This is a genomic window from Clostridium chrysemydis (genome assembly GCF_015234215.1).
In the GTDB taxonomy this organism is placed as follows: domain Bacteria; phylum Bacillota; class Clostridia; order Clostridiales; family Clostridiaceae; genus Clostridium; species Clostridium chrysemydis.
The window spans coordinates 114,624-172,294 of the sequence record NZ_JADEKP010000004.1; the positions used below are offsets into that span (position 1 = coordinate 114,624).

50 protein-coding genes, 1 riboswitch and 1 other annotated feature (2 of these 52 cut by a window edge) are annotated in these 57,671 nt (G+C 30.0%); of the genes, 40 read left to right on the forward strand and 10 right to left on the reverse strand.

The annotated features are described in order from the left end of the window. Window positions 1–189, forward strand: partial view of a 5-formyltetrahydrofolate cyclo-ligase gene (locus tag INR60_RS11930; protein ID WP_194191763.1) — the 3' portion only. Its footprint begins 393 nt before the window's first position; 189 of the gene's 582 nt are visible here — the last part of the coding sequence; its start codon lies beyond the left edge, outside the window; its stop codon occupies window positions 187–189. 17 nt (window positions 190–206) lie between these two features. Next, window positions 207–1,487 carry an O-acetylhomoserine aminocarboxypropyltransferase/cysteine synthase family protein gene (locus tag INR60_RS11935; RefSeq protein ID WP_420797492.1) on the forward strand — a complete coding sequence of 427 codons (1,281 nt, stop codon included), beginning with the start codon at window positions 207–209 and terminating at the stop codon, window positions 1,485–1,487. Window positions 1,488–1,529: 42 nt separating this feature from the next. Here the strand turns inward: INR60_RS11935 and thrS are convergent, their stop codons facing one another. Then, window positions 1,530–3,461 (reverse strand): threonine--tRNA ligase, encoded by a 1,932-nt coding sequence (gene thrS, locus INR60_RS11940; RefSeq protein WP_194191765.1) that lies wholly within the window; start codon window positions 3,459–3,461, stop codon window positions 1,530–1,532. 77 nt (window positions 3,462–3,538) lie between these two features. After that, window positions 3,539–3,745, reverse strand: a binding site (T-box leader). A gap of 120 nt (window positions 3,746–3,865) precedes the next feature. Further along, window positions 3,866–4,267 (reverse strand): HNH endonuclease, encoded by a 402-nt coding sequence (locus INR60_RS11945; protein WP_194191766.1) that lies wholly within the window; start codon window positions 4,265–4,267, stop codon window positions 3,866–3,868. A gap of 158 nt (window positions 4,268–4,425) precedes the next feature. Here INR60_RS11945 and INR60_RS11950 point away from each other — a divergent pair, with 158 nt between their 5' ends. Beyond that, entirely contained in the window at window positions 4,426–5,094 is a 669-nt protein-coding gene (locus INR60_RS11950; RefSeq protein ID WP_194191767.1) for a hypothetical protein, read from the forward strand. Window positions 5,095–5,162: 68 nt separating this feature from the next. After that, window positions 5,163–5,320: riboswitch (SAM riboswitch) on the forward strand. Between the two features lie 97 nt (window positions 5,321–5,417). Continuing rightward, a complete protein-coding gene (locus INR60_RS11955) occupies window positions 5,418–6,719 on the forward strand; it encodes a Na+/H+ antiporter NhaC family protein (RefSeq protein ID WP_194191768.1) in 1,302 nt (433 codons plus the stop codon). A 46-nt stretch (window positions 6,720–6,765) separates the two neighbouring features. Here INR60_RS11955 and ispF read toward each other — a convergent pair whose 3' ends face one another. Next, window positions 6,766–7,239, reverse strand: coding sequence for a 2-C-methyl-D-erythritol 2,4-cyclodiphosphate synthase (gene ispF / locus INR60_RS11960; protein WP_194191769.1), 474 nt, complete (start codon window positions 7,237–7,239; stop codon window positions 6,766–6,768). A gap of 314 nt (window positions 7,240–7,553) precedes the next feature. Between ispF and INR60_RS17655 the strand changes: the two genes are divergently transcribed. From INR60_RS17655 to INR60_RS11990, 6 genes are all read left to right on the forward strand, one after another. Next, window positions 7,554–8,720 (forward strand): anti-sigma factor domain-containing protein, encoded by a 1,167-nt coding sequence (locus tag INR60_RS17655; RefSeq protein WP_194191770.1) that lies wholly within the window; start codon window positions 7,554–7,556, stop codon window positions 8,718–8,720. 25 nt (window positions 8,721–8,745) lie between these two features. Further along, on the forward strand, window positions 8,746–9,576 hold the full coding sequence (gene rluF / locus INR60_RS11970) for a 23S rRNA pseudouridine(2604) synthase RluF (RefSeq protein WP_194191771.1): 831 nt from the start codon (window positions 8,746–8,748) through the stop codon (window positions 9,574–9,576). Window positions 9,577–9,630: 54 nt separating this feature from the next. After that, window positions 9,631–9,783 (forward strand): hypothetical protein, encoded by a 153-nt coding sequence (locus tag INR60_RS11975; RefSeq protein ID WP_194191772.1) that lies wholly within the window; start codon window positions 9,631–9,633, stop codon window positions 9,781–9,783. A 113-nt stretch (window positions 9,784–9,896) separates the two neighbouring features. Then, window positions 9,897–10,508 carry a DUF3298 domain-containing protein gene (locus INR60_RS11980; protein WP_194191773.1) on the forward strand — a complete coding sequence of 204 codons (612 nt, stop codon included), beginning with the start codon at window positions 9,897–9,899 and terminating at the stop codon, window positions 10,506–10,508. A gap of 27 nt (window positions 10,509–10,535) precedes the next feature. Beyond that, complete coding sequence (locus tag INR60_RS11985) at window positions 10,536–11,912, forward strand: aldehyde dehydrogenase (protein ID WP_194191774.1); 1,377 nt, start codon at window positions 10,536–10,538, stop codon at window positions 11,910–11,912. A gap of 49 nt (window positions 11,913–11,961) precedes the next feature. Beyond that, a complete protein-coding gene (locus tag INR60_RS11990) occupies window positions 11,962–12,864 on the forward strand; it encodes an ROK family protein (protein ID WP_194191775.1) in 903 nt (300 codons plus the stop codon). A 38-nt stretch (window positions 12,865–12,902) separates the two neighbouring features. Here INR60_RS11990 and INR60_RS11995 read toward each other — a convergent pair whose 3' ends face one another. Continuing rightward, window positions 12,903–15,542: a cation-translocating P-type ATPase gene (locus INR60_RS11995; RefSeq protein WP_194191776.1), complete on the reverse strand. Its 2,640-nt coding sequence runs from the start codon at window positions 15,540–15,542 to the stop codon at window positions 12,903–12,905. Between the two features lie 483 nt (window positions 15,543–16,025). Between INR60_RS11995 and INR60_RS12000 the strand changes: the two genes are divergently transcribed. From INR60_RS12000 to INR60_RS12015, 4 genes are all read left to right on the forward strand, one after another. Continuing rightward, complete coding sequence (locus INR60_RS12000) at window positions 16,026–17,705, forward strand: 6-pyruvoyl-tetrahydropterin synthase-related protein (RefSeq protein ID WP_194191777.1); 1,680 nt, start codon at window positions 16,026–16,028, stop codon at window positions 17,703–17,705. Window positions 17,706–17,873: 168 nt separating this feature from the next. Beyond that, entirely contained in the window at window positions 17,874–18,947 is a 1,074-nt protein-coding gene (locus INR60_RS12005) for a mannose-1-phosphate guanylyltransferase (protein ID WP_194191778.1), read from the forward strand. 490 nt (window positions 18,948–19,437) lie between these two features. Continuing rightward, the gene (locus tag INR60_RS12010) at window positions 19,438–19,863 is read left to right on the forward strand and encodes a hypothetical protein (protein ID WP_194191779.1); all 426 of its coding nucleotides are present in this window, start codon (window positions 19,438–19,440) and stop codon (window positions 19,861–19,863) included. Window positions 19,864–20,016: 153 nt separating this feature from the next. Further along, a complete protein-coding gene (locus tag INR60_RS12015; protein ID WP_194191780.1) occupies window positions 20,017–22,260 on the forward strand; it encodes a glycoside hydrolase family 31 protein in 2,244 nt (747 codons plus the stop codon). Window positions 22,261–22,299: 39 nt separating this feature from the next. Here INR60_RS12015 and INR60_RS12020 read toward each other — a convergent pair whose 3' ends face one another. Both INR60_RS12020 and INR60_RS12025 read right to left on the reverse strand, forming a co-directional pair. Beyond that, window positions 22,300–23,601, reverse strand: coding sequence for a glycoside hydrolase family 125 protein (locus tag INR60_RS12020; RefSeq protein WP_194191781.1), 1,302 nt, complete (start codon window positions 23,599–23,601; stop codon window positions 22,300–22,302). A gap of 21 nt (window positions 23,602–23,622) precedes the next feature. Next, window positions 23,623–24,303, reverse strand: coding sequence for a DUF624 domain-containing protein (locus INR60_RS12025; RefSeq protein WP_194191782.1), 681 nt, complete (start codon window positions 24,301–24,303; stop codon window positions 23,623–23,625). Between the two features lie 206 nt (window positions 24,304–24,509). Between INR60_RS12025 and INR60_RS12030 the strand changes: the two genes are divergently transcribed. The 11 genes from INR60_RS12030 (at window position 24,510) to INR60_RS12080 (ending at window position 40,119) form a co-directional block, all read left to right on the forward strand. Further along, a complete protein-coding gene (locus INR60_RS12030) occupies window positions 24,510–26,237 on the forward strand; it encodes a sensor histidine kinase (RefSeq protein WP_194191783.1) in 1,728 nt (575 codons plus the stop codon). A 5-nt stretch (window positions 26,238–26,242) separates the two neighbouring features. Then, window positions 26,243–27,763, forward strand: a complete 1,521-nt coding sequence (locus INR60_RS12035) for a response regulator transcription factor (RefSeq protein WP_194191784.1) — start codon at window positions 26,243–26,245, stop codon at window positions 27,761–27,763. Window positions 27,764–27,982: 219 nt separating this feature from the next. Continuing rightward, window positions 27,983–28,942 carry an ABC transporter permease gene (locus INR60_RS12040; protein ID WP_194191785.1) on the forward strand — a complete coding sequence of 320 codons (960 nt, stop codon included), beginning with the start codon at window positions 27,983–27,985 and terminating at the stop codon, window positions 28,940–28,942. 20 nt (window positions 28,943–28,962) lie between these two features. Then, complete coding sequence (locus INR60_RS12045) at window positions 28,963–29,922, forward strand: carbohydrate ABC transporter permease (RefSeq protein ID WP_194191786.1); 960 nt, start codon at window positions 28,963–28,965, stop codon at window positions 29,920–29,922. 54 nt (window positions 29,923–29,976) lie between these two features. Beyond that, window positions 29,977–33,108 (forward strand): alpha-mannosidase, encoded by a 3,132-nt coding sequence (locus tag INR60_RS12050; protein ID WP_194191787.1) that lies wholly within the window; start codon window positions 29,977–29,979, stop codon window positions 33,106–33,108. An 82-nt stretch (window positions 33,109–33,190) separates the two neighbouring features. Continuing rightward, window positions 33,191–34,987 (forward strand): beta-N-acetylhexosaminidase, encoded by a 1,797-nt coding sequence (locus INR60_RS12055; protein WP_194191788.1) that lies wholly within the window; start codon window positions 33,191–33,193, stop codon window positions 34,985–34,987. 114 nt (window positions 34,988–35,101) lie between these two features. After that, window positions 35,102–36,550: an extracellular solute-binding protein gene (locus tag INR60_RS12060; protein WP_194191789.1), complete on the forward strand. Its 1,449-nt coding sequence runs from the start codon at window positions 35,102–35,104 to the stop codon at window positions 36,548–36,550. A 142-nt stretch (window positions 36,551–36,692) separates the two neighbouring features. Further along, entirely contained in the window at window positions 36,693–37,178 is a 486-nt protein-coding gene (locus INR60_RS12065; RefSeq protein WP_194191790.1) for a DUF6106 family protein, read from the forward strand. A gap of 16 nt (window positions 37,179–37,194) precedes the next feature. Next, window positions 37,195–38,301: an ABC transporter ATP-binding protein gene (locus tag INR60_RS12070; RefSeq protein ID WP_194191791.1), complete on the forward strand. Its 1,107-nt coding sequence runs from the start codon at window positions 37,195–37,197 to the stop codon at window positions 38,299–38,301. Window positions 38,302–38,317: 16 nt separating this feature from the next. Next, window positions 38,318–39,259 (forward strand): ROK family protein, encoded by a 942-nt coding sequence (locus INR60_RS12075; RefSeq protein WP_194191792.1) that lies wholly within the window; start codon window positions 38,318–38,320, stop codon window positions 39,257–39,259. 272 nt (window positions 39,260–39,531) lie between these two features. After that, window positions 39,532–40,119: a zinc dependent phospholipase C family protein gene (locus INR60_RS12080; protein WP_194191793.1), complete on the forward strand. Its 588-nt coding sequence runs from the start codon at window positions 39,532–39,534 to the stop codon at window positions 40,117–40,119. Window positions 40,120–40,206: 87 nt separating this feature from the next. Here the strand turns inward: INR60_RS12080 and INR60_RS12085 are convergent, their stop codons facing one another. Next, complete coding sequence (locus INR60_RS12085) at window positions 40,207–40,431, reverse strand: DUF3892 domain-containing protein (RefSeq protein ID WP_194191794.1); 225 nt, start codon at window positions 40,429–40,431, stop codon at window positions 40,207–40,209. Window positions 40,432–40,610: 179 nt separating this feature from the next. Here INR60_RS12085 and INR60_RS12090 point away from each other — a divergent pair, with 179 nt between their 5' ends. Continuing rightward, on the forward strand, window positions 40,611–40,964 hold the full coding sequence (locus tag INR60_RS12090; protein WP_238480444.1) for an ArsR/SmtB family transcription factor: 354 nt from the start codon (window positions 40,611–40,613) through the stop codon (window positions 40,962–40,964). A gap of 14 nt (window positions 40,965–40,978) precedes the next feature. Then, window positions 40,979–43,366, forward strand: coding sequence for a heavy metal translocating P-type ATPase (locus tag INR60_RS12095; RefSeq protein WP_194191796.1), 2,388 nt, complete (start codon window positions 40,979–40,981; stop codon window positions 43,364–43,366). An 89-nt stretch (window positions 43,367–43,455) separates the two neighbouring features. On the opposite strand, the gene INR60_RS12100 is transcribed toward INR60_RS12095, so the two are convergent. Beyond that, the gene (locus INR60_RS12100; RefSeq protein WP_194191797.1) at window positions 43,456–44,286 is read right to left on the reverse strand and encodes a phosphatase PAP2 family protein; all 831 of its coding nucleotides are present in this window, start codon (window positions 44,284–44,286) and stop codon (window positions 43,456–43,458) included. 251 nt (window positions 44,287–44,537) lie between these two features. Here INR60_RS12100 and INR60_RS12105 point away from each other — a divergent pair, with 251 nt between their 5' ends. The 6 genes from INR60_RS12105 to INR60_RS12130 all read left to right on the forward strand — a co-directional run bounded on the left by INR60_RS12105 (window position 44,538) and on the right by INR60_RS12130 (window position 50,186). Further along, window positions 44,538–45,179, forward strand: a complete 642-nt coding sequence (locus INR60_RS12105; RefSeq protein ID WP_194191798.1) for a redox-sensing transcriptional repressor Rex — start codon at window positions 44,538–44,540, stop codon at window positions 45,177–45,179. Window positions 45,180–45,436: 257 nt separating this feature from the next. Further along, entirely contained in the window at window positions 45,437–46,219 is a 783-nt protein-coding gene (locus INR60_RS12110; RefSeq protein WP_194191799.1) for a short-chain-enoyl-CoA hydratase, read from the forward strand. Between the two features lie 45 nt (window positions 46,220–46,264). Next, on the forward strand, window positions 46,265–47,404 hold the full coding sequence (locus INR60_RS12115; RefSeq protein WP_194191800.1) for an acyl-CoA dehydrogenase: 1,140 nt from the start codon (window positions 46,265–46,267) through the stop codon (window positions 47,402–47,404). A gap of 14 nt (window positions 47,405–47,418) precedes the next feature. Beyond that, window positions 47,419–48,198, forward strand: coding sequence for an electron transfer flavoprotein subunit beta/FixA family protein (locus INR60_RS12120; RefSeq protein WP_194191801.1), 780 nt, complete (start codon window positions 47,419–47,421; stop codon window positions 48,196–48,198). A 24-nt stretch (window positions 48,199–48,222) separates the two neighbouring features. Continuing rightward, window positions 48,223–49,224 carry an electron transfer flavoprotein subunit alpha/FixB family protein gene (locus INR60_RS12125; protein ID WP_194191802.1) on the forward strand — a complete coding sequence of 334 codons (1,002 nt, stop codon included), beginning with the start codon at window positions 48,223–48,225 and terminating at the stop codon, window positions 49,222–49,224. A 113-nt stretch (window positions 49,225–49,337) separates the two neighbouring features. Then, the gene (locus INR60_RS12130; protein WP_194191803.1) at window positions 49,338–50,186 is read left to right on the forward strand and encodes a 3-hydroxybutyryl-CoA dehydrogenase; all 849 of its coding nucleotides are present in this window, start codon (window positions 49,338–49,340) and stop codon (window positions 50,184–50,186) included. Between the two features lie 366 nt (window positions 50,187–50,552). On the opposite strand, the gene INR60_RS12135 is transcribed toward INR60_RS12130, so the two are convergent. Beyond that, window positions 50,553–51,368 carry an IS1/IS1595 family N-terminal zinc-binding domain-containing protein gene (locus INR60_RS12135; protein ID WP_194191804.1) on the reverse strand — a complete coding sequence of 272 codons (816 nt, stop codon included), beginning with the start codon at window positions 51,366–51,368 and terminating at the stop codon, window positions 50,553–50,555. Window positions 51,369–51,411: 43 nt separating this feature from the next. Between INR60_RS12135 and INR60_RS17565 the strand changes: the two genes are divergently transcribed. Further along, window positions 51,412–51,537 carry a hypothetical protein gene (locus INR60_RS17565; RefSeq protein WP_274380444.1) on the forward strand — a complete coding sequence of 42 codons (126 nt, stop codon included), beginning with the start codon at window positions 51,412–51,414 and terminating at the stop codon, window positions 51,535–51,537. 218 nt (window positions 51,538–51,755) lie between these two features. Continuing rightward, window positions 51,756–52,643, forward strand: a complete 888-nt coding sequence (locus INR60_RS12140; protein WP_194191805.1) for a CAP domain-containing protein — start codon at window positions 51,756–51,758, stop codon at window positions 52,641–52,643. Window positions 52,644–52,781: 138 nt separating this feature from the next. Here the strand turns inward: INR60_RS12140 and INR60_RS12145 are convergent, their stop codons facing one another. Next, window positions 52,782–53,231 carry a hypothetical protein gene (locus tag INR60_RS12145; protein ID WP_194191806.1) on the reverse strand — a complete coding sequence of 150 codons (450 nt, stop codon included), beginning with the start codon at window positions 53,229–53,231 and terminating at the stop codon, window positions 52,782–52,784. Window positions 53,232–53,417: 186 nt separating this feature from the next. On the opposite strand from INR60_RS12145, the gene INR60_RS12150 reads away from it, so the two are divergent. From INR60_RS12150 to INR60_RS12170, 5 genes are all read left to right on the forward strand, one after another. Continuing rightward, the gene (locus tag INR60_RS12150) at window positions 53,418–54,308 is read left to right on the forward strand and encodes a sulfide/dihydroorotate dehydrogenase-like FAD/NAD-binding protein (protein ID WP_194191807.1); all 891 of its coding nucleotides are present in this window, start codon (window positions 53,418–53,420) and stop codon (window positions 54,306–54,308) included. Then, window positions 54,308–55,699 carry an NADPH-dependent glutamate synthase gene (gene gltA / locus INR60_RS12155; protein ID WP_194191808.1) on the forward strand — a complete coding sequence of 464 codons (1,392 nt, stop codon included), beginning with the start codon at window positions 54,308–54,310 and terminating at the stop codon, window positions 55,697–55,699. Before INR60_RS12150 ends, gltA begins: the two co-directional genes overlap by 1 nt. A gap of 141 nt (window positions 55,700–55,840) precedes the next feature. Continuing rightward, window positions 55,841–56,251, forward strand: a complete 411-nt coding sequence (locus INR60_RS12160) for a C-GCAxxG-C-C family (seleno)protein (RefSeq protein WP_194191809.1) — start codon at window positions 55,841–55,843, stop codon at window positions 56,249–56,251. Window position 56,252: 1 nt separating this feature from the next. Further along, window positions 56,253–57,149: a DNA-3-methyladenine glycosylase family protein gene (locus tag INR60_RS12165; RefSeq protein ID WP_194191810.1), complete on the forward strand. Its 897-nt coding sequence runs from the start codon at window positions 56,253–56,255 to the stop codon at window positions 57,147–57,149. A gap of 215 nt (window positions 57,150–57,364) precedes the next feature. Then, window positions 57,365–57,671: the 5' end (the start) of an FtsX-like permease family protein gene (locus INR60_RS12170; protein ID WP_194191811.1), read on the forward strand. The gene runs 734 nt beyond the window's last position; only the first 307 of its 1,041 coding nucleotides appear in the window; it begins with the start codon at window positions 57,365–57,367; the stop codon falls past the right edge of the window.

The following is a 57,671-nucleotide window of genomic DNA, read 5'->3' on the forward strand; positions in this document are numbered from 1 at the left end:
TTTGATAGAATTGGAAATAGAATAGGCTACGGAGGGGGATATTATGATAAATATCTAAAAGATATAAGTTCTGATATAAAAAAGGTAGCACTAGCTTATGAATTGCAACTTGTAGAAGAGATAGAAACAGAGGAACACGATTTAAAAGTAGATTCAATTATTACTGAAAACGAAGTAATAGATATATAAAATTTTAAGGGGGCTATATTATGATAAAAGACTGTAAAAAAGGTACTATCTGCGTGCAAGGAGGTTATGAACCTAAAGCTACAGAACCTAGGGTTTTACCTATAGTTCAAAGTACTACTTATAAGTATGATGATCCTGATTTTGTAGAAAGATTATTTAATTTAGAAGAAGAGGGGCATCTTTATTCTAGAATATCAAATCCTACAGTAGAAGCTTTAGAGAAGAAGTTTTGTATGCTTGAAGGAGGAGTTTCGGCTGTAGCTACATCTACAGGACAAGCTGCTATTTTAAATGCTGTTTTAAATATATGTAAAAATGGGGATCACATTATTTCAGCGCAAACCTTATACGGGGGTACAGTAAATCTTTTTAAAATAAACTTAAAAAAGATGGGGATAGATGTAACATTTGTAGACCCTGAAGCTTCTAAAGAAGAAATTTTAAGTGAAGCAAGAGAAAATACGAAGCTTATATACGGGGAAACTATAGGAAATCCGGGATTAAATATTTTAGACTTTGAAAAGTTTAGTGAAGTTTCTAAAACTCTAGATATCCCTTTTATAGTTGATAACACGGTAGCTACACCAATTCACTGCAATCCACTAAAACTTGGTGCAAATATCGTAGTTCATTCAACTTCAAAATATGCAGACGGTCACGCACAAGCATTAGGTGGAATGATAGTAGATGGAGGTAATTTTAACTGGGAAAACGGAAAGTTTAATGATTTAGTAGAAGAAGATCCTAGTTATCACGGACTTAGCTACACAAAGACCTTTAAAAATGCAGCTTATATAACTAAGTTAAGAGTTACGTTAATAAGAGATTTAGGAAATGCACAGTCACCTTTTAATGCATACCTTACTAATTTAGGTCTTGAGACACTTCACTTAAGGATGATAAAACATTCTAATAATGCATTAGAGTTTTCAAAGTATTTAGAAAAACATCCTAAAATAGAGTGGGTTAATTATCCTTTGTTAGAAGGAAATAAAGAATATGAAAAAGCTAACAAATACTTAAAAGGTGGGGCATCTGGTATTATAACTTTTGGAGTAAAAGGTGGAGTAGCTTCTGCTAAAACTTTGATGAGAGAACTTAAGCTTTCTTCTTTAGTTGTACATTTAGGAGATGCAAGGTCATCACTTTTACATCCAGCAACAACAACTCACAACCAACTAACAAAAGAAGAACAAATAAAGAGTGGAATAAGCGAAGATTTAATAAGATTTTCAATTGGAATAGAAGATTTAGAAGATCTTATAAATGATATGGATGCAGCACTAGCAATAATATAATCAAAAAAGCAGTATCTGGTAACAGATACTGCTTTAATTTTATTATTTTTCTTTGTTTGCGATTTCTTTAAGAATTCTAGCTTTAAAGTCTTCATAAGAAATTGAACCTTCGTCGTCGTTCTTTCTGCTTCTAACTGAAACAGTTTTGTCGTTCATTTCTTTTTCTCCAACTACTAAGATGTAAGGAGTTCTTTCAAGTCTAGCTTCTCTTATTTTGTAGCCAAGCTTTTCAGCTCTGTAGTCACCTTCGATTCTTACTCCATATGCTTTTAAGTCGCTTACGATTGATTCAGCATATTCGTTGTATTTGTCTGAAAGTGGAAGAACTTTTGCTTGAACTGGTGATAACCAAGTTGGGAATGCACCTGCATATTTTTCTATAAGCATTGCTAAAGTTCTTTCATAACATCCGATTGAAGATCTGTGGATGATATAAGGTCTTTGTTTATCACCGTTTTGATCGATGTAAGTCATATCGAATCTTTCAGCTAAAGCAAAGTCTATTTGAATTGTGATAATTGTATCTTCTTTTCCGTGAACGTTCTTGAATTGGATGTCAAGCTTTGGTCCGTAGAAAGCAGCTTCGTCATCAGCTTCAATATAATCTATATTTAAGTGGTCTAATATAGTTCTCATTATATCTTGAGTTTTGTTCCAAGCATCTGGATTATCTATATATTTTTCTCTGTTGTTTGGATCCCATTTTGAGAATCTGTAAGTAATGTCTTTTTCTATTCCTAGAGTAGTCATTACGTAATCTACTAAGCTAACTACACCTTTAAATTCATCTTCTAATTGCTCTGGAGTTACAACTAAGTGACCGTCAGCTAAAGTGAATTGTCTAACTCTTATAAGTCCGTGCATTTCTCCTGATGATTCATTTCTAAATAAAGTTGAAGTCTCTGCATATCTTTTTGGAAGATCTCTATAACTATGTTGTTCTGAGTTATAGATTGCATATTGGAAAGGACAAGTCATAGGTCTTAAAGCAAGAACCTCGTCGTCTTTTTCTTCATCTCCAAGTACAAACATACCATCTTTATAGTGATCCCAGTGTCCTGAAATTTTGTAAAGATCGCTTTTAGCCATATAAGGAGTTTTAGTTAAAAGATATCCACGTTTTTCTTCTTCGTCTTCAATCCATCTTTGAAGAACTTGGATTATTTTAGCTCCTTTTGGCATTATTAGAGGAAGTCCTTGACCTACAGCTTCGTTAGTTGTGAATAATTTTAACTCTCTTCCTAATTTGTTGTGGTCTCTCTTTTTAGCTTCTTCTAAAGCTTCTAAATGATCATCTAAATCTTTTTTCTTTAAGAATACAGTTCCGTATATTCTTGAAAGCATAGGATTTTTTTCATCACCTTTAAAGTAAGCGCCAGCACTTCTAAGAAGTTTGATAGCTTTCATAGGTTTAAGTGACATTACGTGAGGTCCTGCACAAAGGTCTGTGAAATCTCCTATTTTATAAAATGAAATTACTTCATCAACTGGAATATCTTTTATAAGTTCTACTTTGAAAGGTTCATCTTTCATAAGATCTAAAGCTTCGTCTCTAGATAATTCGAATCTTTCGATTTGAGGGTTTTCTTTTATTATTTTTTTCATTTCAGCTTCGATTTTTTCTAAATCTTCAGTTGAAAATGAACCCTCTTTATCGAAATCGTAGTAGAAGCCGTCTTCAATAGCTGGTCCTATAGCTATTTTAGCTTCAGGGAATAATCTTTTTACAGCGTAAGCTAAAACGTGAGATGCTGTATGTCTTAATGCATCTTTACCTTCTTTTGAATCGAAAGTACAAATTTCAACCTCGCTATCTTCATTAACTGGGTGTCTTAAATCTACTACTTCTCCGTTTACTATACCGCAAAAAGCATTTCTAGCTAAACCTTCACTTATTCCTTTAGCTATATCTAAAACAGAAGCGCCAGCTTCGAATTCTTTAACTGATCCATCTTTTAAATTAATTTTTATCATTTTTAAAACTCCTTTCGTAATTTATATTTAAACATTTAAGTTATTTACTAAAATAAAAAAACCCCGTCTCTATAAAATATAGAGACGAGGATAATACCCGTGGTTCCACTCTAGTTATTCTTAAAAAATAAGAATCACTCAATTTGTCGTAACGTGACAAAGACGGACTGGATTAGAGTCACTCCGAGGTAGTTTTCAGGTAAGCTCAAATAAAGATAATTACAGCGATATATCTTCTCTCTGAAAGTGAGGATTCACCTTACTCTTCTCATCAACGTGTTATTTATAAGTTAATTTATATCTAATTATAGTTATTAGATTTTAAGATGTCAATAAATAAAAAAATTTATTTTAAATAGAAATAGTATAAATTTTCTTAAAATCATAAATAATAATTAAAGTAATTAAATGCTATCTAAAAGTAACTTAAGCTTTATATCTTCTAATAATTCATCTGTATAAAAGGAGCCACCCATAAAAGAAAGAATAATATCATCCCTATTAAAGCCTTCTTTATACAGTTTTATATTTCGAGTTAGTTTTTTAATTTTATTAGAGGTTGTACTAAAGATAATCATAAGCTCTTTTATAGAGTAGTATCTTTTAGTTAAAATTTTATAAAGTTTTTTTTGTAGATTAATTTTATAATAAAGATCTGTCTCTAAAGAGTGATGAGGTCCATTTTTACCCCTGTGATGTTCTTCGCAAAGATACATATAATTCAATTCTATATCTAAACCGCCTTCACTGCGGTGAACGATGTGATGAATATCAGCAGGTTTTTTACAAATTTCACAAAAATACAAGTTTTAGCCTCCTAAAATGTAAAATAAATAAGTATATTACAATTATAAAATAAAAATTTATAAATGTATATTTTATAAATATTTTAGTAAAAAAGGGTAAAAATCAAAATAAATGGTATAATATATTATATAGATTATTGGAAAGAAAGGTGATATTTATGAGGGAATCTTACAACACATTCGATTATTGGAGTGAAATGGTCGATAAGAACAAGACAATTAGAGGTCATATGTTCATGAACACATTACCTAATGAGAAATCTATTTACATGCATTCATTATGCTTCTCTAATAATAATGGCATTGAAAACGTATACGCGTATTTTCCTAGTGTAAAAGCTCTTTTAGGATACATTCAGTATTCTTTTTTACAAGAATTTTTTTATAAATGGATATATGGTACAGAAAAAGTATTTACAGATGTTCCTTTTGATACTGTAAGTAACACTATAGCAGATGGTCTTAGTAAGAAAAAGATAACTAAAGAAGAAGCTGATGAAATGCTTAAAGAATACAACGAAGTAAGAGCGCTTTGGGATTCTCAAGATAGCGATATTGTTAGAGGGCTCGTTAAGTTTTCAAGAAAATTCAACAAATTTTGGTTAGGTGATAGTACTAAATTCTTATATCTAAAAGTCTACAAAACAACAGACGAACTTTGTGATTTCATAGAAGATGCATTAAAAATAAATACTGATATTGAAGAAAAATTCGGTGGGTTAACTGTAGAAGAGTGGAAAGAAGTTTGCTTAAAAGCTCCAAGAGACAGAATAAAAGCAGGCGAATTAAGGGAAATATTCCTTAAAAAACTTTCTGAAACTATGTAAAACTTATTCTAAAAAAGTTGACAACTATATATATCATTGTTAGAATGAAAACCATAGAAAATTTAAAAGTCTTATCAAGAGTGGTGGAGGGACTGGCCCGATGAAACCCAGCAACCTTTGTAGTTGAAAGATAGTTACGTGTAGTGAGAAATCATTATGCGCATTTAGTTTATCTAAAGCTATATATTGGTGCTAATTCCAGCAGGTTATACCTGGTAGATAAGAGGAGTATATTGTATTGTTATTTAAGCTTCTGATTCTATCAGAAGCTTTTTGTTTTATACAAACTCTTGATGGACTTAAACTATTTGGAGGAGATAACAATGAAAGAAAAAAAAGGAAACATTCTTGCACTTTTGCCCTTATTAGTATTTATATTATCGTACATAGGCATAGCGTATCTTGCTAAAGATTTTTATGCTGTTTCAGTTATAGTACCATTTTTAATATCAGCAATCGTTGCACTTATTATGAATAAAAAGGTGAAATTTGATAAAAAGCTTGAGATATTTTGCAAAGGGGCAGGAGAGCCTAACATAATATTAATGATATTAATATTTGTTTTAGCAGGTGCTTTTGCAACTGTTGCAAAGGCTATGGGAGCTGTTGATTCTACAGTGAATTTAGGATTATCAATACTTCCTGGCAATATTCTAGTTTCAGGCATATTTATAATAGCTTGTTTTATAGCACTTTCTGTAGGGACATCTATGGGAACTATAGTTGCACTTGTTCCTATAGCGGTTGGGATTTCAGAAAAGACAGGTATTCCAGTAGCTATAATAGTTGGAGCTGTAGTAAGTGGTGCTATGTTTGGGGACAACCTTTCTATAATATCAGATACTACAATCGCAGCAACTAGAACTCAGGGTTGTGAGATGAAGGACAAGTTTAAAATGAATTTTAAAATAGTTCTTCCAGCTGCAATAATAACTGCTATAATATTTGCAGTTATTACAGCAGGATATGATACTTATTCAATGGGGAATTTTGATTATAGTTTAATAAAGATATTGCCTTATATAGGAGTAATAGTTACGGCACTTTTAGGAGTTAATGTAATATTTGTTTTACTTGGAGGGCTTCTTTTATCAGGGGCTATAGGGATTTTTACAGGAAGCTTAGATATAATAACATTCTTTAAAAGTGCATCAGAAGGTATAGGTGGTATGAGTGAGCTTATAATTATTTCAATAATAATTGCAGGAACAATAGCACTTATAAAATATAATGGTGGAATAGAATTTATATTAGAAAAAGGCTTAAAGAAATTTAAGACAAGGATGGGAGCAGAACTTGGAATAGGTTTCTTATCTGCAATTGTAGACGCTTGTACAGCAAACAATACTATTGCAATAGTAACTGTAGGTCCTATTGCAAAAGAGATATCAGATGAAACAGGTTTAGAAGGAAAGAGAGTAGCTGGAATAATGGATATGTTTTCTTGTACAGTTCAAGGAATAATTCCATACGGAGCTCAGTTAATTTCAGCAGCAGGACTAGCGGGGTTATCACCTTTTGCTATTATGAAATATCTATACTATCCATATTTAATGGGTATATCAGCTATAATAGCCATAGTTATATACTGGAGTAGAAGAAAAGAAGAAAACAAAATTATATAAATTAAAAAGGTTTTTCACTAAAAGTGAAAAACCTTTTGTTTTATGTTTAGATTTTTGTTAGTAAAGTTATACTTTGAGAAGAGATTCCAAGTCCTGCACCTGTAAAACCTAAGCCTTCTTCAGTTGTAGCTTTAACATTAATTTTATCTAAGCTTATATCTAATGCTTTAGAGATATTTTCTCTCATACTTTGTATGTGAGGAGCCATTTTGGGTCTTTGTGCTATTATTGTAGCGTCTATATTATTTATTGAGTAATTATTTTCTTTTAATAAATTACCTACATGTTCTAATAATTTAATGCTAGAAATTCCTTTGTATTTAGGATCAGTATCTGGGAAATGTTTTCCGATATCCCCAAGTGCAGAAGCTCCAAGTAAGGAATCCATAATAGCGTGAACTAAAACATCAGCATCTGAATGACCTAAAAGACCAAGTTCGTAAGGAATTTTTACTCCTCCTAAGATAAGGTCTCTTTCTTTAACTAATTTGTGGACATCATACCCTTGACCTATACGCATATAATCACCTCTTATGTGTTAATTATTTCTTCTATAAGTTTAACATAAAAGAAAATTATAAAGAAGTATAGGTAAGATACCTTTCGCCTTTTATATCTAAAATCAACATATATAATATTTGAATTCATATTAAACCTATAAAACATTGATTAATATATTATATAAATATTTCCAAAAAGTGATTATTATTTTATTTTTAATGTTAATTTATTTAAAATAAGAAGATATTTAAGGTATAATTATTACATAATAGCTTAATAAAAAATATAAAAATTTATATATAGACAACGTTTTTTTGGGGGGAGGGTTTATGCGTGGAAAAATTCGAGAAGAATAAATACAGTTTTAGCGAAGATTTACCAGCCTTATTTGCAGTTGGTGAAACTATAGACGATGCTAGAAGAAAACAAATAAATGATATAATAAACGAATTATATGACTATAAAGTTTTACTTAAAGACCTTGTAGTATTAGAGCCAAGCATTAAACAAAGGAATATAATTTTAAATTTAGCTCTTTATATCACAAGTAACTTAGAAATATTAGAAAAGTTTCAAAAAGATAAAGAGTTACCTATAAAAGAATTAAGAAGAACTACTTTTATATCTAAAAGTTTTGTTGAAAGATGGAATGATTATTTAATTGCATATATAGTTATATTTGCAAACCCTTACTATAAATTAGTTCAAGATTATCTTAGAATAATGGAAAATGGAGAAATAATAGAAATAGAAGAGGTAGAAGAAATTGAAGAAGCTAATGAAGTTGATAGTAAAGTAGTTAGTTTAGAGGTTGAAAAAAAAGAAGAAACAGAAAATGAGGAATCTAAAGAAGAAGAAGCAGATGAAACTTTAGATAAGGATACTTCAAGTAATTTTGATAATGTAATAAGTATCACAAGAGGAATAGAAAATAAAGGTATGGTTTTATCTGTAACTAAAAGAAGTATGTATCTTTTAACTAGTGTTGGAGAATTCAAAAAAGTTAAAAGAGATAGGGATTCAGGAGTCGGAAAAGAAGGTTTTGGAACTAAGAAAAAAAGCTTGAAGGACTTTAAAATACCGATAGCTATATTTATTATTTTAATAATAGCTGGGGTTTCTGTTTTTTATCATCAATATAAGAAAATAGATAGCACGATTTTAATAAAAACTACATCTCAAGTTAAGCTTGATGTTAATCCTTTTGGAAGAGTAATCTATATATATTCTTCAACGGATAGAGGAAAGGAAATGCTAAATGAAGTAGGAGGCTTAAACGAAAATTTCGATGAAGTTTTAAGAAATGTCCTTAAGTATTCAAAAGATAATGGTATGGTACCAGAAGGAAGAATATTTGTATCTATTACTGGCGACCCTATAAAATATGGCATGCTTGAAAAAACAGGAAGATACATTATAGATAACAAAATAGAATTAGTAATAAATAATGCAGGAACAGAGCATAAGCTAAATGAAATAATGCAAAAAGAAAATAGTTAAACTTAAAATTTATCGAGGTATATTAATGAGCAAAAGAAGATTTAAAAATAATAATAATTCAAATGTTGAATATAAACCTAAAAAAACTAAAAAGCCTAAAGTAGATGCTAAAAAGATTATAGTTCACGAAGATAGAAGTGAAGAAATAAGGCTAAATAAATATATAAGTGAAACTGGGATTTGTTCTAGAAGAGAAGCGGATAAACTTATAGAGTCTGGAAGAGTTTATATAAATGGTGAGAAAGCATCTATGGGAACTAAAGTTAAATCTTCAGATAAGGTAAAAGTAGATGGAAAACTAATTTCAAAAGAAGAAGAATTAGTTTATATAGTTTTAAATAAACCAGTTGGAATAACTTGTACTACAGAAAAGAAGATAAAAGGTAATATTGTAGATTTTATAAATCACGAAAAACGAATATTCAACATAGGAAGATTAGATAAAGATTCAGAAGGATTAATTTTTATGACTAATGACGGAGATATAGTCAATAAGATTTTAAGAGCCGGGAACAATCACGAAAAAGAATATATAGTAACAGTAGATAAAAAAATAGATGGAAACTTTATAAAGAAAATGGGAAATGGAATAAAGATTTTAGATAAAGTAACTAAAAAATGTTTTGTATCTAAAGAAAATGCATATACTTTTAGAATAATTCTTACAGAAGGAATGAATAGGCAAATAAGAAGGATGTGCGAAGCTTTAGGGTATGAAGTTAAAAAGCTAAAAAGAATTAGGATAATGAATGTAAAACTTGATGGTTTAAGAACTGGAGAGTGGAGATATATGACAGAGGGTGAACTTAAAGGAATAAATAAACTTATCAAAAGTTCATCTAAAGAAAAAGAATAATACGAACGAAAATAACCACAAAAACTTAATTGTTTGTGGTTATTTTTTTATTTATTGAAGAAAAGGAATAAAATTACTAACATTATTCACAATTGCCTGTGGATAACTTGTTTAAAACTTGTTGATACTGCTGTAGATAATATTTGGAAAATAGGGAATGATATAAGAAAAGATAATATTTCTAAAAAAAATGTAGAAAAAGGATAGTGGTTAAAATGAGAAAAAGGACATGTAAAGGTTTTTTGTTTTTGTGGATAAGTCTAATAACTTTATTTTCTGCACAGACCCTGTTGATAAGTGCAAATCCCCTTCAAACAGATGTGGAAATAGTTAAGACGAATGATATTGAAAGTTCTAACAAATGCTTAGAAGTTAAAGTTAAAATTCCGATTTTAGAATCATCAAATCTAAAACATACAAGTAACGAAATAGATATGTGGACTAAAGGGTGGATAAACGATACTAAAGTCGTTATAAATGAGTACAAAAAAACAGGATATATCTGTAATTACCCATTTCAGCTTTACGCTGAATACTCTGTTACTGAAAATAAGAAAGATATCTTAAGCTTTTTTATTGATTATTATCAATTCACAGGAGGAGCCCACGGTATAACTACTAAAAGAGCCTATACTCTAGATAGAAAAACAGGCTATTCTTTAACTTTAGATAAATTATTTAAAAATGGTTACGATTATAAAAAAGTAATAGATTCAGAAATTAAAAATCAAATCTCAAAAGATAAAGAAAAGTATTTCGATAGCGGCGCTTCATTTAAAGGAGTAGATAAAATCACAAAATTTTATTTGAATGGTGAAAATTTAGTTATATATTACGGATCTTACGAAATAGCGCCTTACGCATCAGGTTTACCAGAGTTTAATATTCCTCTAAAGATGTTTAATGACAATTATTTATATTATAATAAATAATAAAGTAATCTTAAGAGGTGAGAAACTATGGAGGATTTAGAAAAATCATTTAATATTCAAAAAGAATATTTTAAAAAGGGACACACAAAAGATCTAGATTTTAGAATAAATAAACTAAAGCTTCTAAAAAAAATAATAAAAGAAAATGAAGAAAAAATCCTAGAAGCTTTAAAAAAAGATTTAGCAAAGTCTTATTTTGAAGGGTATATGGCGGAAATTGGAGTCGTTTATGACGAGATAAACCTTCACATAAAAAAACTAAAAAGCTTTGCAAAAAGAAAGAGGGTAAAAAGTTCTATAGTTTACTTCCCGTCAAAAAACTATATCTACAAAGAACCTTACGGAGTAGTTTTAATAATAGGACCTTTTAATTACCCTTTTCAGCTGCTTATAGCTCCTCTTATAGGAGCTATTTCAGCTGGAAACTGTGCAGTATTAAAGCCTTCTGAAGCTTCTATAAACACAGCAAAAGCTTTAGAAGAAATATTAAATAATAACTTTAAAGAAGAGTATATTAGAGTTGTTGCACCTTCAGAAGGAAAAGAAGCAGTTTCTAAGCTTTTAAGCTTTAAATTCGACTACATCTTCTTTACAGGAAGTATAAGAGTCGGAAAAATTGTTATGAAAGAGGCTTCTAAAAATTTAATTCCTGTAACTTTAGAACTAGGAGGAAAAAGTCCCTGCATTATAGATAAGGATGCAAACTTAAAACTAGCTGCAAAAAGAATAGTTTGGGGAAAACTTTTAAATGCAGGTCAAACTTGCGTAGCGCCGGACTATTTAGCAGTTCACAAAGAAATAGAAGAGGAGTTTTTAAATCTTTTAGTTAAAGAAATAGAGCTTCAGTACGGAAAAAGCCCTGAGGAAAGTCCGGACTTTCCTAGGATAATAAGAGAAAGTGATGCAAGAAGACTCTCTGATTATTTAAATTGTGGAGAACTTTTCTACGGAGGAGAAGTAAAGATAAAAGATAAATACGTTAGTCCAACTATCCTAAAAAACGTAGATTTAGAGAGTCCTATAATGGAAGAAGAGATATTTGGACCGATTTTTCCTATACTAACTTTTGAAAAATTAGAAAACATAATAGAATTTATAGAAGAAAAAGAAAAACCTCTAGCTTTATACTACTTTTCTGAAAGTAGAGAAAAAATTGATTATATCCTAAAAAACACTTCTTCTGGGGGAGTGACTATTAACGATACTGTAATTCATGTAGCTACGCCGAACCTTCCTTTTGGAGGAGTTGGTAATAGCGGTATCGGAGCTTATCACGGAGAGGAAAGTTATTTAACTTTTTCTCACAAAAAGTCAGTTTTAGTTAGAGGAACGTTTATTGAATTCCCTATAAGATTTGCACCTTTTAAAAACAAATTACAATTGCTTCGAAAAGTTATGAAATAAATAGAAGTTTTTAGGAGAATATGGTAATGTAAGGGTGGAGGGGATTATTATGAAAAATATATTAGCTTTTGATATAGGTGGAACAAAAGTAAAGTATGGGATAGTAAATACTGCAGGTAGAGTACTTAAAAAAGATACTTTTGATACAGATTGTTCTTCAGAAGAAGCATTCTTAAAGCCTATACTAGATATAATAAACAAAGAAAAAGAAATACAAGAATTAGAAGGCATTGGGATTAGCATGCCTGGATTTATAGATTCTGAAAAAGGTATTCCTACAGTTTGTTATGCAATTAAATGTATGGAAGGAAAAAGCATTACAGATATAATAGCACTTAAAACTGGTTTTAAAGCGAGTGTTGAAAACGACGGTAACTGCGCAGCTTTTGCAGAGAAGTTTAACGGAAATGCACTTAACTGTTCAGATTTTATATGCGTAACTATAGGAACTGGAATAGGTGGAGGTATTTACTTAAACGATAGGATAGTTAGGGGAAATAGCTTTAGAGCTGGAGAGTTTGGCTTTATGGTTTGCGAAGGCTTAAACAAAGAAAAGATAGAAGATTCTATAATAAGTGCAAACGCATCTACAAGATCTTTAGTTTTAGATTATATGAAATATAAAAATATGGATCCTAAAGATATAGTTGAAGGGTATGAAGTATTTGAAAAAGCTAAAGAAGATCAAAACGTTAGAGAAATAATAAATAATTGGTATAGAAAAATAGCTTTAGGGGTTGTAAATCTTTCAGCTACTTTAAACCCAGAGAAGATTTTAATAGGTGGAGGAGTTAGCGCTAGAGAAGATTTCATAAAAGAAATTGAAAGATGCGCAAACGAAATACCTTGGTGGAAAGATATAAGTTCTAAGATAGAAGTCTGTAAGCACAGAAACGATGCAGGTCTTATAGGAGCTGCCTACAATTTTATAATAGAATCATTAAATAGATAAAAACAAAAGGTGCCAAAATTTTGGCACCTTTATTTTTATTAGATTGAAGCTTTTTCTTCTTCTGAATCTTCTTTTTGGAAGAAATCTAAGAATACTTTAACACCTTGAATTATAACTGTAGGTAAGAATGCTAATAAGTAAATTAAGCCTATATTACCAATGTTTAAAGGTGCAACTTCAAATAATTTTTGAAGTGGTGGTACAAATAATACAGCATTTAAAAGTACAGCCCCTGTTAAGAAAGCATACCAGCTAAATTTATTTGTAAATAAACCGATTTTAAATATAGATTTTTTACCACGACAGTTGAATCCGTGGAATAATCTAGCTAAACATAAAGTTGCAAATGCCATAGTACTTCCTACAGCTTCACCACCAACATTTAATCCGATGTGGAAAGCTATTAATGTAAATATAGCAATTACTAAACCTTCAAGAGCGATTTCTTTTATGAAATCTTTTGTTAAGATAGATTCCTTACTATCTCTAGGCTTGTCTTTTAATAAATCTTTAGAAGGTTTTTCAACACCTATAGCAATAGCAGGTAAACTATCAGTTAAAAGGTTAATAAATAATAGGTGTACAGGATGAAATGGTACTGGAAGTGCAGCAAGTGTTGCATATAAAACTGCGATTATTCCAGATGTATTACCTGAAAGTAAGAACTTAATTGAGTTCTTAATATTAGAATATACATTTCTTCCATTAGTAACAGCTTTTACGATAGTTGCAAAGTTATCATCTGTAAGTATCATTGAAGCAGCATCTTTAGAAACTTCAGTTCCTGTAATACCCATAGCGATACCTATATCAGCTTGTTTAAGTGCTGGAGCATCATTAACTCCGTCACCTGTCATAGCAACGATTTTACTCTTATTTTGCCAAGCGTTAACTATTCTTATTTTGTGTTCAGGTGAAACCCTAGCATAAACTGATATGTGTTCAAGTTTTCTATTTAATTCTTCATCTGACATCTTATCAAGTTCAAGACCTTCTATAGCCATATCGCCATCTTGTAAAATACCTATTTGTTTTGCAATAGCAGAAGCTGTGATTTTGTGGTCTCCTGTTATCATTATAGGTTTTATACCAGCTGTTATACAGTCACGAACAGCTTCAGCAGATTCAACTCTTGGAGGGTCAATCATAGAAATTAATCCTATAAAAGTATATCCATTTTCATCTTCTAATGATAAATCACGAATTTCAGGTATTTCTTTATAAGCAAAAGCTAATACTCTAAGTCCGTTTTGAGAAAGTTTCATGTTTGTATTTATTATGTTTCTTTTATCTTCTTCTGTTATAGGACGTACCCCATCAGAAGTTAGTATATTTGTTATTCTATTAAGTAGTACATCAAAAGCACCTTTTGTAAATAATGTGTTTTTACCATCTATCTTATGAAGGGTACTCATAAGTTTTCTGTCTGAATCAAAAGGAATTTCTTTTAATCTTTCAAAGTTACTTCTTAAATCAAGTTCTTTTACGTTATATAGATGTGCTAAGTTAACTAGTGCAACTTCTGTAGGGTCACCAATTTCTTTTCCGTCTATAGAAGTAGAGTCGTTACAAAGAACAGCACTATCTAAAAGATATTTGCAAGGTTTACTATTTAAATCTAAATCTTTTGAATCTATAAGTTTTGAATCAACATATAATTCTTTAGTTGTCATTTTGTTTTGAGTTAAAGTACCAGTTTTATCTGAACAGATAATTGAAACTGAACCTAAACCTTCAACAGCTTTTAAAGATTTAATAATAGCATTTTCTTTTGCCATTTTTTGAGTTCCGATAGCTAGTACGATTGTTACAATTGAACTTAAAGCTTCTGGAATTGCAGCAACAGCTAAAGCAACAGCAAACATTAATGAATCTAAAACTGGAGTGTTTCTATAAACACTTAATCCAAAAACAACTGCACATATAACTAAGATTACAATAGCAAGTTTTTTAGAGAAATCATCCATACTTATTTGAAGTGGTGTTTTCTTTTCTTGAGTTTGTTCCATTAAAGTTGCGATTTTACCAAGTTCAGTATTCATACCAGTAGATGTAACTACAACAAGTGCACGTCCATAAGTTACAAGTGAACTTGAAAATACCATATTAATTTGATCCCCTAAAGCAACCTCGTCTTTATCTATTAAATCAGAAGTTTTAGTAACACTTTCTGACTCACCAGTCAAAGCACTTTCAGCTACTTGAAGAGAATAGTTTTCTATAATTCTACCGTCAGCACAAACTAAATCTCCAGCTTCTAAAACTAAAATATCACCAGGGACGATATCCTTAGATTCAATTTCAATTTTAACTCCATTTCTCATAACTTTTGCATGAGGCGCAGAGAGCGCTTTAAGACTTCCAAGTGATTGTTCAGCCTTTACGTGTTGAACAGTTCCAAGTATTGCATTAAGAATAATTACTGCAAAAATTACTATAGTACTTTCCATTTCACCAGTTGCCATAGAAATTATTCCAGCGATAATTAGGATAATAACTAAAAGGTCTTTAAATTGTTCTAAAAATACAGTAACTAAACTTTTCTTTTTCTTTTCGTTTAATGCGTTAGGTCCATATTTTTCTTTATGCATTTCTAAAGTGCCATTATCTAGACCGTTTTTAGAAGTATTAAATTCTTTTAAAACTTGATCTGTACTTTTATTAAAATAATTAGCCATAAAAACTCCTCCTAAATTAATTATTTATTTTAAATAGTTCATTTTTAAAAAAAAGGGTAAATAAAAAGACTTTTAATATAAATATCTTAAAAAAGATACTTATATTAAAAGTCTCGTAACCACTACGGTATATAACACCAGGCAAAAGCCGAGAATGTTGACGTTATATTTTTTACTACTCCCCTTTAAAAAAGAAATATTTATTTTGTTTTATGTTTATATATCTAAGATATTCTTTTTGAATGAAAATGTCAATCAGTATAACATAAAATTAACAATAATTTGTTAAAAGGTAAAAAATAGTACATAGATGCACTCTATAAATTATTTTGGTAAAATAAATTGTGTTTAAGGAGGTGAACTATTAATTACCACTTTTATATGATTATAGGTATAAATATGAAATAATTTATGAAAGTGGGGATATAATAAAAAATAGAACTTCAAAATAAGAAAAAATCAAAAATTAGGAGGAAAACTTCTATGGAACAAAAGAAAAATAGTAAGGAAGGATTAATTATTTTAGTTTTGATAATCCTTACTACTATCACAGTTATTCCGTTATTTATTACACCTATTATAAGGGGAGACGATATATTTTTTCACCTTTTAAGAATAGAAGATATTAAAAATGGGATTTTAGGAGGGCAGTTTCCGGTTCAGATAATGCCAGAATCACTGTATGGCTTTGGTTATGCAAATGGGATATTTTATCCGGATTTATTTTTATATTTTCCAGCTCTCTTAAGAATTATGGGAGTAGACTTAAGAATTGCATACGGTATATTTATGAGTCTTTGCACTTTTTTAGCTACCTTTTCTATGTATTTTTGCGTAAAGAAAATATTTAAAAATATAAACATAGCATTCTTTTCATCAGTTATTTATATTTTTGCACAATACAAAATTACAGACCTTTACTTTAGATCAGCTGTAGCTGAATATATCTCTTTTATATTTATTCCTATTATAATCTTAGGAGTTTACGAACTGTTATATAGAGATTATAAAAAGTATTATATATTAGCTATAGGGATGAGTGCTGTAGTTTTAACTCACTTACTATCAGTTATGATGATAGCTTCTATGTGTGTGTGTTTTTACTTATTTAGTATATTAAAAATAATAAAAGAACCAAAGAGGCTAGGATATTCTATGAGAGCTGCAGTTTTAACAATTTTACTAACGGCGTACTCTTGGATACCTATAATAGGGCAATTTCTACATGGTAAGTTTAATTTAGAGAATGTAAAACCTTTTGCTTACGAAGATATAGTTAGTTTAAATGATATCTTTACTGTAAATAGAAATTCGAGATTTTTCGTTGGGATTGTTTTCGTTTTATTAGTGCTACTTTATATAGGAGCAATTTTAAAGAAGAGAAATAATGGATTTGTATTTATAATTTTCTTAATCGGATTAGGTTCATTACTACTAACAATAGAAAACCCTATAGCAAAAGAGGTTTTTCAAAATATTAAAATTTTAAATAATGTACAATTTGCTTGGAGGTTTGGACTTATAGCAACACCTCTTTTAGGGATTGTATCAGGGTATAGTATAGGAGTTCTTATTCCAGATAGAACTAGAGCTAAAACATTAGTTTTAGTTTTATTAGTGATAACTTTAGGAGGTAACTTACTTCTTTACACTAAATACTACAAAAGAAAAAACATAGACTTTGATAACTTTACCTCTAAATATTCTGATTATATAGGGGCAGGAGCAGAGTACCTTCCTAAAGGTGCTAGTGAAGATGATATAGCAAAAAAAGGTAACAAAGTAATAAGTAAAGATAATACTTTTAGATACTCTAATTACAAGAAAAAAGGAGTAAAGATATCTTTTGATTTTAAAACAGAAAATGATAACACTATAGTAGATTTACCTCTTTTATATTATTACGGATACGATTATAAAATCATCCCAAAAGAAGGTAAAACTATAAAAGGAAAAGTAGAACATAGCGAAGATTTATGCGTTAGAGTAGACCTTGGAAAGGTTAAATCAGGAACGCTTATAGTAGATTATAAAGGAACTTTCTATATGACGCTAGGAAACTTTATAACTTTAGCTACTATAATCTATATTATTTACTCAAGAACAAGAAATAAGAGAAATAGCAAGGTATCTTTTAAAAGAAATTCGAGAATATATAAATAGGTATATAATAAAGGAAAAATAAATCAAGTGATCTTATTAAAATTCTATTAGCAGTCTTAGCTAATAGAATTTTTTTTATAAATAAGACTTCTTATTTTAATATTTTGCACAAAGGGCAAAAAAGTAACATAGAATAAAGTGTAGTATTACATGGAGTTGAAAAAATACGTGATATACGGGCTTATTTTGGCTGGAGGGAAAGGGAGTAGACTCTATCCTTTATCGAGAGTAGAGAAACCAAAGCAATTTCTAAAAGTGATTAATGAGAAAAGCTTCCTTGTTAATACTGTAGAAAGAATAACTCCTTTAATTGAAAAAGAAAACATTTATGTAGTAACAAACAAAGATTACGAAGATCAAATCAAAGAGGATCTCAGTGATATTAATGAAAATAATATTATAACTGAGCCTATGAATAAGGAAACTGCAACATGTATAGGCTTATCTGCAGTTCGTCTTTTAAAAGAAGATAATGATGCTGTTATGGTTGTATTACCATCAGATCATCATATAGAAAACGAGAAAGCTTATATCGAGACTCTATCACAAGCCGTAGATATGGCAAATAGGAGAAGATGTATAGTAACCTTAGGGATAGCCCCAACTAGACCCGAAACTGGGTATGGGTATATTGAGATGGGTGATAGAGTTAGTGGGATTCGAGCCGCTTATAAAGTTGCAAGGTTCACTGAAAAGCCAAACACAGATGTGGCAAAAGATTTCATTTATAAGGGAACTTATCTATGGAATTCAGGAATGTTTATATTTAGAGCTGATGTTATATTAAGAGAAATAGGAAAATATCTACCTGATATGTACAAATCTCTTATGGAAATATATAAACACATAGGGGAAGAGGATCAGGATGAAGTTATAGAAGAGGAATATAGAAAGATAAACGGTATATCTATAGACTTTGGAATTATGCAAAAAACTAGAAAAGCTTGCGTAATTCAATGTGACTTTGACTGGGATGATATAGGAAGCTTCTCAGCTTTAAGTAGATTTTTAGACAATAAAAAGGAGAGTAATAACGCAGTTTCAAATAATGTATATCTTGAAGAGTGTGAGAACTGTTCAGTTTTTGGAAACAAGAATCTGATTATAGGGCTCGGCATTAAAGATATCGTTGTTGTAGATGCAGGAGATGTTATTCTTGTTATGGATAGAAATAAAGACCAAGAGATAAAGCATTTATTAAACAACTTAGAAAAGCAAGGAAAGTACTACAGATTTTTATAATGAGTGAAGATAAGGCTACTAAAACTTTAGTTTTAGTAGCCTTTATTTTTATATACAGTCTATAGATATGAAACATCTACTCATATACATTCCTAGATGAAAGTTCCACTAATAAAAATCAAAGATTTTAAGTGTCACTTTTAGTGTTGCTTATAGAAAAAATCTCAAAAAAATAGTAGCCCCGTACGCAATTTGGAAGCTACTATTTTTATTATTTAAATTATAGTGATACCAGTTGCCTAAACAACTAGAATTGTTAAAGAAGAGTGTTACAGCACTCTTCTTTTTTATTATCTATATCATATCAGATTTTTATAAAAAATAAACCTAAATAAAACTTTAAATATTTACCTATTTTGTAAATAGTAATTTATGATCTATCAGATACAGTATATCTTCAAATAGATCTTAAATGTAGCTAACGTTATATAGATAGTCTAAAATAAAATTAATATTAGAGAATTCAAGTAGTAATAAAGGAGATAACGTTATGAATAATATTATTTTTGAAAAAGTGTGGGAAGATTCTGGGGTGACTGAATTAAAAATTACTGCTATATCTGAATTTGTGACGGCTTACCAAAACTGTTACATTGCAGATGAGGACTTAGAGGAAATAGCAGAAAAAATTAATAAATATTCTAAATCTTATGATTATGATTGTTATGTTGAATTTGGTAAGAAGAAGGGAAATTATACCCCAGCATTTTCTATGAAAGTTCTAAAAGTAGATGATTTTGGGAAGATGAAAATTGAAGTCGATATAGAGGTTGAAGATATAAAGGATAGATCCCATAGGTGTTGCTATTATGTAGAAGGAGATTTAGGAGCTATTGAGCGATTAGGGAAGAATTTAAAAAATGTTATTAAAGCTGATATTGGATATAAAATTTCATTGTATTCTGACGAAATATAGTTAATATAAAATAATTTGATTACAAATAGAAATAAGGAAAATGCAATAATTATATTTATAGTGGATAAAGTGTAGATACCCTTTTAAAGTGAGTGAAAGTGAGAGGTTTAGGTGCTAGAATAAGCTTATAATTTAGTTAAAAGGAGAAGTGTTATGTGTGGGTTAAACTATAGAGAAACTCTAGATAAAAGGTATAAAAAATATAAAGGGGAACTTAGAATATTTGAAGGGTATGAAGCTTTAAATAACAAAGTTACCTTAAGGTTTAATGAAAAAGAATTAACTGTAGAATATATAAATAATTCTATAGTTAAGGTGTTTTTAGGTGAAAGAAATGAAGAGGAGATTTTAACTAATGCTGTTATATTAGATTCTTCAAAAAGAGAAATAATTAAAGTAGAAGAGACAAATGATAAAATAATTATTAAAGGAGAAAAGTTAGTCACAGAAGTGAACAAATTATCCACAGAAATCACCTTTTTAGATGTGAATAACAACATAATCTGTGAGGATTTTCAGCCTTCTTTTAAGGATGAAGAAGGAAATATATATATTTCAAAGGTTAATGATTCCCTTGCTTACTACGGTTTAGGTGAAAAAGGTGGGGAACTTAACAAAAAAGGAACTTATACAGAAAATTATAATACTGACGACCCTGAAACTACAGATGACTCAGTTATGTATTATAAAACTATTCCTTTTTACGTAGGACTTAAAGAAAATAACTGTCACGGTATTTATTTTGATAATAGCTTTAGAAGTTATTATGATATGGGAAAAGAGTATGGAGATAGGATTTATTTTGGAGCTACTGGGGGGCAGATAAGATATTATTTTATCTTAGGAGAAGATATTAAAGATGTAGTAAAAGAGTATACAAGCCTTACAGGAAAGATGGATATGCCTCCTCTTTGGAGCTTAGGATATCAGCAAAATAGATTTAGTTATTTTTCTAAAGAAGAGGTTTATGATTTAGTTAATACTTTTAAAGAAAATGAAATTCCTTTAGATGTTATTTATTTAGATATAGATTATATGGATGGTTTTAGAGTTATGACTTTTAAAACTCCAAACTTTGAAAATGCAAAAAAACTTATAAAAGATCTAAAGGATAGGGGGATTAAAACTATAACTATATTAGACCCTGGAGTAAAGGTTGATGAAAATTATGATATCTATAAAAGTGGAAAACTTCTAAATCATTTTACTAAAAAATCAGACGGGGAAACTTTTGTTGGTGCAGTTTGGCCTGGAGACAGCGTTTTCCCTGATTTCTCTAACGAAAAATGCAGAACTTGGTGGAAAGAAAACCTTAAAAAGTTTATTAGTGAAAATGATATAGCTGGGATTTGGAACGATATGAACGAACCTTGCGTCTTTAATAACGATCACAAAACTATGCTTGATAGCTGCATTCATAACAGTGACTTTGGAGTTATAGAACATAAGGAGTTTCATAATAGATACGGATTTGAAATGAGTAGGTGTTCTTTTGAAGCTCAAAGAGAATTAGATAATAACAAGCGTGGATTTTCTATGACTCGAGCAACATTCTCAGGGGGGCAGAGATACTCTTCAGTTTGGACTGGGGATAATATGAGCCTTTGGAGTCAGATGAGGATGTCTATAGTTATGAATTCTAACTTAGGGATAAGTGGTTTTTCTTTTGCATCTAATGATGTAGGGGGATTTGGGTTAGATTGTGAGGAAGAGTTATTTATAAGGTGGATGGAGATAGGAGCGTTTTTACCTATCTTTAGAAATCACTCTAATATGTACACAAGGCGTCAAGAACCTTGGGCTTTTGGAAAGAGAGCTTTAGATATATCTAAAAAATTTATAAATCTAAGATACGAACTTATGCCTTATATTTATAACTTATTTTTTGAATCACATAAAGAGGGATTACCTGTCTTTAGACCTTTAGTTATGGAATATAAAGATGATATAAATGTTTATAATTTAAAAGAAGAGTTTATGCTAGGAGATAGCATATTAGTCTCACCAGTTTTAGTGAAAGGTGAAAGAAGTAAAGTAGTATATTTACCTAAAGGTAATTGGTATAATTACTTTACAAATGAAAAGTTTGAGGGAAATAAGAGATATAAGTTTAAATGTGATTTAGACGAAATTTTAGTCTTCGTTCGAGAAGGTAGCATAATACCAGTCTTTTTAGAAAAGTACACTACTACAGAAAAAAGACCAAGCAAAGTAACTTTTAAGGTTTATGGAGAAAACTCTAAAGGTTTTTATTACTTTGATGACGGAGAGACTTTAGATTATAAAAAAGGTAAGTACAACCTTTTTAATATTAATATTGAAGGTGAAGAAATAAATATCGAATACTTAAATAAAGGTTTAGAGGAACCTCAAACTGAGTTTGTATTTATAAAATAAATTTAAAGAGGAATGCAAAAATTGCATTCCTCTTTTATTTTAAAGTTCTATTTTTTTAACTATTAATGTTTCGTATATAAAATGTGCAAATAGAGAGTTTGACCAAGCAAACCAATCACGAGTAAATTCACTCGGGTTGTCTACATTAAAACCTTCATGCATAAAGCCTGTACCTGCATCAGTAGAAATAAGAGTATTTATTAAATCTTTTATTTCTTTTTCATCATTACTTGTAATTCCTTGCATAGATAAAGCTATATGCCAGATATATCTCTCTGGTGTATGAGGACTTCCGATTCCTTTAGCTACTTTTCCTTCGTAATAAAAAGGATTATTTTTGCTTAATATAAACTTTCTAGTGTTTTTATAAAGCTCACTATTTGAATCTTCAAATTCTATATAAGGAATTGATAAAAGGCTTGGAACGTTAGCATCATCCATAAAGTTATGATTACCTAAGCCATCTACTTCGTAAGCGTAAATATCAGAAAACTCTTCATTTTTAACTACGCCGTATTCTTTTATTCCTTTTAAAATTTCAGACCTTAGCTTTTTAGCGCGGGTTTCTAAAGTTTCGTCTTTGTAGATTTCTTTTGCTATTTCTTCAACGTAGCTTAAAGCTACAGAAGCGAACATATTAGCTGGAACTAAGTAGCCAAACTCACAAGCATCGTCGCTAGGTCTAAACCCAGACCAAGTCATACCAGTATAAGAAACAGGAGTTCCAAGTCCGTTATTACAAAGAGTATCTGTTTTAGAGCAGTTTAATCTTTGGAAAGAGTAATCAGACTTTTTAGAGTGATCTTGTTCTACTATCCAAAGGTCTATTATCATATTTAAAACCTTTTTTATTTTGTCATTAAAAAATGATGAATCATTTGATTCTTTGTAGTATTTATATATTAAACGTATAGGGTAGCAAAGAGAATCTATCTCGTATTTTCTTTCCCAAACCCAAGGGCTGTCTTTTGTTATATCGTTGTCCCACTTTTGACCATTAGGCTCTTTATTAAAAGCATTCGCATAAGGGTCTATCAATATACAATCCATTTGTCTATTTATAAGGCCTGTAAAAAGTTCTTTTAAGCAGTCATTATCTTTTACAAAAGGAAGGTAATGCTCTATTTGAGAAGTTGAATCTCTAAGCCACATTGCAGGAATATCCCCAGTTATTACGAATGTGTCGTCTTTTTCAATACTTACAGTAGTTTCTATAGTATTTATAAAGCAGTTATAGAATATGTTTTTAAGCTTTTCATCTTTAATATTTGATGATATATCTTTTCCTATATTTCTTATAGTTTCTTTTATATTTGTAAGTTTAGTGTTTGTCTCGTTCATAAGTACCTCCAAAGTTTTATGTTAACTATTATTTTTTGAAATCTGTTCTAATTCATGAATTAAAGCTCTATTAAAAAATATTATTGCAAAAGCAAAAATGCTTATTATAAATAAAGACATAGTTGCAGGTGAAATCTCAAATAAGATAAGTGCAACAACAAAAAGTAGTATGTTTGTTATAGTGATTATCGGTCTAGTGAAAGTTAGTATAAATGAAGTCCTTAAAATATCTAAAGGTTTCATAGAAAACCTACTAATTAAGATATAGATATAAGGAGTAGCTGCAAAAACTAAAATTAAGATTGCAGAAAAAATACAAACTAAAATTATGCTCTTATAAATTGAAGTAAAGAACTGAATGTTTGAATAAAGAGCTAGTATTATTAAAAGCTCTGGTATCCAAATCTTTAAAGATGGAATAAAGTTAAGTTTTATTCCTTTTTTAAAGTCAGAAAAAGGTTCTAAATCTTTACTAAATACAAGTCTTCTCATGCAATATAAAAGTGCAGTAAAAGCTGGTGCAGCTGGAATTAAACAAAGTAAAAATAATGGAAAGTAGTTAAACATGTTGCTTATTCCAACAAATATGAAAAATAATACAACAGGTATATTAAAAATCATAAAAAATAAATTAAGTATAAAGAACCAAAAAATATAATTGAAAGTATCAAATATTTTATCTAAATTAAATATCTCTTGCATAAATTATCCCCTCGCTTTGAAAATGTTTACTTTTTAATAACTATAGTATAAGTTATAATTCAAACTTTAATGAACTTTTTATACATAAAGTTAGAATAAATACACTAAAAATATAATATTTCCCATAAAAAAATCTTTTAACATCAGGCTCGTTATGGTTAAATAAAGGTGGTAAGGGAATAAAGGGACGGGGAGTTTAATTAAATATGAAAAAATCAATGATTTACAAAAGATTATTTTTAATCTACATGGGTGTGATTATTGTACTTGTAGGAGCTTTAGATATATTTTTTATAGATAGAGTTAAGAGAAGTATGATGCAAAGCAAACTATATATTAACGAAAAGGTGACTTATGATGTTAATGATGAGCTAAATAAAATTGTGAATTCAACTAATTTTATAACTAAGATGATGTATAACGATTCATTTGTACTTAATGATATTATTCACTTTTTAAATACTGATTTAGTTACTTATTCAAAAGATAAGCTTAATAAATTTTCAGAAAGTGAAGAACATTTCTATAGGGGAATAGAATTCTTTACGATGAATGCATTTACTTCAAATGAGAATTTAGAAACTATATCATTTATAAGTTATGGTAAAGAAGAAGTTAGAAAGTTTAATAGAAGAAATCAAATTTCAGTAGAAAAGTTACCTAAGCTATTAAAAAATAATAGCGACAAATTATCAGATGCTTATTTTGATAAAAATACTATAAGCTTTGTTAGAAAGATAAGGGATTCTAGAAATTTAAAAGATAGAGGCTCTATAGTACTAACTTACAACTTAAATGAAATAGATAAAGTTATGAAAAAATATAATGGTGAGCATGATATTTTGATTTTAGACCCGAGTGGAAATTCAGTATATAACTCAAAAGGAGAGTATAAGTACGAGCCTTATGAGTATTTTGAAAAGATAGAAGAAAGTAAAGATATTATTAATTTAGAACAAAAATATTATATAAGCAAGACTAAAGGAAACAGTGATTTACTTATAGTTTCTAAATTTAAAAAAAGTGGAGTAAAGATTCCAATTCAATACATACACTCACTTGTAATAGTAGATATTATATTACTTGTTGTTTCTATAGGAATAGTAATTTCAAAATTAAGAAAGTTTAGTGATAGAACAGATAAGATATTAATCGCTATGGAAAGCGTTAAAAGCGGAAAGCTAGATGTAGAAATACCGATTAGTTCAAAAGATGAAAATGATGAAATTAAATATATATCAGAAAACTTTAATGATATGTGTACCGAGCTAAATGAAAACATAGAAAAGAGCTATAGAGCTGAGCTTAATCAAAAAAAGGCTGAGATGGTAGCACTTCAAAACCAAATAAATCCGCACTTTCTATATAACACTTTAGAAGGTATAAGGATGAAAGCTATCTGTAATGGTGATAGAGAGGTCTCTAAGATGCTTTATACTTTAGCATTTTTATTTAGAAAGCAAGTAAAAGATAAGAGTGTAATTCTTTTAAAAGATGAACTTGAATACTGCACTAAATATATTGAGATATTTAAATTTAGATATGAGGATAGTTTTGATTTTAAGATAGATTGTGATGAAGAAGTTTTAAATAATGAGATAGTAAAATTTACTCTTCAGCCTATTATAGAAAATTATTTCGTACACGGGATAAGGCTAGATAGAGAAGATAATTTACTTAGGATAGAGATTAAAAGATATGGGGAAAATATTTTAATATCTGTTATAGATAATGGGAATGGGATAAGCGATGAGAAGCTTGAAGAACTAAATAATAGTTTAAGAAATAGAACTTACAAAGGGAAATCTATAGGACTTACAAACGCTAACGAAAGAATAGTTATAGCCTATGGAGAAGAATATGGTATAGGATTTGAAAAAAATAAGGGACAAGGGGTAATGGTAGTTGTAAAACTTCCATTTAGAGAGGAGTAAATTTTATGTATAAAGTTATGCTTGTTGATGATGAGAAATTAATAACAGAAGGACTTAAGAATTTAATCGATTGGGAAAAGTTAAATTTAGAGGTTGTAGCTACTGCAAATAATGGTGAGGAAGCTTTAAGAAAACTTAAAGAAGAAAAGGCGCATATAGTTATTACAGATATTAATATGCCTGTTATGACAGGGCTTGATTTGATAAAGGAAGTTAAAGGGAAAGATAATAAAACAAACTTTATAATTTTAAGTGGATATGATGAATTTTCTTATGCAAAAAAGGCTATCGAGTATGGGGTTGATAGTTATATTTTAAAGCCAATTGACGAAGAGGAATTAGAAAAAACATTAATAAAACTTTTAGCTAGAATTGAAAAGAGCAAAAAAGAAAAGAAGGATGTTTTATATAAAAACACAAAATTACTTCAATTTATAAACGGGAAAATAAATAAAGAAGAGATTTTTAAAATTGAAGAGGAATTAAATATTCCTTTAAGTGGCAAGAGCTATACAGTTAGTAGCATAATTTTAAACAAGAAAAATGAAGATGGAAGATATATAAATATAGATGAAATAATAGAAGAATATAGCGACAAAACTTACGAACTTCTTCATAAGTTTGACGGACAGACTATCCTTATAAATTCATGGGATTTAGATGTCAAAAATGAAGATGTTTCAAAGTACTTTAATTTTATAAAGGACAAGCTTATAGAAAAGATAGAAGGAGATGTTTTTATAGCTGTAGGTGATGTGACAAAAGATATAGATCTACTAAAAAACAGCTTAAATTCTTCTAACAAATTAAAAAAATATATCTTAACAGAAGGAACAAATATTTGTTTAACTTCAGAGGATGTAACAAATATAAAAGATTATAAAACTAATTTTTCAAAGGAAATAGAAAGATTAAATAAGATTATAATAGAGAAAGACGGAAGCGGGGCAAAGATGTTTTTAGAAGGGCTTATCGATGATATAGCTTTAACTCCTAAAAATATTTATGATTTATCTATAAGGGTAGTTATGCTTATAGATAAGATATCAGACGAATTTAAGGTAGATAAAAAATACGTAAAAGATAGTTTAAGTTCAAATATAGTAGAGCTTTGTAGTGAAAGTACAAGAGATAGCATAAAAGCCTTTTTAGTATCAGAAATCGAAGAACTTATAAGCGTTATGTATTCTACTACTAAAAGATACAGTCCTGTAGTTTCTCAAATAGTAAGCAATATAGAAGAGAGGTATTCAGAGGAACTTAGCCTTAAAACTTTAGCTTACCAATATAATATAAACAGTTCTTACTTAGGTAGAATTTTTACGAAAGAAGTAGGGATGTCTTTTTCAGACTACTTAAATAAAGTAAAAAATACTAAGGCAAAAGAGCTTATTTTAGAGACAAATATGAAAATAAACGATATAGCAAAAGCTATAGGATATACTGATACTAGCTACTTTTACAGGAAGTTTAAAAAGTATTATGGTATCTGCCCGTCAACTCTTAGAGAAATGAAAAATTATTAATATAAAGCTTTTTAAGATATTTAAAGGTATCTTAAAAGGCTTTTTTTATCCTTTAAAACAAAAATAAGATAGAGTTTAAAAGAGAATTTTTAAGTGAAAAAATCATTTATGTAATTTGTACAGTAAATCTAGATTTATTCAACTTTCGAGGTAAATAGTGGGTATGATATATTTAAATTGACTTAGGGAACGTTTACAAGTGAAAGAGGGGGAGAATCTATGGAAAATGTAAAGAATTTAAATATTAAGAAAAAGCCTTCAAGGCTTCAAAGATTAAAAGCGAATAAAGAATTATTATTTTTAACATTACCAGGAACAATATGGTTTGTATTATTTGCATATTTACCTATGTTTGGGGTTTTAATAGCATTTAAAGAGTGGAGAATCCACGGAGGGTTCTTTGAAAGTTTATTTAAAAGTGAGTGGGTTGGATTTAAGAACTTTGAGTTCTTATTTCAAAGTAGTGACGCTTGGTTAATTACAAGAAATACTATCCTTTATAATATAGTATTTATTATTTTAGGAATAGTATTACCAGTAACTTTAGCACTTTTCTTAAAGGAATTATTAAATAAGAAGTTATCAAAATTCTATCAAAGTTCAATGTTTTTACCATACTTCTTATCTTGGGTTATAGTAAGTTATTGCTTATTTGCTTTCTTAAGCCCAGACAAAGGTTATATGAATACAATCTTAGAGGCTTTAGGAAAAGAAAATGTATCTTGGTACACTGAGCCTAAGTTTTGGCCATTTATAATAATCTTTATGAGTCAATGGAAGGGTGTAGGATATGGAACAGTAGTTTACCTTGCATCTATCTGCGGTATAGATAAATCTTACTACGAGGCAGCTATGATAGACGGTGCTACTAAATGGCAACAAGTTAAATACATCACATTACCATTACTTAAACCAGTAATGATAATAATGTTTATAACAGCTGTCGGAGGAATGTTTAGATCAGACTTTGGATTATTCTATCAATTACCTAAAAACTCAGGAGCTTTATATCCAGTTACAAATGTTATAGATACTTACGTTTATAGAGGGCTTACAAACCTTGGTAACATAGGAATGAGTTCAGCTGCAGCGTTATATCAATCCTTTGTAGGATTAATACTAATATTAGTTACTAATGGAATCGTTAGAAAAGTTGACAACGAAAATGCATTCTTCTAGGGAACGGGGGTTTAAAAATTATGGATAAACTAAAAAAAATATTTAAAAGTAAAAATAAAAACCAAAGTGATGGAGATGGAGTAAATAAATTTAACTCTATATCAAAGAAAACAAACTTTGGATTAAATATATTATTTGCAGCACTTGCAGCACTTTGTATATTACCTTTTATATTTGTTCTTATCATATCTCTTACAAGTGAGCAGTCGCTTAGACTTAACGGATATAGATTTTGGCCAGACGAGTGGAGCTTAGAAGCGTATAGATATATCTTCACATCAGGAGATCAAATTTTAAGGTCTTACGGAATAACAATTACAGTTACTATTCTTGGAACATTAATAGGATTAGCTATTATGACAACTTATGCTTACGCATTATCTAGAAAAACATTTGCATATAGAAAGTTTTTTACAAAACTAATCTTTATACCGATGTTATTTTCAGGGGGAATGGTAGCGTCTTATATGGTCATTACTAGATTCTTAGATTTAAAAAATACTATTTGGGCTCTTATACTTCCGATTTGTGTAAGCTCATTTAACATCATAATATTAAGAACATTCTTTAAAACAACAGTACCAGACTCTATAGTAGAGTCAGCTAAGATAGATGGAGCATCAGAACTTAAGTTATTTTTAAAGATAATACTTCCGATATCACTTCCAGCTATAGCGACTATAGCACTATTCTTAACTTTAGGATATTGGAACGATTGGTTTAACGCAATGCTTTATATAGATAAAGATAGTTTAATACCACTTCAATATTTACTAATTAGGATAGAGACATCCATGGAGTTCTTAGTAAATAACGCATCTTCATTAGGATCAAGTGCAGCGGAGGCTGCATCAAAACTTCCAACTGAAACAGCAAAGATGGCGATAGTTGTAATCACTACACTTCCTATAATTTTTGCATATCCATTCTTCCAAAAATACTTTGTAAGTGGATTAACAGTTGGAGCTGTAAAAGAATAATAAATATTTAAAATAATATAGCTAATTGATTTATGAAAGGTAAGGGATAAAATTATGTATTATTTATTAGAAAGAATTGATAAAACTTGTGGGGAAATTGCAAAGCATGTTTATAGAGATGAGATATGCTTAGAGAATTATAAATATATAGATGGAAATTATCACAATATAGATTTAATTAAAGAAGTAGATGAAAGTGAATTTAGAGAATTTAAAACAGGAGATCTTTGGGGAGGAAAAGACTGCCACGGGTGGTTCAAATGCTCAGTTGAAGTTCCAGAAAGCTTTGAAGGAAAGACTATAGCTTTAAACTTCCACACTTTTGATGAAGGGTGGGATGCTACAAATCCTCAATTTATTCTTTATGTAAATGGCGAGCAAATCCAAGGAGTAGATATAAATCACAGAGAAATAATCTTAACTCATAACGCAAAAGCTAACGAGAAATACGAAATAGACTTACACGCTTACGCTGGAATGCTTGCAGACAAAAAGGCAACACTTCACGGAAAACTTGTAGTTATAGATATGCCAGCTAGAGAATTATATTGGAATTTAAAAGTTCCAGTTGACGTTTGCAAAGAGTTAGAAAAAGAAGATAAAAATAGAATAGATATGATAACTGTTTTAAACGATGCTATAAACTTAATTGATTTAAGAAGACCTAAATCAGAAGAGTATGATGAAAGCGTAAGAATCGCAAACGAATTTTTAAACGATAAGTTTTATGGAGAACTTTGTGGTCACGAAGATGTAGTTGCAACTTGTGTAGGTCACACTCATATAGACGTAGCTTGGCTTTGGACAGTAGCTCAAACTAGAGAAAAGGTTGCTAGAAGTTTCTCAACTGTCTTAAAGCTTATGGAAGAATACCCAGAATATATCTTTATGTCAAGCCAACCTCAATTATATAAATTCCTAAAAGAAGACCACCCAGGGATTTATGAGAAGGTTAAAGAAAAGGTTAAAGAAGGAGTTTGGGAACCAGAAGGTGCTATGTGGCTTGAAGCTGACTGTAACGTAACTTCAGGTGAGTCATTAGTAAGACAAATATTACACGGGAAAAGATTCTTTAAAGAAGAGTTTAATGTAGATAATAAGATTTTATGGTTACCAGATGTATTTGGATATTCAGCTGCACTTCCTCAAATCTTAAAAAAATCAGATGTAGATTATTTTATGACAACTAAGATAGCTTGGAACCAATTTAATAAAATTCCAAACGACACATTTATGTGGAGAGGGATTGATGGTTCAGAAGTATTAACTCACTTTATAACAACTACAGGACCAGGACAAGAAAAAGAGTCACACTTTACAACTTATAACGGACATATCCAACCGGACGCAATAATGGGTGCTTGGAGAAGATATCAAAACAAAAATATAAATAACGATGTATTAGTTTCTTTTGGATGGGGAGACGGTGGCGGCGGAGCTACTTTAGAAATGCTTGAAAACGGAAGAAGACTTGCAAAAGGAATTCCAGGTGCGCCAAGAGTAAAGATGGGTACATCTTTAGATTACTTCAAAAGATTAGAAGAAAAAGTTTCAGGAAATAAGAAGTTACCAAAGTGGGTAGGAGAGTTATACCTTGAGTACCACAGAGGAACTTACACTTCAATGGCTAGAAATAAGAGAGACAATAGAATCTGTGAAAATGTATTTACAGCAGCAGAAAAATTAAACTCTATGTCAATGTTACTTGGAGGAGCGTACCCTTATAAATGCATAAAAGATTCTTGGGAAACTATATTATTAAATCAATTCCACGATATAATCCCAGGTTCATCTATAAAAGAAGTTTATGATGTAACTGAAGTTGAATATAAAAAATTAATAGAAGACGGAAAAGAGTTAGTAGGGGAAGGTTTAGGAAATATCGCAAGAAATATAGACTTAAAAGACAGAAGCGTTGTAGTATCAAATACTTTAGGTTTTGAAAGAGATGATATAGCAACATTTGATATTCCAGAAGATATAGAAAACCCTGCAGTTTTAGATGAAGATTTAGAAGAATTAATTTGTCAAAAGATAGAAGGAAATAAAGCTATATTCTTTGCAAAAGGAATACCAGCAAACGGACACAAATCATTTAAGATAATAGAAAAGACTAAGAACGCGACAGAAGATGTAGAACTTTCAAAAGACTTTGCAGAAAATAAATTCTTCAAAATAAAGTTTGATGAAAAAGGACAAATAAAATCATTTATAAATAAAAAAGCTAACAGAGAAATCTTAAAGCCTTCTGAAGTTTTAAACGAGATCCAAGCTTTTGAAGATAAGCCAATGTGCTTTGATAACTGGGATATAGATATCTACTTTAAAGAAAAGATGTGGAAGATAGATGACGTTCAAAGTATAGAAGTTATAGAAAAAGGTCCTGTTAGAAGCACTTTAAAGATAGAGAGAAAGTTCTTAGAATCTACAATAATCCAAAAAGTATATATCTATAACGATTTAGAAAGAGTAGATTTTGATACTTACGTAGATTGGAAAGAAAAAGACATAGTAGTTAAGGCTGCATTCCCAGTTGATATAAACACTAAAGAAGCTACTTTTGAAATTCAATATGGAAACGTAACTAGACCTACTCACAACAACACTTCATGGGATGTTGCAAGCTTTGAAGTTTGTGGACACAAATGGGTAGATTTATCAGAAGGAGATTTTGGAGTTTCACTTTTAAATAACTCAAAATACGGTCACGATATAAAAGATGGAAATATGAGATTAACATTATTAAAATCATCTTGCGATCCAAACCCAGATGCTGATAAAGAAGAGCACTTCTTCACTTACTCACTTTATGCACACGAAGGAACATTTAAAGAAGCTAAAACAACTAACAAAGCATACGAGTTAAACACACCTTTATTTGCAAAAGTTGAAGAAGCGCATGAAGGAAAATTAGAAAGCAAATTAAGCTTAGCTAAAGTTGATAAAGACAACGTTATGATAGAAGTAATCAAAAAAGCTGAGGATTCAGACCACTTAATTATCAGAATGTATGAATTCAATAACAAGAGAACAAACGTAAACCTAGAGTTCTTTAAAGATATAGAAGAAATTTTTGAATGTAACTTACTTGAAAGAGATTTAGAAGAGATTACTCCTTCTAAAAACAAGATTACATTTACTATAAAACCTTACGAAATCAAAACATTCAAATTTAAATTAAAATAATATAGTTAAATTTTCTAGAAGTATTTACTACAAACATAGTAAATACTTCTCTTTATATATAAAAGAAGGGAGATAAAAAATTATGTATTTAATACCAAAACCTAAAAGTTATAAAGAGTCTAAAGGGGATTTTAAGATTAGAAGGGGTATGGATATAATTATAAGTTCTAATTCTAGCTTTGAAGAGTTAGATTCTGCAATTCTTCTTCAAAAAGAAATATTAGAAAGCTTTGGATTTAAGTTAAGCATTAGAAAAAGCTTTAAGGAGTTGGATAGTTCAATAGTTTTAATAAGGGATGACTCTTTAAAAGATGAAAGCTATAAGTTAATTGTAGAGGAAGAAAAGATAAAGATTATAGGAAAGGGCGGAAGCGGTGTATTTTATGGAGTTCAAACGCTAATTCAGCTTATAAGAAGAGATGGAACTTTCTTAAAATGCTTAGAGATTTTTGATGAGCCTTATTTTAAAAATAGAGGGTATTTTCATGACGTTACTAGAGGAAAGGTTCCAAAGCTCCAAACACTTAAAGAACTTATAGATAAAGCAGCCTTTTATAAAATAAATCAAATCCAGCTTTATATAGAGCATAGCTTTGCCTTTAATGGGATGAGTGAAGTTTGGTTAAACAAAGATCCTATAACTCCTGAAGAAATTTTACTTTTAGATAGCTATGCAAGAAAGAGGCATGTAGAATTAGTTCCAGCACTTGCAACATTTGGACACCTTTACGAGGTTTTAAGAACAAAGACATATGAAAAGTTATGTGAACTAGAGAATAAAAATACAGACGAATTTTCGTTTTTTGAGAGGATGGCTCATCACACTTTAAACGTAAGTAATGAAGAGAGCATAGAATTAGTTAAAAATATGATAGAAGAATTCATTACGCTTTTTACATCAGATAGGTTTAATATCTGCTGTGATGAAACTTTTGATTTAGGAAAAGGAAGAAGCAAGGATCTAGCTAGTAATATTGAAGAAGGAAGGCTATACGTTGACTTTTTAAATAAAGTTATAGATATAGTTAAAAAGCATAATAAAAAAGTCTTGTTTTGGGGTGATGTTATAGTAAATCACAAAGAGCTTTTAAGTGAAATACCAGAAGATGTAGTTTGTTTGAATTGGAACTATTCAAAGGATGCTACAGAAGATAGTACAAAGGTTATAGCAGAGAGTAATAGAGAACTTTATTTATGCCCTGGAGTTTGTGGCTGGAATAAACTTATGAATTTAATAGATAACAGCTTAGAAAATATTTATAAAATGGTAAGTTACTCTAAAAAATACAAAGGGATAGGAATATTAAATACAGACTGGGGAGATTTTGGTCATATTAACCTTTTTGCAAATTCTATAGTAGGACTTGCCTATGGGGGAAGCTTAGCTTGGAACCCGAGTGTAGATAGGGAGTTTGATAAATTCTATGAGGAAATATCTTTAATAGAGTTTGGAGACAAAACTGAAACCTTAGTAAAGCTTTTAGAGACGCTTTCAAAATGTCAAAAGGTAAGTTTTGAAGAAATAGTAAGATTTAAAGAATTCAACAATGAAATAGTAAATACTGATATAGATATTTTAAAAGAAGACTTTAAAATTTCTAAGCTAATAAGCGAAGAAATTCAAGATTTAGCATCTGAAGTTTCAAGTAAAAGGGATATGCAAGAATTTATTATTTCTTCAAGAGGTGTAGTATTGATAAATGAATTCTTTATAAAAATTAAACAAGATAGTAGTGATAAAAAAGAATTAGCCTTAAAGTTTGAAGAGTGGTTTTATGATTATATGAAGGTTTGGAGAGATAGAAATAAGGAGAGTGAACTATATAGATTAAGAGAAGTTATAGAGTATTTGTGCAGTTATTTAAGAAGTGATAATTAGAAAGTGAATTTATTTAAGTAAATGTTTAAAATGTCCACTATAAAAGAAATTTACCATAATCTATAATTAAATTGTAAACGTTATTAATAAAGATTGGAAAGGGGAATTATAGATATGAAATTTAAAAAGATTGTTGCTATTGCAGCTTGTGCAATGCTTACAGCTACAACTATTTTAACAGGATGCGGAAACTCAAATTCTGCTGCAGGAAAAGGAAAAGACGATGTAACTACTTTAACTTGGTACTCAATAGGGAAAGAGCCAACAGATTTAAAATTAGTAGTAGATGAAGCTAATAAATACTTAGAAGAAAAGATAAATGTAAATTTAGACATGAAATTTATAGACTTTGGAGATTACAACCAAAAGATGTCAGTAATCATAAACTCAGGAGAAGATTACGATTTAGCATTCACTTGCTCTTGGGCAGGAGACTATTTAGGAAATGCTAGAAAAGGAGCATTTTTAGAATTAGATTCATACTTAGATAATCAAGGAAAAGATATGAAAACTGCAATAGACCAAAGATTCTGGGATGGAGCTAAAGTAGATGGAAAAACATATGCAGTTCCAAACCAAAAAGAACTTGGAGTTGCACCTATGTGGGTATTTACTAAGGAATATGTTGATAAATACAAAATACCTTATGAAGACCTTCATACTTTAGAAGACTTAGAGCCATGGTTAAAATTAATAAAAGAGAAAGAAAAAGGAGTAACACCTTTATATATAACTAAAGGATTCTCATTTACAACATTCTTCGATCAATTAGTAGATCCAGCTGGTATCTTATTAACAGATAAAAGCTTAAAGATTCAAAATATGTTTGAAACTGAAGAAATGAAAAAGACTTTAGATACTTTAAGAAGATTCTACAAAGAAGGATATATAAATGCTGACTCAGCAACAGCTCAAGATGATAAGACAGTTAAAAGATTTGTAACTAAAGGAGATGGACAACCTTATGCAGATACTCTTTGGTCAAAGACTTTAGGTAAAAAAGTTGTTTCATCAACTATAACTGATACTTGGATAACTAACGGTTCAACTACAGGTTCAATGATAGCAGTTTCAAAGAACTCTAAAAATCCAGAAAAAGCAGTTGAATTCTTAAATCTTTTAAATACAGATGCAAAATTAAGAAATCTTTTAAACTATGGTATTGAAGGAACTCACTATGAAAAAGTTTCTGATAACCAAATCAAATTAATAGAGCCAGAAAAGAAAAAATATGATGTTCCATACTTTGCTATGGGTAACTTATTTATAACTGATGTTTTAGAAGAAGAGCCTAAAGACAAATGGGCAGCTTTTGAAAAATTCAATGATGATGCTAAGGTTTCACCAGCATTAGGATTTAAATTTAACACAGAAAAGGTGACTAACGAAATCGCAGCTATAAACAATGTTTTAGAAGAGTTTAAAGCTACACTTTATAGTGGATCAGTAGATATTGATGATTATTTAGGTAAATTAAACGCTAAGTTAAAAGAGCAAGGACTAGATAAAGTATTACAAGAGATGCAATCTCAACTTGATGAGTGGAAAAAGACTCAAAAATAATTTTTAAATTAAGGGATGCTTAGCTTAAAGGTTAAGCATCCCATTATAAAAAATATATTACATAATAAAAAATATAAATTTGGAAATAAACTTTTATTTAAAGTTATATATAGATTTAAAACTAAGGGAGAAGGGGTATAGTATGGATATTTTCTATGAGCAATTTATTACTAAGGATTACGGGGATATACAAAAAAAGTTTCAAAGTGTTAGAAATACTTTAGTTATTTTAGCTATGATTTCAGCGGTTTTTGTTGGAACGTTTGGTGTTGTAACTTTCTTAATGGGATACGTAATACTTGGGCTTATAGCAAGAAATCTTTTTTTAGAGTATGAATACGAGATAACTGAAAATGAATTAGTTATAACAAAGATCATGAATAAGAAAAAAAGAAAAGTTATAACTACATTGAATATAGAAAAACTAGTAAATGCTTATAGTTTAGAAGAAGCAAATAATAAAAATATAAGGGTAGTAAATGCTTGTATAGAAGATGATAAAAAATTAAAAGAAAAAATTTTAGTTATAAATAGAGACTCAAAGCTTGTGGGGTTTAGAGTAGCTATGGATAAAAAACTATTATCTATATGCAGAAAGTTAAATCCAATGTGTTTTAACAGTTTATAAAAGGGAGGAAGCAAAAATGGCAGGATTAGTATTAAAAAATATCGATAAAATATATGAGAATGGGTTTAAAGCAGTAAATGATTTTAACTTAGAAATAGAGGATAAGGAATTTATAGTTTTTGTAGGACCATCAGGGTGTGGGAAATCAACTACTTTAAGAATGATAGCAGGACTTGAAGAAATTTCAGGTGGAGAATTATATATAGGTGATAGATTAGTTAATGATGTAGCACCAAAAGATAGAGATATAGCTATGGTATTCCAAAACTATGCACTATATCCTCATATGACAGTATATGATAATATGGCTTTTGGATTAAAGCTTAGAAAGATGCCAAAAGAAGAAATAGAGAAAAAGGTAAGAAATGCAGCAAGAATTCTTGATATAGAGCATCTTTTAGATAGAAAGCCTAAAGCATTATCAGGAGGACAAAGACAAAGGGTTGCTATGGGAAGAGCTATAGTTAGACATCCTAAAGTATTCTTAATGGACGAACCTTTATCAAACTTAGATGCAAAGCTTAGAGTTCAAATGAGAACAGAGATAGCAAAGCTTTATAGAGAGCTTAAAACTACATTTATATATGTAACTCATGACCAAACAGAGGCTATGACTCTTGGAACTAGAATAGTAGTTATGAAAGATGGACTTATTCAACAAGTAGCGAGTCCTAAAGAAATATATGAAAATCCAGCTAATATGTTTGTTGCAGGATTTATAGGAAGTCCTCAAATGAATACTTTCTATGGAACAACTTACGAAAAAGAAGGTAAAGTATTCTTAAAAATGTTAGATAAAGAAGTTGAGGTTCCTAAAGATAAGGCAGATATACTTAGAGAAAAGGATCATGCAAACGCAGATGTTATAGTAGGAATAAGACCTGAAAATATAAGCTGCAAAAAAGCAGACGTAGACAAGGCGGAAGTAGTATTTGAATCAGAGATAGAAGTATCAGAAAACTTAGGTGCAGAAACTTTCCTTTACTTAAAAGCAGAAGGAAGACAACTTATAATTAAAACTGCAACAGCAGAAAACTTAAATACTAAAGGTAGCCTAAGATATATAATGGATTTAAATAAATTACACATTTTTAATAAAGAAGAGCAATATACAGTTTTCTAAATAAAGGGGATTAAATATGGAAAAGTTATTTATAGGGATAGATTTAGGTGGAACTAAAATATATTCAGCCCTTGCAAATAAGTCTGGGGAGATACTAAAAGAAATAGTAGTTCAAACTGAAGCTTTTAAGGGTGCTGACTCGATAGTTCAAAAGATTAAAGATAGTATAAGCTACTTACTACAAGATATAGATAAAGAAAGAGTAGTAGCTATAGGGATAGGTTCGCCAGGACCGTTAGATGTAAAAAATGGTCTTATTGCAGAGCCTGCTAATTTACCTTTTAAAAATTATAATATAGTAAAAGAATTAGAAGATACTTTTAAAATACCAGTTTGTTTAGATAATGATGCAAACGTAGCTACTTTAGCTGAGCATAAATTTGGAGCTGGAAAAAACACTGAAAATATGGTCTATGTAACTGTAAGTACAGGAATTGGGGGAGGTGCTATATTAAATGGTAAAATATATAGAGGTAGCACTTCAAATGCATTAGAAGTAGGACATACAACTGTAAGTACTAAAGGAAGAAGATGTGGCTGCGGAAACAGAGGCTGCGTAGAATCTTTATCTTCTGGAACTGCAATTTCAAATTTAGCAAATGAAGCTCTAAAAAGCAGAGCAAAAACTTCTTTAAGAGAATACAATGAAGTAACAGCAAAAGAAGTCTTTAAAGAAGCTAAAAATGGTGATAGATTATCAAAAGAAATCTTAAAAGAATCTCTTTCTTACTTAGGAGTAGCTGTTTCAAATTATGCAAATATATTTGACCCAGATATTATAGTAATAGGTGGAGGTATTTCAAACGAGTGGGATATCTTATCTGAAAGTATAAATGAAGAGATGGAAAAGAGATGCTTAAGTACTATTTTAAATAACTGTAAGATAGTTAAAGCAAAGCTTGATGGAAAGTCAGGGGTGCTTGGTGCTATTGCACTTGCAATAACAAAAATTGATTAAAAATTACTTAAATAAAAATTGGGCTATACTAAATATGTATAGTCCAATTTTATTAATTTGAAGACATATGTAAAATTTATTTATTAATTTAGTTAATTTAATAAAAATAATTTGAAAAATTCAAATATAAGACTATAATTAGTTTATTGGAATAAATTTAAAGATATAGGCAAAAAATTTAAATTAGCCAAGAAAACGACCTACTTTAAAAATTCAGTTTATAGTAGAATTATAATAAATTCACTTAAATATTATAAGGAAGTGATGTTAATATGATGGCAGGCACACATAAGCTTATCGCTACAAACATCTATAACAATTTTGATATTGATAAGCAAATGTTTGTAAGCAAGAGATCTTATATATGGGGCAATATAAAGCCAGATTATATATCAAAATACAAGTTGAAAAAGCATTATTTTAATGAGAGTATAGATATGATTATTGAAATAATAGAAACTTTATCAGAACTTTCAATAGACGAGATTAGAAACGATATAGGAATTGGGAAATTTAGTGCAGCGCTAGGAGTAGCAACTCATTTTATATGTGATTATTACTGCTTAGCTCATTATGAGAGATGGGAATTCAAAAATGCTATTAAAAAGCACGTGACGTATGAAAGAGAATTATCTAAGATAGCTAAAAGCTACGAACTTAAAAACCTTTCATGTTTAACACATAAAGGGATAGAGATAAATAGAATAAGGGATTTTATAGATACAACTTTAGAACTTTATTCAAAAAATCCTGGAACAGAAAGTGATTTAAACTTTGCATATTACGTAAGTAATACAATAATAAACGTTATATTAGATAATATAATTGAAAACAGTGTAAAAATAGCTGAAGCTATTTAAAAAGATGTTGAACTTTTAAAGTTCAACATCTTTTTTTATAAAATAAGAAATTAAATTATATAGAGTAGATTGCTAAAAAGCTATTTATTATGAATGTATAACAATAACAGGCAAGTCTTTTAAATTTTTATCGTAAGGTGCAAGGCCTACACTTCCATCAAAGTTGTTTATAAGTGTTACGTTAGTTATCTCTCCAGACTTAGTCATATAAACAGCAGCGGTCTTATCGATTTGGTGACCGTTTGATAACTCGTAACCTACGATTCTTCCCCCTTGTTTAACAAGTTTAGTTATTTTAAGATTTTCTTCCATTAAAAAGACCTCCAAAAAGAATATTTAATATAAATAATTAATAATATGTTTAGTAAACATAATTTCAATATTATCATTCGTAAAATAATTATAAATTATTCAGATTTAAAGTTGACAAAATCACTAAACAATCATATAATGAACATATGAACAATCATTCATATGAAAAGAGGGATTTTATGAAAGAAGCAGATAGATGTAATTGTAATGTCATTCACGAAGATGTAGTGAATGAAGTTAAAGATAAACTTCCAAAAGAAGAAACACTATACGATTTAGCAGAACTTTTTAAAGTTTTTGGAGATACAACAAGAATTAAAATTATTTGTGCACTTTACGAAGCAGAGATGTGCGTTTGTGATTTAGCAGTACTTTTAAATATGACTCAGTCAGCTATATCACATCAGTTAAGAACATTAAAAGCTAATAGACTAGTTAAATTTAGAAGATCAGGAAAAGTAGTTTATTACTCACTTGATGACGAGCATATTATGAAAATATTTAATCAAGGATTAGACCACGTAAGTGAATAAAGGGGGATAAGAATATGGACGCTAAACTTAAACTATTACTAGAAGGTTTAGATTGTGCAAACTGTGCAGGTAAAATTGAAAATATAGTTAATAATTTCGATGAAGTAAAAGAAGCTAGTATAAATTTTTCATTTAAGCTATTAATTATATCTTACGATGAAGAAAAGATTACAGAAAAAAAACTTATAGATAAAGTAACTAAGGTAGTAAATGAACTTGAGCCCCAAGTTAAAGTAATGAAATATAAAATAGCATCTAACAAAAAATCAAATAATGATTCAAAATCTAAAGTTAAATTAACTTTAGAAGGGCTAGATTGCGCTCACTGTGCTGGGAAGATTGAAGAAAAGGTAAATAATTTAAGTAACGTAGATAGCGCAAGCTTAAATTTCCCTATGAAGCTTCTTATAATTAATTATGATAAAGATAAAGCTTCAGAAGACAATATCATAAAATCTGCAAAAGATATAGTAAATGATTTAGAACCAGGAGTAAAGGTTAATAAGTATAAAGATAACGTATCTAAAACTAATACTTCAAAAGTCACAGAAAAAGAAAATAAAATAATCCAAGTTATAAAAGAAAACTATGGATTATTCGCAGGAACAATATTCTTTATTTTAGCTATGGCTTTAGATAAGAATGTTTGGTTATTTTTAATATCTTATATTTTAGTAGGTAAGGGAGTATTACTAACTGCCTTTAATAACATTAGAAAAGGGAAAGTTTTTGATGAAAACTTCTTAATGTCAGTTGCAACTATAGGTGCATTTGCTGTAGGAGAGTACCCTGAGGGTGTAGCAGTTATGATTTTCTACGAAATAGGAGAGTTATTCCAAAGCTACGCTGTTAATAGATCAAGAAAATCAATATCAGCCCTTATGGATATAAAAGCAGAATATGCAAACCTAATTACAAACACAGGCGAAATTAAAGAGGTAAATCCAGAAGACGTAAAGGTAAATGATATAATCCTAATAAAATCAGGGGAAAGAGTTCCTTTAGATGGAGAGATAATCGAAGGAAGTACAAGCGTTGATTCTTCAGCTTTAACAGGTGAATCACTTCCAGTATCTAAAAAGCCTAAAGACGAACTTTTAGCAGGTTCAATAAACTTAGGTGGCGTTATAAAGGTTAAGGTTTTAAAAGAGTTTGAAGATTCAACTGTTGCAAGAATATTAGAGTTAGTTCAAAATGCTAGTTCTAAAAAGGCTGAAACTGAGAAGTTTATAACTAAATTTGCAAAATACTATACACCAATAGTAGTATTTTCAGCTTTAGCACTTGCAATAATTCCACCACTTGTAATTCCAAATACTACTTTTGATGAGTGGATATATAGAGCATTAATATTCTTAGTAGTTTCTTGTCCTTGTGCTTTAGTAGTATCAGTTCCTTTAGGACTTTTTGCAGGGATAGGAGGAGCTTCTAAAAAAGGAATATTAATTAAAGGTGGAAACTATTTAGAAGCTTTAAAAGATGTAGATACAGTAGTATTCGATAAAACAGGTACTTTAACTAAAGGTACTTTTAAGGTAACAAAGATAGTATCAGATAATTTAAGTAAAAGCGAAGTATTAAGATATGCAGCTTTAGGAGAGCAATATTCAACTCACCCTATAGGGACTTCAATACTTGAAGAATTTAAATTATCTTCAAAAGAAGAAATAGGAAAAGTTAAAATAGATAAGCATGAAGAAGTAAGTGGTAAAGGAATAGTTTACTATATAGATTCAAAAGAAGTTTTAGTTGGTAATAGCAAGCTTATGGCAATTAAAAACGTTAAAACTCCTGAAATTTTAGAACTAGGAACTATAATACACGTTGCTTTAGATTCAAAATATATAGGAAGCATTGTAATTTCAGATCAAATAAAAGAAAATTCAAAAGAAGCTATAGAGGAACTTAAAGCTTTAGGAATTAAAAATGTAGTAATGCTTACAGGTGATAACAAAAATACAGCAGAAAAAGTTTCAAAAGAACTTGGTATTGATAATGTGTATGCAGAACTATTACCACAAGATAAAGTTACAAAGATTGAAGAGTTACTAGAAGGAGAAAATAAAGGCAAGGTTGCCTTTGTTGGAGATGGTATAAATGATGCCCCAGTTTTAGCTAGAGCGGACGTTGGAGTAGCTATGGGAGGAATAGGTTCAGATGCAGCTATAGAGGCAGCAGACGTAGTTTTAATGAAAGATGAACCTACAGCTTTACCAGAATCAATCAAAATAGCAAGAAAAACAAGCAAAATCTTATGGCAAAATATTTATTTCTCTCTAGGCGTAAAATTAATAGTTTTAGTTTTAGCAACACTTGGAGATGCAAATATGTGGGAAGCTGTTTTTGCAGATGTTGGAGTAACATTAATCGCAGTTTTAAACTCAATGAGAGCACTTAAATAATAACTTTTAAGAAAATAAAAACTAGGGGTTTGGTATGCTTTCTTTATAGATAGAGCATATCGTATTCCTCTAGTTTTTTTAATTTAAGTTTAAGAATGAATTTTAAACTTCATAAATATATATGGCGAAATAGTAAGGCCATAAAAGCATAAAGAAAAATATTTTAAAAATTCTACGATTAAAGTCTTATTAAAAAGGTTAAATATAAAGTATATAAGAATTAAACCTATAGCTAAGATTAAAAGTTTTAATATATTTTGTTTTATATCTGCCTTAGGGTTAAAGTTAATGTATTTTTGGTCGATTAATAAAGATAGATTAAGACCTAAAAAAGACCCTATGGCTTTAGTAAGATCAGAGCTTTTAAAAACTAATCCTAAAATTAAGAAAATAACTAAAGTTATTAAAAATAATTTTTTAGGCTTATCAAATGATAAATCAAAAATTTTATTTGAAATAAAAACAGAAACTATTCCAAAGATAGTTCCCAAAATAACATCTATAGGCCAATGCACACCTAAATAAAGTCTTGATAGTGGAACGAGTATCATCATTACTATCCCAAGGGCTAAAATCCATTTCTTTTTAAATTGAGTTATTAAAAAAGTAAATGCTGTAGAATTACCTTGTGAGTGGCCAGAAGGAAAGGAACTACCAGTAGCAGTATTGATTTCGCTACTTTTAATTCCAGGTGTTCCTATAGGACGAGATTCGTTAAAAATTCCTTTTAATATGTTATTTAAACAAAAAGAAAAAAGCATAGCATATATAAATTTAAACCCAATCTTTTTATTTATAAATAAAAAGAAGATAATACCTAAAATCACACCTAGAGTTTGACCTCCTAGGTTTGTTATGATTTTAAAGAATGTATCTAATGAAGGGTTTGCATAGCTTTGAATAAATTGTATTACTTCCATTATATGTCCTCCATTAATTATGTAGTTTGAAAATAATTATAACAGAAAAAAACAGATTTAAAACTACAGTATATAAAATATATCAATATACTATATAAATGAAAAATATAATTAGAAAACTTAAAAAAAATAGATTATTTTTATCGATTTATGGTAATATAAAATAGATAGTTAAAAAATTCACCCAGTTAGAGGAAAATTGGTAGTAATATAACTTAAAATACAAATAAAAGCAATTAAAGGAGAGCAGTATGGAAAAGAAAAAGAATATTTCAATGGCTGTAATTAAAAGATTGCCTAAGTATCATAGATATTTAAATGAATTATTAAATAATGATGTAGATAGAATTTCTTCAAAAGAGTTAGGGGAGAAGATTGGCTTTACAGCTTCTCAAATAAGACAGGATTTAAATTGTTTTGGTGACTTCGGGCAACAAGGTTATGGTTATAACGTTAGAGCATTAAGTAATGAGATAAGTAAGATTTTAGGGCTAGATAGAGACTATGATGCAGTCATAGTTGGTGCTGGTAATATAGGGCAAGCGATTGCAAACTATACTAGATTTGGTCAAATGAAAATGAACTTTACAGCAATTTTTGATGCGAATCCAAAATTAGTAGGATTAAGAATTAGAGATGTAGAAATAAGAGAGATTGATAATTTAAATACATACTTAGAAGGCAAGAATACAGATGTTGGTGTTATTTGTGTTCCAAGAATCAACGCTCAAAAGGTGTGTGATTCACTAGTCGCTGGTGGAGTTAAAGCAATCTGGAACTTTGCACCTGTAGATTTAGTAGTGCCAGATGATGTAATAGTTGAAAATGTTCACTTAAGTGAAAGTTTATTAACTTTAATTTATCTTCTACACGATAAAGAATCAAATAAATAAAAATTAGAATAAAATAAGATTGTTAAAAATTTTACACAAAGTTACTAAAAAATATTGCAAAATTTTTAACAAAGTTATATAATAATAATTGAAGTTGAGAGACTTCAATTATTTTTTTGTCGTTATTTGTGAAACAAATAACAAAGAGAGAAATTTTATAATAGATTACAAGTTTAGGTATAAAATGAAAATTTATAATATAAAAGGGTTAATTTTACTCTAATAACCTTTTGATTGTGTTTTAGGAGGATTCAGTGATGGAATTAAACAACGTACTTCTTGAAAAAGAAGGAAACTTAGCTATTGTAACTATCAATAGACCAAAAGCATTAAATGCTTTAAACTCAGAAACTCTTAAAGAGTTAAACATGGTAGTTGAAGATCTTGAAAAAGATAACAACATCTATGCAGTAATTCTTACAGGTGCTGGAGAAAAATCTTTTGTAGCTGGAGCTGATATTTCAGAAATGAAAGATTTAGATGAAAAAGGTGGAGAAGAATTTGGTGCTTTAGGAAATAAAGTATTCAGAAGACTAGAAACTTTAGACAAGCCAGTTATAGCAGCAATCTCAGGATTTGCTTTAGGTGGAGGATGCGAGCTTGCAATGGCATGTGATATAAGAATAGCTTCAGAAAAAGCTAGATTTGCACAACCAGAAGCAGGACTTGGAATAACACCAGGATTTGGGGGAACTCAAAGATTAGCTAGAATCGTTGGAGAAGGTAAAGCTAAAGAGCTTATCTACACTTGCGATATGATTAAAGCAGATGAAGCTTTAAGAATAGGATTAGTTAATAAAGTAGTAGCTTTAGAAGAATTAATGGCAGAAGCTAGAAAAATGGCTTCAAAAATCATGGCAAACGCTCCAATAGCAGTTAGATTATGTAAAGATGCAATTGGAAGAGGAATGCAAGTTGATATGGATAGAGCTATCATGATAGAAGCTGAAGACTTCGGAAAATGTTTTGCAACAGAAGACCAAGTTGAAGGTATGACAGCATTCATGGAGAGAAGAGAAAAGAATTTCCAAAATAAATAGTTAATATATAAAATTTAGGGTGTATTGAACAGGAGGGTAATTTAAATGAATTTCCAATTAACTAGAGAACAAGAATTAGTAAGACAAATGGTTAGAGAATTTGCTAACAATGAAGTTAAGCCAATAGCAGCAGAGATTGACGAAACTGAAAGATTCCCAATGGAAAATGTTAAGAAAATGGCTGAATTAGGAATGATGGGTATCCCATTTTCTAAAGAGTACGAAGGAGCAGGTGGAGACACTTTATCATATATCTTAGCAGTTGAAGAATTATCAAAAGTATGTGGTACTACAGGAGTTATTCTTTCAGCCCACACTTCACTTTGTGGAGCAGTTATAAACCAATTTGGTAAACCAGATCAAAAAGCTAAATACTTACCAGACTTAGCAAGCGGAAGAAAAGTTGGTGCTTTCGGACTAACTGAACCAGGAGCTGGTACTGATGCTGCAGGACAACAAACTACAGCAGTTTTAGATGGGGATAACTATATCCTTAACGGATCAAAAATATTCATAACAAATGGTGGAGTTGCTGAAACTTTCATAATATTTGCTATGACAGATAAATCTAAAGGAACAAAAGGAATTTCAGCTTTCATAGTTGAAAAAGCATTCCCAGGGTTCTCAATAGGTAAAGTTGAAGATAAGCTTGGAATCAGAGCATCATCAACTACAGAGTTAATAATGGAAAACTGTATCGTACCAAAAGAAAACTTACTTGGACAAGAAGGAAGAGGATTTGGTATAGCAATGAAAACTCTTGACGGAGGAAGAATTGGTATAGCAGCTCAAGCTTTAGGTATCGCAGAAGGAGCTTTAGAAGAAGCTGTTAACTACATGAAAGAAAGAAAACAATTTGGTAGACCACTTTCAGCATTCCAAGGATTACAATGGATGATAGCTGAAATGGATACAAAAGTAGAAGCTGCAAGATACTTAGTTTACAAAGCTGCTACATTAAAAGAAGCAGGTCTTCCATACTCAGTAGAAGCTGCAAGAGCTAAATTATACGCAGCAGAAGTTGCTATGGATGTAACTACTAAAGCAGTTCAAATCTTCGGTGGATATGGTTACACTAAAGAATACCCAGTTGAAAGAATGATGAGAGATGCTAAAATCACAGAAATTTACGAAGGAACTTCAGAAGTTCAAAAAATGGTTATAGCAGGAAGTAAGTTAAGATAGGGAGGTCAATAAAAATGAATATATTAGTTTGTTTAAAACAAGTTCCAGATACTACAGCAGTTAAAATAGATCCTAAAACAGGAACACTTATAAGAGATGGAGTACCATCAATCATTAACCCAGAAGATAAGCATGCTTTAGAAGCAGCGCTTCAAATAAAAGACAAGAGTGGGGCAAATATTACAGTAATAAGTATGGGACCTCCACAAGCACAAAACGCATTAAGAGAAGCTTTATGTATGGGAGCTGACGATGCAATCCTTATAACTGATAGAGCATTTGCAGGAGCTGATACTTTAGCTACATCAAAAGCTTTAGCAGGAGCAATCAAAAAATTAGAGTATGATATAGTTTTCGCTGGAAGACAAGCTATCGATGGAGATACAGCACAAGTTGGACCAGAAATAGCAGAGCACTTAAATATACCTCAAGTAACTTACGTTCAAGGTGTAGAAGTTAAAGAAAACGGATTATTAGTAAATAGAGCATTAGAAGACGGACACGAAATGATAGAAGTTCAAACTCCATGTCTTTTAACAGCAATCGAAGAGTTAAATCACCCAAGATATATGAACTGTGGATTAATCTTTGATACAGTAGATAAAGAAATAACTATATGGTCAGCAGACGATATAGATGTAGATAAAGCAGAATTAGGACTAAAAGGTTCACCAACTAAAGTTAAAAAGTCAATGACTAAAGAAGCTAAGGGAGCTGGAGAATTAGTTAAAGAAGGTCCAAAAGACTCTGTTGCATACGTAATCGGAAAATTAAAAGAAAAGCACTACATCTAAGGAAAGTTTGGGAGGTAATTGAAAATGAATATAGCAGATTTCAAAGGTGTTTGGGTATTCGCTGAACAAAGAGAAGGCGAATTACAAAAAGTATCATTAGAATTATTAGGCGAAGGTAGAAGAATAGCAGACGAATTAGGAGTAGAGCTTACAGCTTTATTATTAGGACATAACATATCAGATTTAGCTGAAACTTTAGGAAACCACGGTGCAGATAAAGTTATCGTTTGTGATCACAAAGATTTAGAGCACTATACTACAGATGGATATACAAAAGTTATCTGTGACTTAGCTAAAGAAAGAAAACCTGGAATATTATTCGTAGGAGCAACTTTCATAGGAAGAGACTTAGGTCCAAGAGTTGCAGCTAGATTAGAAACAGGATTAACAGCTGACTGTACTCAATTAGCAGTAGAAGTTGAAAATGGCGATTTATTAGCTACAAGACCAGCATTCGGTGGAAACTTAATGGCTACAATCGCATGTCCAGATCACAGACCACAAATGGCTACTGTAAGACCTGGAGTTTTCTCAAAAATCGATGAGAGAAAACCTAACTTAGAAATTGAAAATGTTGAAGTTAAATTAGCAGATTCAGATATCAGAACAAAAGTAGTTGAAATAGTTAAAGAAACTAAAGATGTTGTTGATATAAGTGAAGCAAACTTCTTAGTTGCAGGTGGTAGAGGAGTAGGAAGCAAAGAAAACTTTGATAAACTACAAGAACTTGCAGACGTACTTGGTGGAGCAGTTGCAGCATCAAGAGGAGCTATAGATAAAGGATGGGTTGAAAGAGATTACCAAGTAGGTCAAACAGGAAAAACAGTTAGACCTAACATCTACATTGCATGTGGTATTTCAGGAGCTATCCAACATACAGCTGGTATGCAAGAATCAGATATGATCATTGCTATAAACAAAGATGAAACAGCTCCAATCATGAAATTAGCTGACTATGCTATAGTTGGTGATGTTAATAAAGTATTACCAGAAATGATCGCTCAATTCAAAGCAGCAAAAAACTAATTTAGAATTTTAAAATTAAATGCATTTTACTAGAAATTCTAGTAAAATGCATAAATTTAAATAGATATCGGAAAATATATAATCTTCGACTAGAAGTTTAGGAGGGTAAAATTATGAAAAAGATATTTGTATTAGGTGCAGGAACTATGGGAGCTGGAATCGTTCAAGCTTTCGCACAAAAAGGACATGAAGTAATAGTAAGAGATATTAAACAAGAGTTCGTTGAAAAAGGAATCGCAGGAATAGATAAAGGTCTTTCAAGATTAGTTTCAAAAGGAAAAATGACTGAAGAAACTAAAGTTGAAATCTTAAGCAGAATTTCAGGAACTACTGATATGAATTTAGCAGCTGATTGTGACTTAGTAGTAGAAGCAGCTGTAGAAAACATGAAAATCAAAAAAGAAATATTCGCTGAATTAGATAGAATTTGTAAACCAGAAACTATCTTAGCTTCAAATACTTCATCATTATCAATAACTGAAGTAGCTTCAGCTACATTCAGAGCTGATAAAGTTATAGGAATGCACTTCTTTAACCCAGCTCCAGTAATGAAGTTAGTTGAAATCATAAGAGGAATAGCTACAAGCCAAGAAACTTTCGATGCAGTTAAAGAATTATCAGTTGCTATCGGAAAAGAGCCTGTAGAAGTTTCAGAAGCTCCAGGATTCGTTGTAAACAGAATCTTAATCCCAATGATAAACGAAGCTACATTCATACTTCAAGAAGGAATCGCTTCAGTTGAAGATATAGATACAGCTATGAAATATGGTGCTAACCACCCAATGGGACCTTTAGCATTAGGAGATCTTATAGGATTAGATGTATGTCTTGCAATCATGGACGTATTATATAGCGAAACTGGTGATAGCAAATACAGAGCATCAAGCTTATTAAGAAAATACGTAAGAGCTGGATGGCTTGGAAGAAAGTCAGGAAAAGGTTTCTACGACTACAGCAGATAATAAATACGTGTTTAATTTCATTAATATATATAAAGGTAGGTATCTTAAGGGATGCCTATCTTTTTTGCTATAAAGGAAATTATAAGAGTAAAGTTATATTTTAAGCGTAGTACCTCATAATTTGGTAATAAGTGGGCATAAGTAGCTAATCAATAACAAATAATAAAAAATCAAAAAAACTACAACATTGTTACGAGATATTATTGGTACAAGGGATTTTCGCTATATTCATATAAATTTTCGATATTTTGGACAAGTGAAAATTATTTAGACAAACTATCAAAAATCAATAGATGTAGACAAGTAATTACTATAGGGACAAGCTATTAAGATATACTTATATTAGGAATAAATATTGTGGAAAAATTAAATTACTTTTACACAAAAAATAGAACTTATTAAATTAGATAAAATAGTATGTTTTTCATAGGATCCTTCGTAAATATATAAGAACCAATTTAAATAAACTTGCAGATATTTTGTAGCAACGCTTCTAAACTTTTTAAGCCATCTTCTTAAATTCAATATAAAATCAGAACAATTATTAAGTAAAATTTCACTTTCTTCTTTAGAAATTTCTAATTCCTTCTTTTTATGAAGAGAGTAGTTTAACTTCTTAGATACGAGATAAGAAAATCTATCTTTTCCAGGCAAAAAATAAGTATTAAATACAGGATTAAACTCAATTAATAAATTCTCTATAGATTCCTTTGTAGGGCTCATAGAATCAAAGGATATCCTAGCTAGAGAGTAATTGTTTTTGTTAATAGTTGTAGCTACAAAGATGTTTTTTCTTCTAGAAATAGTACAAACGGGCGGAGTCTTTTGACCTTTAAAGTTTTCTAAGAATTTAGTATGTCTCATAGCTGTAACTATATGAGTTCTTCTTGAATCAGTATAAGTTTCTATATGTTTTAGTATCTTATGCCTCCATCTAAAAGATGTTTCTATACAAATATTTAACCCATATGCACAATCTCTTATAGTAGCACCAGATAGCATAAGGCGAGTGTATTTGTCACAAAGGTCAACACTCTTTCTAGTATTATGCCAGACAAGCCCAGTCCCTTCATTAAAGGTTTTAAGACAATCCTTGCATTGATACCTTTGGACGCATCTATATTTTCCGTATTTAATAAAGTGTTTTGAATTGCAATGGGGACAAGCTTGTGTATGTACCATAATCTCACCTCGAAAAATTTTGATTTTTTTAGTTATTTTGATTATGGACATAAAAAAATGCCTTTATTCAGGTGATTTTGGTAAAATACCAACAAAGAAGCAAAACAATGTTGTAGAGGAAGTAAACATTACTATAGAGCAAGGTGGAAAATTAAAAAAATATAAATAAACTGTAAAGGAATAAATAGAATATATGTGAAAGCATTATAAAATAAGGAATAAAAATTATATGTAATATGGTAATATCGGATAAATATAAAAGAAATGTAAGCAAAACATAGGGGTTAGCGTATTGTGGTGATAAGGGTTGTCCTTGTAAAATAAAGATAGAGTTATACTTAACAAATAGGTTATAACTCTGTTACTTATTTTCACAAAGGAGGAAGTATGAAGAGAAAAGCAATACTATCAGTATTATTAGGTGCAGTTACTTTAATCACGGTGGGGTGTACGAAATCTATTGATAACCAAAGTAAAAATGGAGAAAATAACACTAAAATCGTTGAAGATAACAATAGTATAAAAAATTCAAGTGACAACAATAAGTCAAAAGATGATAATGCTAAAGAAAAAGAAGAAAAAGTAAATGAGTCTAATAATAAAGAAGAAAATAAAACTGGAACTTCTATTTCTAAAAAGGAAAAAAATAAGGATAAGCTAGTTGAAGCAAAGGATAATAAGACTAGTAATAAAGCTTCAGAAGATAACTCTAAAAAGGTAGAAGATAATTCTAATAAAGAAAGTGGTAACACTTCAAACAATGAAGCTAAGCCTAAAGTCCAAAGATACTATTCAAATAACAATACTACTAATAATCAAAAAAATAATTCTAATGTTAATAATAATACTAATAACAACGTAACTAATGAAAGTTCTTATATGTCAGCTGTTGAAAGTGAAATAATTAATATAGTAAATAGCGAAAGGGCTAAAGCAGGTAAAAAAGCCTTATCATATAACGCTACTATGCAATCTTATGGAAGACAGAAATCTAAAGATATGGCAATAAATAATTATTTTTCACATGAAGACCTGTCAAATCGAACAGAATATGATAAAATGAAAGCAAATGGAGTAAAAATAAGTGCATGGGGAGAGAATATTGCATATATGAGTAACAGAAGTCCAGAAGTTCTAGCAAGAGAGTTTATGAACAACTGGATGAATTCTCCGGGACATAGAGCTAACATTTTAAGCGGTAACTTCACAGGTATAGGTGTTGGAGTTTATAAGTCAGGGGATAAAATTTATGCAACTCAAGAATTCTGTGCATAATTAAATAGCCTTCGGGTTGTAGAATTCTTCTTAAATATTTTAGATTTACAAGAGAAAAAGGTTAAGATTGAATAATACAACTTTATTTAATAAAGGGATGTTTCTAACGTGTTAGAAACATCCCTTTTAAAATTTATATTATTTAACTTTTCTTTTATTTGAATTTGTTTTAGTAAAATTCTTTTTGGAAGATTTATTATTTTTGTTTAAAAGATATTTTATACCTTTTATTATAAGTACTATTACTAAGTAAATAACAAAAATAAAGATAAACCCGTATAATCCCCAAAAGACATCCCCAAACTCCATATTACCAGCACCAGTTAATTTTTGTTGTATCTCTATAGAGACAGTTATAAAAATTAAAATAGTAAAAGTATATACGAAGGATACTGCTGTAATTGAATATTTAGCTAAAACTCTAAATAATACTTGTGCAAAAGCAAAAATAAAAATCCCTATTACACCTATAAATATAAAGTGAAGCTCTTTGTCAGTAAAATTATATCCCATAGAAGATAGGTAATGTATAGTTTTATCATGAATTGAGTTCATGATATTAACTAGGTCTTTAATTATTTCAACCATAGATAAATCCCCCTTAATTAATGTCATTATATATTTTATCACAATATTTATCGTATTTTATAATCAGTCTTTCAATGTAAGCTAAATTTAATAGATTGTATGTAATTCTTAAAACTTATTGTAATATTTAGGAAAAAAATGATATAATTGTGAAATGAAAATTTGGAATTACAGGGGGTTATATGGATGTATAAAATAGTTAAAAAGAAGACTTTAGCAGATAATTTATATTCTTTGGATATAGAAGCTAAAAGAGTTAGTAAAAGTGCAAAACCGGGGCAATTTATTATTATAAAAAATGATGAAAAAGGTGAGAGAATTCCTTTAACTATAGCTGATTTTAATAAAGACTTAGGAACTGTAACTGTAGTGTTTCAAACTATGGGAAAGAGCACTAAAGATTTAGCTAAGTTTAACGAAGGAGATAGCGTTTTAGACTTTGTTGGGCCTTTAGGAATGCCTAGTGAATTTGTAAATGAAGACTTAGAAGAATTAAAAAAGGAAAAAATATTATTTGTTTGCGGAGGAGTAGGGGCAGCTCCAGTATATCCTCAAGTAAAATGGATGAAAGAAAACAAAATAGATGTTGATGTAATAATAGGAAGCAGAAATAAAGATTTAATTATACTTGAAGAAGAAATGAGAAAAGTAGCTAAAAATTTATATATAGCTACTGATGACGGGTCTTACGGATTTAAAGGAAGAGTTACTGATCTTTTAGAAGATTTAGTTAATAATAGAGGAAAAAAATACACTCACGCTATAATTATAGGACCTATGATAATGATGAAATTTATGTCTAGTTTAACTAAAAAACTTAATATAAAAACTACAGTTAGCTTAAATCCTATAATGGTAGATGGAACTGGGATGTGTGGTGCTTGTAGAGTTACTGTAGGGGGAGAAGTTAAGTTTGCTTGTGTTGATGGACCTGAGTTTGATGGGCATCTAGTAGATTATGATGAGGCTATGAGAAGGCAAACTATGTATAAGACAGAAGAGGGAAGAAAAGCCTTAAAAGAAATAGAAGGTAACACTCACCACGGTGGCTGTGGAAATTGCGGGGGTGAAGAGTAATGGATAATTTAGATAGAATGAAAAGAATTCCTGTTTTAGAACAAGAAGCTAAGGTTCGTAATAGAAACTTTAACGAGGTTTGTTTGGGGTATAGAGAAGAAGAGGCAGTTAAAGAGGCTAACAGGTGCTTAGGGTGTAAAAACCCAAGGTGCGTAGGAAATTGCCCTGTAAATGTAGATATACCTGAATTTATAAAAGGAATTAAAGAGGAAAATTTTGAAGGAGCTATAAAAGCAATAGCAAAATCATCATCTCTTCCAGCTGTGTGTGGGAGAGTTTGTCCTCAAGAAAGCCAATGCGAGGGTGCTTGTGTCCTTGGAATAAAAGGAGAGCCAGTATCTATAGGTAAGCTTGAAAGGTTTGCAGCTGATTGGTCTAGAGAAAACGAAATAGATCTATCAGAAATAGAGACTAAACTAAATAAAAAAGTAGCAGTTATTGGAAGTGGACCAGCGGGGCTTACTTGTGCTGGTGATTTAGCAAAACTAGGGTATGACGTTACTATATTTGAAGCTCTTCACGAGCCAGGTGGAGTTTTAGTTTATGGTATTCCAGAGTTTAGACTTCCAAAAGATACTGTAGTTAAAAGTGAAATAGAAAATGTTAAAAAGCTTGGAGTAAAGATTGAGACTAATGTAATTATAGGTAGAACTATTACTATAGATGAGCTTTTTGAAGAGGAAGGTTTTGAAGCTGTGTTTGTAGGTTCTGGAGCTGGACTTCCAAAGTTTATGGGAATAAAGGGTGAAAACTCTAACGGAGTATTTTCAGCAAACGAGTTTTTAACTAGAAATAATTTAATGAAAGCTTTTAAAGAAGGATATGAAACTCCTATAAAGCTTGGAAAAAAAGTTTGTGTTGTAGGTGGAGGAAATGTTGCTATGGATGCAGCTAGAACTGCACTTAGACTCGGTGCTGAAACGCATATAGTTTATAGAAGAGGCTTAGATGAGCTTCCAGCTAGAATAGAAGAAATTCATCATGCTAAAGAAGAAGGGATAATCTTTGATGTTTTAACAAATCCTATAGAGATTTTAAGTGATGAAAACGGCTGGGTTTCTGGAATGAAATGCGTTAAAATGGAACTCGGAGAAGCTGACGAATCAGGAAGAAGAAGACCTAAAGAAATAGAAGGATCAGAATTTATAATAGATTTTGATACTGTAATAATGTCTCTTGGAACTTCACCAAACCCTCTTATTTCTTCCACTACAGAAGGTTTAGAAATAAATAAGAGAGGATGTATAGTTGCAAATGAAGACGGAATAACATCTAGAGAAGGAGTTTTTGCGGCAGGAGATGCAGTAACTGGAGCTGCAACTGTAATACTTGCTATGGGAGCTTCTAAAAAAGCAGCAAAAGCTATACATGAATACTTAAATAAAGAGTAAAATAAAAAGAGGATGCTAAAATTACAGTATTGTAATAAGGCACCTCTTTTATTATATTTAATAAAAGGACATTAGATTTTAATATAATTATGTTATAATAAAGAAATATAATTAATCAATAATTATTATGGAGTGTGTAAAATGTTAATAGATAAAGTAAAAAAATATTCAGATAAAGAAAAATATGATTTTAATTGTTCAGAGAGAATGTTATTTGCAGCAAGTGATGAGTACGGATTAAACGTATCAGAAGATGCTATGAAGGCTATGGCTTCCTTTGGTGGAGGAATGGGAATAGAGAGCATCTGCGGGGCAGCGACTGGGGCTATTTCTGTTATAGGGATAATATTTACTAAAGATAGAGCTCATGCTACACCAAAAGTTAGGGAGTTAACTATAGAATTTATGAATAAATTCCAAGATAAATTAAGAACTCATAATTGCGATGAATTAAAAAAAGAGTACAAAGATGAAGTAAAGGGCTGCGGTCACATGTTAGATACAGCAGCAATCATTTTAGATGAAATAATTATAAGAGAAAAAGGTGAGTAATTTGGATTTAAAAGATGTAAAGTATGAAGAAAACAAAGTTATATTAGAAGGGGTTAAAAACTTCAATATAAAGCAAATACTAGAGTGTGGTCAATGCTTTAGATGGGAAAAAATCAAAGAGATGGATTACATAATTATAGCTTTTGGTAAAGTTATAGAAGTTATTCAAGAAGGGGATAATGTAACTATATTAAATTCAAACAAAGAAGATTTTAAAAATATTTGGTTTAAATATTTTGATTTAGAGAGAGATTACGGAAAGATAAAAGACGAGTTATCAAAAGATGAAACTTTAAAGCTTAGCGTAGAATACGGATACGGTATAAGACTTTTAAACCAAGAGCCTTTTGAACTTTTAATAAGCTTTATAATCTCAGCTAGAAATAGTATTCCTTCTATCAAAAAAACTATTTCTAAAATAAGTGAAAGATTTGGAGAAAAGATAGAGTATAATGGTGAAACTTACTACACTTTCCCAACTCCAGAAGAGCTTAAAGATGCTACAGAAGATGATATAAGAGAAACAGGTGCATCATTTAGAAGTAAATATATAGTTGATACTGTAAAAAATATAAATTCAGATTTAGATATAGAAGACGGAATTTATAACCTTTGCAGAATAGAAGGATTAAGTGATGATGATTGCCACAAAGCACTTCAAGAATTTAAAGGTGTAGGTGCTAAGGTAGCAGATTGCATAATGTTGTTTTCTATGGGTAAGTATTCAGGCTTCCCAGTAGATGTTTGGGTTAAAAGAGCTATGATGCATTTTTATGATGCAGAAGAGGGTTCTTTAAATAAAATAAGAATCTTTGCAAGAGATAGATTTAAAAATTTAGCAGGCTTTGCACAACAATACTTGTTCTATTACGCAAGAGAAAACGGAATAAAATTATAAAAAGCATACAATATAAAACCTTACAGTCTTTTGACTGTAAGGTTTTTTTTGTTGTATAAATTGACAAAATAACAAAAAAATGAAAATAACTTTCGAAAAAATATAAATATTTTCATGTAAATATGCTAAATTTATATAAATAAAAATGATAATTGAAATCAAATTAAATACATATTATTATAAAATTGTAAAATAAAACAAAATAAGGGGGAAACATGAAGAAGGGGAAATTAGACACATATAGTATTTTCTATGGTATTTCAATTACTATAGGGTTAGTTTTGTTCATGCTTGCTAGTTCTTCGATTTCTAATATTAATAAAAACTTCTTAAAGAGTGAGCCAAGCAAGAATAAAGTAATACAATTTGAAGGGGAAAAGGATATCCAAATTAAAGAAATCTTAGATGAGTTAAATAAAAATAAATTAACTACTTGTTTAGCTTATTATGATTTTGAGAAAAATCATATATTAAAAACTATAGTTCAATTTGACGGAAATGATATGAGTGAAGATATGAGCT

Bases quoted from the DNA above. Each gene is read 5' to 3' on its own strand.
- thrS (WP_194191765.1), bottom strand. From the start codon at position 3,461: ATGATAAAAATTAATTTAAAAGATGGATCAGTTAAAGAATTCGAAGCT.
- INR60_RS11950 (WP_194191767.1), top strand. From the start codon at position 4,426: ATGAGGGAATCTTACAACACATTCGATTATTGGAGTGAAATGGTCGAT.
- INR60_RS11955 (WP_194191768.1), top strand. From the start codon at position 5,418: ATGAAAGAAAAAAAAGGAAACATTCTTGCACTTTTGCCCTTATTAGTA.
- ispF (WP_194191769.1), bottom strand. From the start codon at position 7,239: ATGCGTATAGGTCAAGGGTATGATGTCCACAAATTAGTTAAAGAAAGA.
- rluF (WP_194191771.1), top strand. From the start codon at position 8,746: ATGAGCAAAAGAAGATTTAAAAATAATAATAATTCAAATGTTGAATAT.
- INR60_RS11985 (WP_194191774.1), top strand. From the start codon at position 10,536: ATGGAGGATTTAGAAAAATCATTTAATATTCAAAAAGAATATTTTAAA.
- INR60_RS11990 (WP_194191775.1), top strand. From the start codon at position 11,962: ATGAAAAATATATTAGCTTTTGATATAGGTGGAACAAAAGTAAAGTAT.
- INR60_RS11995 (WP_194191776.1), bottom strand. From the start codon at position 15,542: ATGGCTAATTATTTTAATAAAAGTACAGATCAAGTTTTAAAAGAATTT.
- INR60_RS12000 (WP_194191777.1), top strand. From the start codon at position 16,026: ATGGAACAAAAGAAAAATAGTAAGGAAGGATTAATTATTTTAGTTTTG.
- INR60_RS12010 (WP_194191779.1), top strand. From the start codon at position 19,438: ATGAATAATATTATTTTTGAAAAAGTGTGGGAAGATTCTGGGGTGACT.
- INR60_RS12015 (WP_194191780.1), top strand. From the start codon at position 20,017: ATGTGTGGGTTAAACTATAGAGAAACTCTAGATAAAAGGTATAAAAAA.
- INR60_RS12020 (WP_194191781.1), bottom strand. From the start codon at position 23,601: ATGAACGAGACAAACACTAAACTTACAAATATAAAAGAAACTATAAGA.
- INR60_RS12025 (WP_194191782.1), bottom strand. From the start codon at position 24,303: ATGCAAGAGATATTTAATTTAGATAAAATATTTGATACTTTCAATTAT.
- INR60_RS12030 (WP_194191783.1), top strand. From the start codon at position 24,510: ATGAAAAAATCAATGATTTACAAAAGATTATTTTTAATCTACATGGGT.
- INR60_RS12035 (WP_194191784.1), top strand. From the start codon at position 26,243: ATGTATAAAGTTATGCTTGTTGATGATGAGAAATTAATAACAGAAGGA.
- INR60_RS12040 (WP_194191785.1), top strand. From the start codon at position 27,983: ATGGAAAATGTAAAGAATTTAAATATTAAGAAAAAGCCTTCAAGGCTT.
- INR60_RS12045 (WP_194191786.1), top strand. From the start codon at position 28,963: ATGGATAAACTAAAAAAAATATTTAAAAGTAAAAATAAAAACCAAAGT.
- INR60_RS12050 (WP_194191787.1), top strand. From the start codon at position 29,977: ATGTATTATTTATTAGAAAGAATTGATAAAACTTGTGGGGAAATTGCA.
- INR60_RS12055 (WP_194191788.1), top strand. From the start codon at position 33,191: ATGTATTTAATACCAAAACCTAAAAGTTATAAAGAGTCTAAAGGGGAT.
- INR60_RS12060 (WP_194191789.1), top strand. From the start codon at position 35,102: ATGAAATTTAAAAAGATTGTTGCTATTGCAGCTTGTGCAATGCTTACA.
- INR60_RS12065 (WP_194191790.1), top strand. From the start codon at position 36,693: ATGGATATTTTCTATGAGCAATTTATTACTAAGGATTACGGGGATATA.
- INR60_RS12070 (WP_194191791.1), top strand. From the start codon at position 37,195: ATGGCAGGATTAGTATTAAAAAATATCGATAAAATATATGAGAATGGG.
- INR60_RS12075 (WP_194191792.1), top strand. From the start codon at position 38,318: ATGGAAAAGTTATTTATAGGGATAGATTTAGGTGGAACTAAAATATAT.
- INR60_RS12080 (WP_194191793.1), top strand. From the start codon at position 39,532: ATGATGGCAGGCACACATAAGCTTATCGCTACAAACATCTATAACAAT.
- INR60_RS12085 (WP_194191794.1), bottom strand. From the start codon at position 40,431: ATGGAAGAAAATCTTAAAATAACTAAACTTGTTAAACAAGGGGGAAGA.
- INR60_RS12090 (WP_238480444.1), top strand. From the start codon at position 40,611: ATGAAAGAAGCAGATAGATGTAATTGTAATGTCATTCACGAAGATGTA.
- INR60_RS12095 (WP_194191796.1), top strand. From the start codon at position 40,979: ATGGACGCTAAACTTAAACTATTACTAGAAGGTTTAGATTGTGCAAAC.
- INR60_RS12100 (WP_194191797.1), bottom strand. From the start codon at position 44,286: ATGGAAGTAATACAATTTATTCAAAGCTATGCAAACCCTTCATTAGAT.
- INR60_RS12105 (WP_194191798.1), top strand. From the start codon at position 44,538: ATGGAAAAGAAAAAGAATATTTCAATGGCTGTAATTAAAAGATTGCCT.
- INR60_RS12110 (WP_194191799.1), top strand. From the start codon at position 45,437: ATGGAATTAAACAACGTACTTCTTGAAAAAGAAGGAAACTTAGCTATT.
- INR60_RS12115 (WP_194191800.1), top strand. From the start codon at position 46,265: ATGAATTTCCAATTAACTAGAGAACAAGAATTAGTAAGACAAATGGTT.
- INR60_RS12120 (WP_194191801.1), top strand. From the start codon at position 47,419: ATGAATATATTAGTTTGTTTAAAACAAGTTCCAGATACTACAGCAGTT.
- INR60_RS12125 (WP_194191802.1), top strand. From the start codon at position 48,223: ATGAATATAGCAGATTTCAAAGGTGTTTGGGTATTCGCTGAACAAAGA.
- INR60_RS12130 (WP_194191803.1), top strand. From the start codon at position 49,338: ATGAAAAAGATATTTGTATTAGGTGCAGGAACTATGGGAGCTGGAATC.
- INR60_RS12135 (WP_194191804.1), bottom strand. From the start codon at position 51,368: ATGGTACATACACAAGCTTGTCCCCATTGCAATTCAAAACACTTTATT.
- INR60_RS17565 (WP_274380444.1), top strand. From the start codon at position 51,412: ATGGACATAAAAAAATGCCTTTATTCAGGTGATTTTGGTAAAATACCA.
- INR60_RS12140 (WP_194191805.1), top strand. From the start codon at position 51,756: ATGAAGAGAAAAGCAATACTATCAGTATTATTAGGTGCAGTTACTTTA.
- INR60_RS12145 (WP_194191806.1), bottom strand. From the start codon at position 53,231: ATGGTTGAAATAATTAAAGACCTAGTTAATATCATGAACTCAATTCAT.
- INR60_RS12150 (WP_194191807.1), top strand. From the start codon at position 53,418: ATGTATAAAATAGTTAAAAAGAAGACTTTAGCAGATAATTTATATTCT.
- gltA (WP_194191808.1), top strand. From the start codon at position 54,308: ATGGATAATTTAGATAGAATGAAAAGAATTCCTGTTTTAGAACAAGAA.
- INR60_RS12160 (WP_194191809.1), top strand. From the start codon at position 55,841: ATGTTAATAGATAAAGTAAAAAAATATTCAGATAAAGAAAAATATGAT.